This is a genomic window from Anoxybacteroides tepidamans (assembly GCF_014201465.1).
Lineage (GTDB): Bacteria > Bacillota > Bacilli > Bacillales > Anoxybacillaceae > Anoxybacteroides > Anoxybacteroides tepidamans.
The window spans coordinates 1-55,325 of the sequence record NZ_JACHEP010000017.1 but is presented as its reverse complement, the minus strand read 5'-3'; the positions used below and the strand labels follow the sequence as shown (position 1 = coordinate 55,325).

The 55,325-nt window shown below is 42.5% G+C and carries 66 protein-coding genes and 1 other annotated feature (1 of these 67 running past the window's edge); of the genes, 45 read left to right on the top strand and 21 right to left on the bottom strand.

Features of this window, described 5'->3' with window-relative positions; genetic code table 11:
• The 4 genes from HNQ34_RS12925 to clpB all read left to right on the top strand — a co-directional run.
• Positions 1 to 2,534, top strand: the 3' portion of a protein-coding gene (locus HNQ34_RS12925) for a carbamoyl phosphate synthase large subunit (RefSeq protein WP_183255232.1). Its footprint begins 601 nt before the window's first position; 2,534 of the gene's 3,135 nt are visible here — the last part of the coding sequence; its start codon lies beyond the left edge, outside the window; it ends in the stop codon at positions 2,532 to 2,534.
• Positions 2,531 to 3,475 carry an ornithine carbamoyltransferase gene (argF, locus tag HNQ34_RS12920; protein WP_183255230.1) on the top strand — a complete coding sequence of 315 codons (945 nt, stop codon included), beginning with the start codon at positions 2,531 to 2,533 and terminating at the stop codon, positions 3,473 to 3,475. The genes HNQ34_RS12925 and argF overlap by 4 nt, the downstream gene beginning before the upstream one ends.
• 107 nt (positions 3,476 to 3,582) lie before the next feature.
• Positions 3,583 to 3,762 carry a YjzC family protein gene (locus HNQ34_RS12915; protein WP_066323269.1) on the top strand — a complete coding sequence of 60 codons (180 nt, stop codon included), beginning with the start codon at positions 3,583 to 3,585 and terminating at the stop codon, positions 3,760 to 3,762.
• A gap of 132 nt (positions 3,763 to 3,894) precedes the next feature.
• Entirely contained in the window at positions 3,895 to 6,501 is a 2,607-nt protein-coding gene (gene clpB, locus HNQ34_RS12910; RefSeq protein ID WP_183255228.1) for an ATP-dependent chaperone ClpB, read from the top strand.
• Between the two features lie 21 nt (positions 6,502 to 6,522).
• Here clpB and HNQ34_RS12905 read toward each other — a convergent pair whose 3' ends face one another.
• Positions 6,523 to 6,705 carry a DUF2929 family protein gene (locus tag HNQ34_RS12905; protein WP_183255226.1) on the bottom strand — a complete coding sequence of 61 codons (183 nt, stop codon included), beginning with the start codon at positions 6,703 to 6,705 and terminating at the stop codon, positions 6,523 to 6,525.
• 165 nt (positions 6,706 to 6,870) lie between these two features.
• Here HNQ34_RS12905 and HNQ34_RS12900 point away from each other — a divergent pair, with 165 nt between their 5' ends.
• Positions 6,871 to 7,602, top strand: coding sequence for a hypothetical protein (locus HNQ34_RS12900; RefSeq protein ID WP_183255224.1), 732 nt, complete (start codon positions 6,871 to 6,873; stop codon positions 7,600 to 7,602).
• A 44-nt stretch (positions 7,603 to 7,646) separates the two neighbouring features.
• Here HNQ34_RS12900 and HNQ34_RS12895 read toward each other — a convergent pair whose 3' ends face one another.
• On the bottom strand, positions 7,647 to 7,871 hold the full coding sequence (locus HNQ34_RS12895) for a hypothetical protein (RefSeq protein WP_183255222.1): 225 nt from the start codon (positions 7,869 to 7,871) through the stop codon (positions 7,647 to 7,649).
• Between the two features lie 165 nt (positions 7,872 to 8,036).
• Between HNQ34_RS12895 and HNQ34_RS12890 the strand changes: the two genes are divergently transcribed.
• The 5 genes from HNQ34_RS12890 (at position 8,037) to HNQ34_RS12870 (ending at position 12,230) form a co-directional block, all read left to right on the top strand.
• Positions 8,037 to 8,969 carry a beta-ketoacyl-ACP synthase III gene (locus HNQ34_RS12890; protein WP_183255220.1) on the top strand — a complete coding sequence of 311 codons (933 nt, stop codon included), beginning with the start codon at positions 8,037 to 8,039 and terminating at the stop codon, positions 8,967 to 8,969.
• Between the two features lie 49 nt (positions 8,970 to 9,018).
• Positions 9,019 to 10,260 carry a beta-ketoacyl-ACP synthase II gene (gene fabF / locus HNQ34_RS12885; protein ID WP_183255218.1) on the top strand — a complete coding sequence of 414 codons (1,242 nt, stop codon included), beginning with the start codon at positions 9,019 to 9,021 and terminating at the stop codon, positions 10,258 to 10,260.
• Positions 10,261 to 10,354: 94 nt separating this feature from the next.
• Entirely contained in the window at positions 10,355 to 11,128 is a 774-nt protein-coding gene (locus HNQ34_RS12880; RefSeq protein ID WP_183255216.1) for a DUF2268 domain-containing protein, read from the top strand.
• A gap of 71 nt (positions 11,129 to 11,199) precedes the next feature.
• Entirely contained in the window at positions 11,200 to 11,403 is a 204-nt protein-coding gene (locus HNQ34_RS12875; RefSeq protein WP_183255214.1) for a hypothetical protein, read from the top strand.
• 86 nt (positions 11,404 to 11,489) lie between these two features.
• Positions 11,490 to 12,230 (top strand): YjbA family protein, encoded by a 741-nt coding sequence (locus HNQ34_RS12870; protein WP_183255213.1) that lies wholly within the window; start codon positions 11,490 to 11,492, stop codon positions 12,228 to 12,230.
• Between the two features lie 68 nt (positions 12,231 to 12,298).
• Here HNQ34_RS12870 and trpS read toward each other — a convergent pair whose 3' ends face one another.
• Positions 12,299 to 13,288: a tryptophan--tRNA ligase gene (trpS, locus tag HNQ34_RS12865; protein ID WP_183255211.1), complete on the bottom strand. Its 990-nt coding sequence runs from the start codon at positions 13,286 to 13,288 to the stop codon at positions 12,299 to 12,301.
• A 61-nt stretch (positions 13,289 to 13,349) separates the two neighbouring features.
• Positions 13,350 to 13,582, bottom strand: a binding site (T-box leader).
• A gap of 566 nt (positions 13,583 to 14,148) precedes the next feature.
• On the opposite strand from trpS, the gene HNQ34_RS12860 reads away from it, so the two are divergent.
• The 5 genes from HNQ34_RS12860 to HNQ34_RS12840 all read left to right on the top strand — a co-directional run bounded on the left by HNQ34_RS12860 (position 14,149) and on the right by HNQ34_RS12840 (position 19,749).
• Positions 14,149 to 15,786: a peptide ABC transporter substrate-binding protein gene (locus tag HNQ34_RS12860; protein ID WP_183255209.1), complete on the top strand. Its 1,638-nt coding sequence runs from the start codon at positions 14,149 to 14,151 to the stop codon at positions 15,784 to 15,786.
• Between the two features lie 88 nt (positions 15,787 to 15,874).
• Entirely contained in the window at positions 15,875 to 16,810 is a 936-nt protein-coding gene (locus tag HNQ34_RS12855) for an ABC transporter permease (RefSeq protein ID WP_183255207.1), read from the top strand.
• A 2-nt stretch (positions 16,811 to 16,812) separates the two neighbouring features.
• Positions 16,813 to 17,730 (top strand): ABC transporter permease, encoded by a 918-nt coding sequence (locus HNQ34_RS12850; protein ID WP_183255205.1) that lies wholly within the window; start codon positions 16,813 to 16,815, stop codon positions 17,728 to 17,730.
• 11 nt (positions 17,731 to 17,741) lie between these two features.
• Positions 17,742 to 18,809, top strand: coding sequence for an ABC transporter ATP-binding protein (locus HNQ34_RS12845; RefSeq protein ID WP_183255203.1), 1,068 nt, complete (start codon positions 17,742 to 17,744; stop codon positions 18,807 to 18,809).
• 1 nt (position 18,810) lies between these two features.
• A complete protein-coding gene (locus HNQ34_RS12840) occupies positions 18,811 to 19,749 on the top strand; it encodes an ABC transporter ATP-binding protein (RefSeq protein ID WP_183255201.1) in 939 nt (312 codons plus the stop codon).
• 208 nt (positions 19,750 to 19,957) lie between these two features.
• Here the strand turns inward: HNQ34_RS12840 and HNQ34_RS12835 are convergent, their stop codons facing one another.
• Complete coding sequence (locus tag HNQ34_RS12835) at positions 19,958 to 20,149, bottom strand: hypothetical protein (protein ID WP_183255199.1); 192 nt, start codon at positions 20,147 to 20,149, stop codon at positions 19,958 to 19,960.
• Between the two features lie 244 nt (positions 20,150 to 20,393).
• Here HNQ34_RS12835 and spxA point away from each other — a divergent pair, with 244 nt between their 5' ends.
• On the top strand, positions 20,394 to 20,792 hold the full coding sequence (spxA, locus tag HNQ34_RS12830; RefSeq protein WP_183255281.1) for a transcriptional regulator SpxA: 399 nt from the start codon (positions 20,394 to 20,396) through the stop codon (positions 20,790 to 20,792).
• 47 nt (positions 20,793 to 20,839) lie between these two features.
• Here the strand turns inward: spxA and HNQ34_RS12825 are convergent, their stop codons facing one another.
• Positions 20,840 to 21,511 (bottom strand): TerC family protein, encoded by a 672-nt coding sequence (locus HNQ34_RS12825; RefSeq protein ID WP_183255197.1) that lies wholly within the window; start codon positions 21,509 to 21,511, stop codon positions 20,840 to 20,842.
• A 198-nt stretch (positions 21,512 to 21,709) separates the two neighbouring features.
• Here HNQ34_RS12825 and mecA point away from each other — a divergent pair, with 198 nt between their 5' ends.
• The 4 genes from mecA to pepF all read left to right on the top strand — a co-directional run bounded on the left by mecA (position 21,710) and on the right by pepF (position 27,381).
• Positions 21,710 to 22,387: an adaptor protein MecA gene (mecA, locus tag HNQ34_RS12820; RefSeq protein WP_183255196.1), complete on the top strand. Its 678-nt coding sequence runs from the start codon at positions 21,710 to 21,712 to the stop codon at positions 22,385 to 22,387.
• Between the two features lie 61 nt (positions 22,388 to 22,448).
• Entirely contained in the window at positions 22,449 to 23,960 is a 1,512-nt protein-coding gene (cls, locus tag HNQ34_RS12815; protein ID WP_183255194.1) for a cardiolipin synthase, read from the top strand.
• 299 nt (positions 23,961 to 24,259) lie between these two features.
• Complete coding sequence (locus tag HNQ34_RS12810) at positions 24,260 to 25,498, top strand: competence protein CoiA (protein WP_246364177.1); 1,239 nt, start codon at positions 24,260 to 24,262, stop codon at positions 25,496 to 25,498.
• A gap of 68 nt (positions 25,499 to 25,566) precedes the next feature.
• On the top strand, positions 25,567 to 27,381 hold the full coding sequence (gene pepF, locus HNQ34_RS12805; protein WP_183255192.1) for an oligoendopeptidase F: 1,815 nt from the start codon (positions 25,567 to 25,569) through the stop codon (positions 27,379 to 27,381).
• 36 nt (positions 27,382 to 27,417) lie between these two features.
• Here the strand turns inward: pepF and HNQ34_RS12800 are convergent, their stop codons facing one another.
• The 5 genes from HNQ34_RS12800 to HNQ34_RS12780 form a co-directional block, all read right to left on the bottom strand.
• Entirely contained in the window at positions 27,418 to 27,594 is a 177-nt protein-coding gene (locus HNQ34_RS12800; protein ID WP_183255189.1) for a hypothetical protein, read from the bottom strand.
• Between the two features lie 279 nt (positions 27,595 to 27,873).
• Positions 27,874 to 28,761: a ClpXP adapter SpxH family protein gene (locus tag HNQ34_RS12795; RefSeq protein ID WP_183255187.1), complete on the bottom strand. Its 888-nt coding sequence runs from the start codon at positions 28,759 to 28,761 to the stop codon at positions 27,874 to 27,876.
• Positions 28,754 to 29,164 carry a globin domain-containing protein gene (locus HNQ34_RS12790; RefSeq protein WP_183255185.1) on the bottom strand — a complete coding sequence of 137 codons (411 nt, stop codon included), beginning with the start codon at positions 29,162 to 29,164 and terminating at the stop codon, positions 28,754 to 28,756. The genes HNQ34_RS12795 and HNQ34_RS12790 overlap by 8 nt, the downstream gene beginning before the upstream one ends.
• Positions 29,165 to 29,323: 159 nt before the next feature.
• Positions 29,324 to 29,920: a lytic transglycosylase domain-containing protein gene (locus HNQ34_RS12785; protein ID WP_183255183.1), complete on the bottom strand. Its 597-nt coding sequence runs from the start codon at positions 29,918 to 29,920 to the stop codon at positions 29,324 to 29,326.
• Positions 29,917 to 30,507: a CYTH domain-containing protein gene (locus HNQ34_RS12780; protein ID WP_183255181.1), complete on the bottom strand. Its 591-nt coding sequence runs from the start codon at positions 30,505 to 30,507 to the stop codon at positions 29,917 to 29,919. Before HNQ34_RS12780 ends, HNQ34_RS12785 begins: the two co-directional genes overlap by 4 nt.
• Before the next feature lie 132 nt (positions 30,508 to 30,639).
• Between HNQ34_RS12780 and HNQ34_RS12775 the strand changes: the two genes are divergently transcribed.
• From HNQ34_RS12775 to HNQ34_RS12760, 4 genes are read left to right on the top strand one after another with little or no spacing between them, the layout of a single operon-like run.
• Complete coding sequence (locus HNQ34_RS12775; RefSeq protein WP_183255179.1) at positions 30,640 to 31,014, top strand: UPF0738 family protein; 375 nt, start codon at positions 30,640 to 30,642, stop codon at positions 31,012 to 31,014.
• Between the two features lie 17 nt (positions 31,015 to 31,031).
• Positions 31,032 to 31,670, top strand: coding sequence for a GTP pyrophosphokinase (locus HNQ34_RS12770; protein WP_183255176.1), 639 nt, complete (start codon positions 31,032 to 31,034; stop codon positions 31,668 to 31,670).
• The gene (locus HNQ34_RS12765; RefSeq protein WP_183255173.1) at positions 31,667 to 32,482 is read left to right on the top strand and encodes an NAD kinase; all 816 of its coding nucleotides are present in this window, start codon (positions 31,667 to 31,669) and stop codon (positions 32,480 to 32,482) included. Before HNQ34_RS12770 ends, HNQ34_RS12765 begins: the two co-directional genes overlap by 4 nt.
• A gap of 24 nt (positions 32,483 to 32,506) precedes the next feature.
• Complete coding sequence (locus HNQ34_RS12760) at positions 32,507 to 33,403, top strand: RluA family pseudouridine synthase (protein ID WP_183255172.1); 897 nt, start codon at positions 32,507 to 32,509, stop codon at positions 33,401 to 33,403.
• A gap of 19 nt (positions 33,404 to 33,422) precedes the next feature.
• Here HNQ34_RS12760 and prpE read toward each other — a convergent pair whose 3' ends face one another.
• Entirely contained in the window at positions 33,423 to 34,160 is a 738-nt protein-coding gene (gene prpE / locus HNQ34_RS12755; protein WP_183255269.1) for a bis(5'-nucleosyl)-tetraphosphatase PrpE, read from the bottom strand.
• Between the two features lie 60 nt (positions 34,161 to 34,220).
• Positions 34,221 to 35,396: an FtsW/RodA/SpoVE family cell cycle protein gene (locus HNQ34_RS12750; RefSeq protein ID WP_183255170.1), complete on the bottom strand. Its 1,176-nt coding sequence runs from the start codon at positions 35,394 to 35,396 to the stop codon at positions 34,221 to 34,223.
• Positions 35,397 to 35,747: 351 nt separating this feature from the next.
• On the opposite strand from HNQ34_RS12750, the gene fabI reads away from it, so the two are divergent.
• Together fabI and HNQ34_RS12740 are read left to right on the top strand one after the other, a co-directional pair.
• Positions 35,748 to 36,524, top strand: coding sequence for an enoyl-ACP reductase FabI (fabI, locus tag HNQ34_RS12745; RefSeq protein ID WP_281376025.1), 777 nt, complete (start codon positions 35,748 to 35,750; stop codon positions 36,522 to 36,524).
• Between the two features lie 108 nt (positions 36,525 to 36,632).
• The gene (locus tag HNQ34_RS12740; protein ID WP_183255168.1) at positions 36,633 to 37,010 is read left to right on the top strand and encodes a CotO family spore coat protein; all 378 of its coding nucleotides are present in this window, start codon (positions 36,633 to 36,635) and stop codon (positions 37,008 to 37,010) included.
• Here HNQ34_RS12740 and HNQ34_RS12735 read toward each other — a convergent pair.
• Positions 37,007 to 38,041 (bottom strand): CotS family spore coat protein, encoded by a 1,035-nt coding sequence (locus HNQ34_RS12735; RefSeq protein WP_246364175.1) that lies wholly within the window; start codon positions 38,039 to 38,041, stop codon positions 37,007 to 37,009. The two genes, HNQ34_RS12740 and HNQ34_RS12735, sit on opposite strands and share 4 nt — an antisense overlap.
• Positions 38,042 to 38,204: 163 nt before the next feature.
• Between HNQ34_RS12735 and HNQ34_RS12730 the strand changes: the two genes are divergently transcribed.
• Genes HNQ34_RS12730 through HNQ34_RS12720 form a run of 3 tightly spaced genes read left to right on the top strand, consistent with a single transcriptional unit; the run spans position 38,205 to position 40,962 of the window.
• The gene (locus HNQ34_RS12730; protein WP_183255166.1) at positions 38,205 to 39,332 is read left to right on the top strand and encodes a glycosyltransferase family 4 protein; all 1,128 of its coding nucleotides are present in this window, start codon (positions 38,205 to 38,207) and stop codon (positions 39,330 to 39,332) included.
• 5 nt (positions 39,333 to 39,337) lie between these two features.
• On the top strand, positions 39,338 to 40,360 hold the full coding sequence (locus HNQ34_RS12725; protein WP_221277419.1) for a CotS family spore coat protein: 1,023 nt from the start codon (positions 39,338 to 39,340) through the stop codon (positions 40,358 to 40,360).
• On the top strand, positions 40,360 to 40,962 hold the full coding sequence (locus tag HNQ34_RS12720) for a hypothetical protein (protein WP_183255164.1): 603 nt from the start codon (positions 40,360 to 40,362) through the stop codon (positions 40,960 to 40,962). Before HNQ34_RS12725 ends, HNQ34_RS12720 begins: the two co-directional genes overlap by 1 nt.
• 17 nt (positions 40,963 to 40,979) lie before the next feature.
• On the opposite strand, the gene HNQ34_RS12715 is transcribed toward HNQ34_RS12720, so the two are convergent.
• The 4 genes from HNQ34_RS12715 to HNQ34_RS12700 all read right to left on the bottom strand — a co-directional run bounded on the left by HNQ34_RS12715 (position 40,980) and on the right by HNQ34_RS12700 (position 44,825).
• Positions 40,980 to 42,146: a glycosyltransferase family 4 protein gene (locus HNQ34_RS12715; protein ID WP_183255162.1), complete on the bottom strand. Its 1,167-nt coding sequence runs from the start codon at positions 42,144 to 42,146 to the stop codon at positions 40,980 to 40,982.
• An 11-nt stretch (positions 42,147 to 42,157) separates the two neighbouring features.
• Positions 42,158 to 43,099 (bottom strand): NAD-dependent epimerase/dehydratase family protein, encoded by a 942-nt coding sequence (locus tag HNQ34_RS12710; RefSeq protein WP_183255160.1) that lies wholly within the window; start codon positions 43,097 to 43,099, stop codon positions 42,158 to 42,160.
• Positions 43,096 to 44,382 carry a UDP-glucose dehydrogenase family protein gene (locus tag HNQ34_RS12705; RefSeq protein ID WP_183255157.1) on the bottom strand — a complete coding sequence of 429 codons (1,287 nt, stop codon included), beginning with the start codon at positions 44,380 to 44,382 and terminating at the stop codon, positions 43,096 to 43,098. Before HNQ34_RS12705 ends, HNQ34_RS12710 begins: the two co-directional genes overlap by 4 nt.
• Before the next feature lie 131 nt (positions 44,383 to 44,513).
• On the bottom strand, positions 44,514 to 44,825 hold the full coding sequence (locus HNQ34_RS12700) for a hypothetical protein (RefSeq protein ID WP_183255155.1): 312 nt from the start codon (positions 44,823 to 44,825) through the stop codon (positions 44,514 to 44,516).
• Positions 44,826 to 44,983: 158 nt separating this feature from the next.
• On the opposite strand from HNQ34_RS12700, the gene HNQ34_RS12695 reads away from it, so the two are divergent.
• Positions 44,984 to 45,337 (top strand): DUF1360 domain-containing protein, encoded by a 354-nt coding sequence (locus tag HNQ34_RS12695; RefSeq protein ID WP_183255153.1) that lies wholly within the window; start codon positions 44,984 to 44,986, stop codon positions 45,335 to 45,337.
• 31 nt (positions 45,338 to 45,368) lie between these two features.
• On the opposite strand, the gene HNQ34_RS12690 is transcribed toward HNQ34_RS12695, so the two are convergent.
• Entirely contained in the window at positions 45,369 to 46,145 is a 777-nt protein-coding gene (locus HNQ34_RS12690) for a hypothetical protein (protein ID WP_183255151.1), read from the bottom strand.
• A gap of 117 nt (positions 46,146 to 46,262) precedes the next feature.
• Positions 46,263 to 46,979 (bottom strand): BMQ_0737 family morphogenetic spore coat protein, encoded by a 717-nt coding sequence (locus tag HNQ34_RS12685; protein ID WP_183255149.1) that lies wholly within the window; start codon positions 46,977 to 46,979, stop codon positions 46,263 to 46,265.
• Between the two features lie 185 nt (positions 46,980 to 47,164).
• Between HNQ34_RS12685 and HNQ34_RS12680 the strand changes: the two genes are divergently transcribed.
• From HNQ34_RS12680 to HNQ34_RS12630, 12 genes are all read left to right on the top strand, one after another.
• Positions 47,165 to 47,626, top strand: a complete 462-nt coding sequence (locus HNQ34_RS12680; RefSeq protein ID WP_183255148.1) for a hypothetical protein — start codon at positions 47,165 to 47,167, stop codon at positions 47,624 to 47,626.
• 70 nt (positions 47,627 to 47,696) lie between these two features.
• Entirely contained in the window at positions 47,697 to 47,819 is a 123-nt protein-coding gene (locus HNQ34_RS17750) for a hypothetical protein (protein WP_281376024.1), read from the top strand.
• A gap of 119 nt (positions 47,820 to 47,938) precedes the next feature.
• Positions 47,939 to 48,148, top strand: a complete 210-nt coding sequence (locus HNQ34_RS12675; protein ID WP_183255146.1) for a hypothetical protein — start codon at positions 47,939 to 47,941, stop codon at positions 48,146 to 48,148.
• Positions 48,149 to 48,177: 29 nt separating this feature from the next.
• The gene (locus HNQ34_RS12670; protein ID WP_183255144.1) at positions 48,178 to 48,381 is read left to right on the top strand and encodes a holin; all 204 of its coding nucleotides are present in this window, start codon (positions 48,178 to 48,180) and stop codon (positions 48,379 to 48,381) included.
• 118 nt (positions 48,382 to 48,499) lie between these two features.
• Positions 48,500 to 48,703 (top strand): DUF1657 domain-containing protein, encoded by a 204-nt coding sequence (locus tag HNQ34_RS12665; protein WP_183255142.1) that lies wholly within the window; start codon positions 48,500 to 48,502, stop codon positions 48,701 to 48,703.
• A gap of 66 nt (positions 48,704 to 48,769) precedes the next feature.
• Positions 48,770 to 49,240 carry a YhcN/YlaJ family sporulation lipoprotein gene (locus HNQ34_RS12660; protein ID WP_183255140.1) on the top strand — a complete coding sequence of 157 codons (471 nt, stop codon included), beginning with the start codon at positions 48,770 to 48,772 and terminating at the stop codon, positions 49,238 to 49,240.
• Positions 49,241 to 49,255: 15 nt separating this feature from the next.
• The gene (gene spoVAC / locus HNQ34_RS12655; RefSeq protein ID WP_183255138.1) at positions 49,256 to 49,738 is read left to right on the top strand and encodes a stage V sporulation protein AC; all 483 of its coding nucleotides are present in this window, start codon (positions 49,256 to 49,258) and stop codon (positions 49,736 to 49,738) included.
• A complete protein-coding gene (spoVAD, locus tag HNQ34_RS12650) occupies positions 49,735 to 50,751 on the top strand; it encodes a stage V sporulation protein AD (RefSeq protein WP_183255135.1) in 1,017 nt (338 codons plus the stop codon). Before spoVAC ends, spoVAD begins: the two co-directional genes overlap by 4 nt.
• Positions 50,748 to 51,104, top strand: a complete 357-nt coding sequence (gene spoVAE, locus HNQ34_RS12645) for a stage V sporulation protein AE (protein WP_183255132.1) — start codon at positions 50,748 to 50,750, stop codon at positions 51,102 to 51,104. Before spoVAD ends, spoVAE begins: the two co-directional genes overlap by 4 nt.
• A 12-nt stretch (positions 51,105 to 51,116) precedes the next feature.
• Entirely contained in the window at positions 51,117 to 51,323 is a 207-nt protein-coding gene (locus HNQ34_RS12640; RefSeq protein ID WP_183255130.1) for a DUF1657 domain-containing protein, read from the top strand.
• 12 nt (positions 51,324 to 51,335) lie between these two features.
• Positions 51,336 to 52,196 (top strand): DUF421 domain-containing protein, encoded by an 861-nt coding sequence (locus HNQ34_RS12635; RefSeq protein ID WP_183255128.1) that lies wholly within the window; start codon positions 51,336 to 51,338, stop codon positions 52,194 to 52,196.
• Positions 52,197 to 52,210: 14 nt separating this feature from the next.
• Positions 52,211 to 52,381 carry a hypothetical protein gene (locus HNQ34_RS12630; protein ID WP_183255125.1) on the top strand — a complete coding sequence of 57 codons (171 nt, stop codon included), beginning with the start codon at positions 52,211 to 52,213 and terminating at the stop codon, positions 52,379 to 52,381.
• 32 nt (positions 52,382 to 52,413) lie between these two features.
• Here the strand turns inward: HNQ34_RS12630 and HNQ34_RS12625 are convergent, their stop codons facing one another.
• The gene (locus HNQ34_RS12625; protein ID WP_183255123.1) at positions 52,414 to 52,728 is read right to left on the bottom strand and encodes a thioredoxin family protein; all 315 of its coding nucleotides are present in this window, start codon (positions 52,726 to 52,728) and stop codon (positions 52,414 to 52,416) included.
• 129 nt (positions 52,729 to 52,857) lie between these two features.
• Between HNQ34_RS12625 and HNQ34_RS12620 the strand changes: the two genes are divergently transcribed.
• From HNQ34_RS12620 to HNQ34_RS12610, 3 genes are all read left to right on the top strand, one after another.
• Positions 52,858 to 53,094 (top strand): hypothetical protein, encoded by a 237-nt coding sequence (locus HNQ34_RS12620; RefSeq protein ID WP_183255121.1) that lies wholly within the window; start codon positions 52,858 to 52,860, stop codon positions 53,092 to 53,094.
• A gap of 70 nt (positions 53,095 to 53,164) precedes the next feature.
• Positions 53,165 to 53,305: a YjcZ family sporulation protein gene (locus HNQ34_RS12615; RefSeq protein ID WP_183255118.1), complete on the top strand. Its 141-nt coding sequence runs from the start codon at positions 53,165 to 53,167 to the stop codon at positions 53,303 to 53,305.
• 117 nt (positions 53,306 to 53,422) lie between these two features.
• On the top strand, positions 53,423 to 53,677 hold the full coding sequence (locus HNQ34_RS12610; RefSeq protein WP_183255115.1) for a stage VI sporulation protein F: 255 nt from the start codon (positions 53,423 to 53,425) through the stop codon (positions 53,675 to 53,677).
• A gap of 14 nt (positions 53,678 to 53,691) precedes the next feature.
• Here HNQ34_RS12610 and HNQ34_RS12605 read toward each other — a convergent pair whose 3' ends face one another.
• Positions 53,692 to 55,122, bottom strand: coding sequence for an ATP-dependent helicase (locus HNQ34_RS12605; protein WP_183255260.1), 1,431 nt, complete (start codon positions 55,120 to 55,122; stop codon positions 53,692 to 53,694).
• Between the last annotated feature and the right edge of the window lie 203 nt (positions 55,123 to 55,325).

The following is a 55,325-nucleotide window of genomic DNA, read 5'->3' as shown; positions in this document are numbered from 1 at the left end:
TTACACAATGCTTAATCGAACGGAGCGTCGCCGGCTATAAGGAAATTGAATACGAAGTAATGCGCGACCATACCGATACGTGCATTACCGTTTGCAATATGGAAAATGTTGATCCTGTCGGCGTGCATACCGGAGATTCCATCGTCGTTGCACCTTCGCAAACGTTAACGGACGAAGAATATCATATGCTGCGTTCGGCAGCGGTGAAAATCATTTCCGCCCTCGGCATTATCGGCGGGTGCAATATTCAGTTTGCGCTCGATCCGTTCAGCAAAAACTATTACTTAATTGAGGTGAACCCGCGCGTCAGCCGCTCGTCGGCGCTAGCATCCAAAGCGACAGGCTATCCGATCGCACGCATCGCTGCCAAATTAGCGGTCGGCTATACACTGGCAGAACTATTAAACCCGGTCACTAAGAATACGTATGCAAGCTTCGAACCGGCTCTTGACTACGTCGTCGTCAAGTTTCCGCGCTTGCCGTTTGATAAATTTCCGAACGGAGATCGCCAGCTTGGCACGCAAATGAAAGCAACCGGCGAAGTGATGGCGATCGACCGCAATATGGAACGCGCGTTTCAAAAAGCGGTTCATTCGTTAGAGGGAGCGAACAACGGCTTGTTTTTACCAGAATTGTCGGAAAAGACGAATGATGAACTAAAAGAGCTGCTAATTTATAAAGATGACCGTCGCTTTTTTGCGATTTTAGAGCTGTTTCGCCGTGGAGAAGCAATCGACATGGTTTATGAATTAACGAAAATCGATCGTTTCTTTTTAAACAGCTTTTACCAACTCATTTTACTTGAGCGAAAAGCAAAAGAAACGAATTTCTTCGATGTCGATGAAATGACATTGCGTTTGTTAAAAGAAAAAGGGTTTTCCGATGCTTTTTTAGCAGATGTATGGAACGTCAGTGAATGGGAAGTACGGGACAAACGGAAACAGCTTGGCATTATTCCGTCTTATAAAATGGTCGATACGTGTGCAGCAGAATTTCATTCCGAAACCGATTATTACTATTCTACTTATTTTGGAGAAGATGAGCGCAAAGCGAGCGAAAAAGAAAAAGTGTTAATTATCGGAGCCGGACCGATTCGAATTGGGCAAGGGATTGAATTTGATTACAGCTCGGTTCATAGCGTCTATGCATTGCAAGAAGAAGGGTACGAAACGGTACTAATTAACAACAATCCGGAAACAGTAAGCACTGATTTTGCCGTGGCGGACCGCCTTTATTTTGAACCGTTGACGCTAGAAGAAGTGTTAAATGTCATTGAAGCGGAGCAAATCGAAAAAGTGGTCGTTCAATTTGGCGGACAGACGGCGATTAATCTTGTCAAAGGATTGGAAGAAGCGAATGTCACAATTCTCGGTGTTTCCCATGATGTCATTGATCAGCTCGAGGATCGCGACCGTTTTTATCAATTATTGGAGGAATTGGATATTCCGCACGTGCCAGGGGTGATGGCAAACGATGAGCAGGAGTTGATAGCCAAAGCGAAAACGATCGGTTATCCAGTGTTGCTTCGCCCTTCGTACGTAATCGGCGGAAAAGGAATGTTTATCGTGAATGATGAACAGCAGTTGCAACATTTATTGCAACAGCCATTTACATTCACATATCCAGTGCTCATCGATGCGTATCTAAACGGAAAAGAAGCGGAAGTGGATGTTGCGGCAGACGGAACATCGATTTTGCTTCCGACGATCATCGAACACGTTGAGAAAGCAGGCGTCCATTCCGGAGATAGTTACGCGTTCTTGCCAGCGCAGACATTGACAGAGGAAGAAAAGGAACAAATGAAGACATTCGCTGAAAAAATTGTTCAAAAGCTGCAATTTAAAGGAATGATGAACATTCAATACGTCATTGCGAACGGGCAAGTATACGTATTAGAAGTGAATCCGCGCGCAAGTCGAACGGTGCCGATCGTCAGCAAAACAACAGGAATTCCGCTGGCGCAAATTGCGACAAAATTATTGCTTGGGAAATGCTTAAATGACGTAGTAGATCAAACGCAGCACCAATCAGGCGATATGCCATATGTTGTTTTAAAATATCCTGTGTTTTCGATGCATAAATTACCGGGAGTCGATCCTCTTGTCGGGCCGGAAATGAAATCGACAGGAGAAGGAATTAGCATTGCCAAGACGATCAAAGAGGCGGCAGCAAAAACATTCCATTCGTATTTGTCTAAAAAAACGGGGGCTTTTGAAATTTATGTCGATACGGAAAACGATGCTATTAAACCGCTGCTTGAGCGAATGAGAGAAAAACAAGTGACCGTTGTCCAAGGTGTACCGCTTACTGAATGGGTAAAGCGAAAAGAGGCGTTAGCGTTTTTTAATTTAAAAAAAGATCCGAAAAGTGCCCAACAACGAATGCTTGCGTTGTCCCAACAGCTGTTGACGTTTACCGAAATCGAAACGTGTGAGCTATTTTTATATGCGCTTGAAGCAGGCGACTTTTCCGTTCTCTCAATTCAAGAGTGGCTGAAACAAAAGAAACAAACAGAGAAAGTGGTGATGGGATGAATACAACGATGCCTTCATTAAAAGGAAAAGATTTATTAACGTTAATCGATTTTTCTTCCGAGCAAATTCATGATTTATTGGCGTTAGCCGTCGAATTAAAGCAAAAGCAGCAAGCGGGAGAAATGTATACACCGCTAGCTGGAAAAACGTTAGCGATGATTTTTGAAAAGCCGTCCACTCGCACAAGAGTTTCGTTTGAAGTTGGGATGACGCAATTAGGTGGGCATGCGCTTTATCTTAATAGCAACGATTTACAGATCGGACGCGGTGAAACGATTGCCGATACAGCAAGAGTATTATCGCAATATGTCGATGCGATTATGATTCGGACGTTCGCACATAGCAAAATTGAAGAGCTCGCCCATTATGCGACGATACCGGTCATTAACGGCTTGACCGACGATGACCATCCGTGCCAAGCGCTGGCAGATTTATTAACGATTTATGAAGTGAAAAAGAAATTGAAAGGAATTAAACTTGTATATGTTGGGGATGGAAACAATGTCGCTCATGCATTAATGATTGCCGCCGCAAAAGTCGGAATGGATTGTACAGTGGCATGCCCGGTCGGATATGAGCCGAAAGAGCAATATGTGAACGAGGCATTGAAAGTGGCGGAACAAACAGGAGCCACCATTACAGTGACGCACTCGCCAGAAGAAGCCGTGCAAGATGCTGATGTGATCTACACCGATGTATGGACGAGCATGGGACAAGAGCAAGAAAGCAAACAACGGTTAGCGGTATTCCAACCGTTTCAAGTCAACGGCCAATTAGCACAATATGCGAAAGAGGATTATATGTTCCTTCATTGTTTGCCGGCTCATCGCGGCGAAGAAGTAACCGCCGACGTCATTGACAGCGACCATTCTTATGTTTTCCAGCAAGCCGGAAATCGGCTTCACGTCCAAAAAGCGATTTTAGTGTCGTTATTATCTTGAGCGAAAGCACCGGATTGTATGCCGGTGTTTTTTATCATTTGTGTAGTTATGAACGGGGGGTTGAACGGTTATGATAATGATGTACCTTTTTCAAAGGGGGAATACAAATGGGTCAACCGCGTCATTTCAAACCGGGCGATAAAGCGCCTAACAACGGCGTCTATATCGAAATTGGCGAAACAGGTGACAATGTCAAACATCCGAAAAAGCTTAAACTGAAAGCCGGAGACACATTTCCGGAAACATCGAACCATAACCGCCATTGGACGTATATGAGAAAACCTTAACAGAACAGCGGGGCGACCCGCTTTCCTCATCTGAAACAGCCATTCTCATTTGGAGGATGGCTTTTGATTTGCAAACAGAACGTGCTATAATAAAAATAAAGGTCAAAAAAAGTCAAAAAGGTGGTGAAGACAATGAATATGAATCAAATGACAGAAAAAGTACAAGAGGCGTTTCTTTCTGCTCAATCCATTGCCATGAAGCAGCATCATCAAGAACTGGATATGGAACATTTGCTACTTGCCTTGCTTCAACAAGAGGACGGGTTAGCAAAAAGAATGTTGCAACTTCTCCATGTCGATGTGGGTTCTTTTAGCCATGATGTGCAAGCGCTGTTAAAGAAAAAGCCGGAAGTGATCGGGGCAGGGGACAAAGTGTATATGTCCTACAGTCTACAGCGGCTCATCACCAATGCCGAACAAGAAGCAAAACAAATGCAAGACGAGTATATATCGGTCGAGCATTTATTGCTAGCATTCACAAGTGAAAAACATCACGATGTTGGGCAATTGCTGCAAAAATACCGAATCGATCGTTCAGCGCTATTGAACGTATTGCGGGAAGTAAGGGGGAATCAGCGCGTGACAACGCCAACTCCGGAAGCTACATATGAAGCGTTAAAAAAATACGGTCGCGATTTAGTGGCGGAAGTGAAAGCCGGAAAAATCGATCCTGTCATCGGTCGTGACAGTGAAATTCGTCGCGTCATCCGCATTTTATCGCGCAAGACAAAAAACAACCCGGTCTTAATTGGCGAACCAGGTGTCGGAAAAACCGCGATTGTTGAAGGGCTTGCCCAACGCATCGTTCGCAAAGACGTTCCGGAAGGACTGAAAGACAAAACGATTTTTGCGTTGGATATGAGCTCTCTTATTGCTGGAGCGAAATTTCGCGGCGAATTTGAAGAACGGTTAAAAGCGGTGTTAAACGAAATTAAAAAAAGCGAAGGAAATATCATTTTATTTATTGATGAGTTGCATACGATCGTTGGCGCTGGAAAAGCGGAAGGAGCTATCGATGCCGGAAATATGTTAAAGCCGATGCTCGCCCGCGGGGAACTACGCTGCATCGGTGCGACCACGCTTGATGAATATCGGCAATATATTGAAAAAGACCCAGCGTTAGAGCGCCGCTTCCAACAAGTATTGGTCGAAGAGCCAGACGTGGAAGATACGATTTCCATTTTGCGCGGATTAAAAGAAAGATTCGAAATCCACCACGGTGTTAACATTCATGATCGCGCTCTTGTAGCGGCTGCGACGCTATCTGATCGCTACATTTCCGAACGTTTTCTTCCCGATAAGGCGATCGACCTTGTCGATGAAGCATGCGCCATGATCCGCACCGAAATGGATTCGATGCCATCGGAACTTGATGAAGTGATGCGGCGCGTGATGCAGCTTGAAATCGAAGAAGCGGCGCTGCGGAAAGAAACGGATGAAGCAAGCAAAGAGCGTCTAGCGATTCTTACAAAAGAATTGGCGGATTTGCGCGAAAAGGCAAACAGTATGAAAGCGAAATGGCAGCAAGAAAAAGAAGCGATTCAACAAGTGCGCAACGTTCGCGAAGCGCTCGAAAAAGCAAAACGGGAATTAGAAGAAGCGGAAAACGAATACGATTTAAACAAAGCGGCAGAGCTTCGCCACGGCCGCATTCCACAACTTGAAAAACAATTGAAGCAGCTTGAACAGCAAATGAACGAAACAGGAAAAGAAGGACGGCTCCTTCGGGAAGAAGTGACAGAAGAAGAAATTGCCGAAGTCGTATCGCGATGGACCGGCATTCCGTTAACAAAGCTAGTTGAAGGGGAACGCGAGAAATTATTGCGCTTGCACGATCTGTTGCATGAGCGCGTCATCGGGCAAAACGAAGCCGTTGAACTTGTGGCGGATGCAGTATTGCGGGCGCGGGCCGGCATTAAAGATCCCAATCGTCCGATCGGTTCATTTATCTTTTTAGGGCCGACTGGTGTCGGAAAAACGGAGTTGGCAAAAGCGCTTGCCCAAGCATTGTTTGACAGCGAAGAACAAATGATTCGCATCGATATGTCCGAGTATATGGAAAAATATGCCGTATCGCGGTTAATTGGCGCGCCTCCCGGATATGTCGGCTATGAAGAAGGTGGGCAATTGACGGAAGCGGTACGAAGAAAGCCATATTCGGTCATTCTTCTTGACGAGATTGAAAAGGCTCATCCGGAAGTGTTCAATATTTTATTGCAAGTGCTTGATGACGGCCGAATTACCGATTCACAAGGACGAACGGTTGATTTTAAAAATACGGTCATCATTATGACATCGAATATCGGCTCGCATACGTTATTAGAAGGGGTGAAAGAAGACGGCAACATTCAAGAAGAAACACGTGAACAAGTGATGCAGCAATTGCGGATGCATTTCCGTCCGGAGTTTTTAAACCGCGTTGACGACATCGTATTATTTAAGCCGTTAACGATGAAAGAAGTGAAAGGAATTGTTGAGAAGTTTGTGAAAGAATTAGGACAGCGGCTCGCCGATCGCCATATTTCCTTAACGTTGTCTGAACAGGCAAAAGAGTATATTGCCACATCCGGCTTTGACCATGCGTATGGGGCGCGTCCGTTAAAACGATTTATACAAAAGCAAATTGAAACTCCGCTGGCAAAAGAAATCATTGCCGGCCATATAAAAGATTATAGCACTGTTGTTGTCGACTACGAAAATGGACAAATCGTGGTAAAAAATAGAGAAAGGCTATCCTAAAGAGGACGGCCTTTCTTTGCTTTAATGATGTTTTACTGGTTCATTTGGAAGCAAGTTGGCGATGATGATGATAAAAACGGTCATCACTACTCCTAATAATGCTCCTGTCGAAAATTGGTAAGAAATTCCTTGCATCGAGCCGATGACATATGTCGCCATTTGCGCTAACAGAAACGTCCAAAAAAACGTCCAGAAAAATTTCATTGTTTTCACCTCGATCTTTCTAACAATTCCTTTTTTATCTTATCACAATTTGTTCAAATCGAAAATGTCCTTCTTTTTAGGTATATGCCCTTGCCAATTTTTTGTTTTTGCATATCTTTTACTGTACAACTATGCACGGTGGAAAGTTAAGGTGGAGGGAGGCATATGACCGTTCAACAACGTTTTTTTCAACTTGATAATCAATGGTGTGTCATTCACTTGCCGAAGCGACCGAATGGATTTGCCATTCTTCTTCTTGGTGATGTGAACCATTATGTGGCAGAAAGTGTGAGCTTTTGGATGGAACATCAAGGAAGAAAACAGTTACTTGAAGAATTAGGCTCATACGGGTATACGATTTTTTACTCCCATTTATACGGCCGGCATTGGGGAAGCCCGAAATCGGTTCGATTGGCCAAACAATTGATCTATTACGTATTAAAAAGTGAAATACTAAACGATCGTATTTATATTTTAGCGGAAGGAATGGGGGCGCTTGTCGCACTGCGGTTATTAGAGACGATGCGTACACAAATTCGCGCGATCGCGATGCTAAGTCCGTGTTTAGATTTGTCAGCACAGCTTGAGTACGAAAAAGAAAATAAGTTTTTTTACAAACGAATGATCAAAGAAATAACGGTAGCGTACGAAATCGACGAAACGAAAGTAAAAGACGCTCTTCCGCCGCTATCGTTCGTGTCATGGCAAGTTCCGATCAAAATATGGCAACTGTCTGGGTTGACTCATTATCCTTCGGCACTTCATTGTCGAAAATACGAGGAATTGGCGAATGAGAAAGATATTCCGCTAGCGATCATATACCACTTATCAGAAAAGCGGTACAGCTTTGCGAACGCCATTCATCAATTTTACGAACAGAATAGCGCTTTACCATAAACTCCTCTATCGCTTGAATGTACGATAGAGGAGTTTTTCACATTTTATTTTTTTAATGAGTCAATGAAAGAAGTAATGGTGCGCATAAAAGGTTTTAATTGATGAAATGAGGAGACAAGCGTATCAATGTCTTGCATGAGCTGAATCCAATCGAGTTCTTGTTGCGGTGAAGAAGTTTTTTCAACACGCTCACGAGACGGAAAAGCGCCAAACATTAAACGGGAAAAACGGTCGGTCGGCTGTTCGTTTGTTTGCTTGTCATTTTCCAATACGTTTCCCTCCTTTCTCCTTATCACTACGTTATGTTTGATAAGCGGAAATGACTAGACGAACACCGCAGATGACAGATTTATATTGCACATTCGTGAAAACTCCGTTAAAATTAGTACCAAGTAATAGTAATTGGTTATATAATACTAAAGGAGATGTTTGGCATGGGTGCAGGTATTATAGGGATCGGTCGATATTTACCTGAAAGAGTAGTGACAAACTTTGATTTGGAAAAAATGATGGATACGTCTGATGAATGGATTCGAACACGAACAGGGATTGAGGAACGGAGGATTGCTCCGGATGATATTGATACATCGGATATGGCGTATTTTGCGGCGGCGAAAGCGCTAGAAAGCGCCAATATTTCGGCAGCGGACATCGATTTAATTTTAGTGGCGACAGTAACGCCGGATCGGCCGTTTCCATCGGTTGCGTGTATGCTACAAGAACGGTTAGGAGCGACGAAAGCAGCAGCGCTTGATATTAGCGCTGCTTGTGCCGGTTTTATTTACGGCATGGTGACAGCAAAGCAGTTTATTGACAACGGGGCATATCGCTATATATTAGTAGTAGGGGTTGAAAAACTGTCAAAAATCGTTAATTGGAATGATCGCAACACGGCCGTATTGTTTGGCGATGGCGCAGGGGCAGTCGTCATGGCACCTGTTTCCGAAGGACGCGGCATTTTATCGTTCGAATTAGGAGCAGACGGAACAGGAGGAAAACACCTATATCAAGACGAATATGTTATGATGAACGGTAGAGAAGTATTCAAGTTTGCTGTTCGTCAAATGGGTGAATCGTGCATTAACGTGCTAGAAAAAGCCGGCTTATCGAAACAAGATGTTGACTTTTTAATTCCGCATCAAGCCAACATTCGGATCGTCGAAGCGGCAAGACAGCGCCTTGAGTTACCGGAGGATAAAATGTCGACAACGGTTAGAAAATATGGCAATACTTCCGCAGCATCGATTCCGATTTCGATCGTTGAAGAATTGGAAGCGGGCAAAATTAAAGATGACGATCTTATTATTATGGTTGGTTTTGGCGGCGGCTTAACATGGGGGGCGATCGCGTTAAGATGGGGGCGCTAATCGAACAGTGAAAACTCTTTGACTACAAAACGAAAGAGAGGCAAAAAAGATGAAAAAGCGAAGAGTCGTTGTCACAGGTCTTGGAGCTGTTACTCCGCTTGGAAATGACGTCGAAACAACATGGAAAAACATCGTGGACGGTCAAAATGGCGTGGGACCGCTGACCCGTGTGAATCCTGATGATTTCCCAGCAAAAGTAGCGGCAGAACTGAAAGATTTTAACCCAGAAAATTATATAGATAAACGTGAAGCGCGGAAAATGGATCGCTTCACGCAATATGCGGTAGCCGCTTCGCTCATGGCCGTAAAAGAGGCCAATTTGAGCATTACGGAAGAAAATGCGCCGCGGGTAGGAGTGTGGATCGGTTCGGGAATCGGCGGAATGGAAACGTTTGAACAGCAATTTGAAATTTTCCAGCAACGCGGTTACCGGCGTGTAAGTCCGTTTTTCGTGCCGATGATGATTCCGGATATGGCGGCTGGCCAAGTATCGATTATACTCGGCGCAAAAGGAATTAATTCTTGTACTGTCACCGCTTGCGCAACCGGCGCCAATTCGATCGGCGATGCGTTTAAAGTCATTCAACGCGGCGATGCGGATGTTATGATTACAGGCGGAACGGAAGCGCCGATTACGAAAATGGCGTTAGCGGGCTTTTGCGCAAATACAGCATTGTCCACAAATCCTGATCCAAACACAGCGAGCCGCCCGTTTGATAAAAACCGCGATGGCTTTGTAATGGGAGAAGGAGCCGGCATTCTTGTATTAGAAGAATTAGAGCATGCGTTAAAACGCGGGGCGCGCATTTATGCCGAAATTGTTGGCTACGGAGCAACTGGCGATGCTTATCATATTACGGCGCCAGCTCCAGGTGGTGAAGGTGGCGTGCGAGCGATGCGCCAAGCGTTGGCTGATGCGGGGATGAAGCCGGAAGAAATCGATTATATTAACGCCCATGGAACAAGTACAGAGTATAACGACAAATACGAAACGATGGCCATTAAAGAAGTGTTTGGCGACCATGCGTATAAGCTAGCGATTAGTTCAACAAAATCGATGACGGGGCATTTGTTAGGAGCTGCTGGCGCCATCGAAGCAATTTTCTCTGTGTTAGCGATTACAGACGGAATCATTCCGCCGACGATTCATTACGAAACACCAGATCCAGAATGTGATCTCGATTATGTGCCAAATGTGGCAAGACAGCAGGAAGTCCGCGCTGTGCTTAGCAATTCTCTCGGATTTGGCGGACATAATGCGGCGCTTATTTTTAAAAAATATACGGAGTAACCAACAAGGCGATCTCATTAAAAGCGGGGATCGCCTTTTCTCACCTCCTTCTTTTGCAGTGCATACAATAAAAGATGGAAGGGGTGAATGGTTCATGGCGCTTGTTCGTACGGATGAATGGATGATCAACAATCGGCCGATTCAACTATGCGAGCGGCTCACTTTTTATTTTAAAAATGCCACTGCCCGTGATATTTACCTCCATCTCATTCATCATGGAATGTATTCCTCGCCGAATGATATCGCAAAAATAGCGGATGAAATGAAACGAAAACAAATATGGGAACATGCAGAAGCGATTTATCAAAAATTGCGAAAGCGATGGAACGGCCCGGATGTACCGGTTTTTATTTTTCCGGCGGATGTATACAATCGAAAACTTGCCCGTGACTTTAATAGTAAAGGGGGGATTGCGTATTCCGATAAATTATTTTTATTTTTATTGCCACACCATCAACTAAAAGAAATCGAGGCGGTATTGACGCATGAATACAATCACGTCTGCCGTCTAGCGAAACAACGAAAAGAAGAATATACGTTGCTCGATGCGGTCATTTTAGAAGGATTGGCTGAGCACGCAGTCGGCCAGTATGTAGGAAAAGCGTATCAAGCGAAATGGACAACGTATTATTCAGACGATGAATTACGCAAGTTTTGGAAACGGTATCTCGTTCGTTATCAATCGATTCAACCGACTCATTCATTGCATGATCGCCTTCTTTACGGGCACGGTTTGTATCCATCGATGCTCGGATATGCGATCGGTTATGGGATTGTTCATCGGGCTTTGCAAGAAGGACATGGCTTGCCACAGATTATGGAAATGTCTTCGGAGCGTATCGTCCAACTTTCTCGATTCGATGAATAAAAGCGAGTCATGATTGTCCATTGTTGCACATATATGTAGAAACAAGATGGACAAGGTGACGGAGGAAGACGATGCGCATTTTTATTTATTTAGTTGGGTTTGGACTTTCGGTCATTGGAGGGGTGACCTCGATTGCTTACTTAAACCTTATTACACCGGAACGAGGATGGATCGATTATTTCCGATTCATTAGCACACGAATAGAATGTTATTTGCTGCCTGTTGGACTTGTTCTTATGTGGTTCAGTCTGTATGTTCCATCTCACAAAGAATAATGGATAAAAAAGGGTGTTATGGAATAAAATAATCCCCCTCTGCCTATACTGATGGACAAATAGCTTTTTGAAGTGAGGGGTATATTATGCTATATCTTCATGATGTTTGGGTGAACTGGTTTGAAGGAGAAGAAAATGGGTATAACGTTTGTTGTTTTCATGAATGGCGAAAAGATGACCAAGTCGAGTTGTTAGATCAAGTGCCGTTATTGAAAGTATCTTCTGCCTTATTCCATTATATTGAAAATAGTTTATCGGAAATTCCGCAGCAGCTTCTCGATGACGTTTATCAAAAAGCGTACGTACGAAAAAATCATGAACGGATTCAACTTAACTATTGTTTTGTCATTACTGACGGAAAAGGAATTCTTGCTGTCGATACGATCGGCTACAATATTCCGATTCGAAAAAGCCGGCTTATTCCAAGACAAGAACAGCTCGTTTATGAAATGGCTGCCGAACAGCAAGCAGAAGCGTATCCGCTTCCTTCATATGAAAAAGAGCACCATATTTTATCACCAGCTCCTGAACTAATGAGCGGATTGACGCGCAAAGAGCGCCAGCTGAAGCAACTGCTGTTTATGGCGCTTGATCAACTTTATTCGACAAAAAATGTCGCCGAAGTGCGCTATTGGTATACGGAATGGGCGCCGCACAAATACCCTTCGATTCAGCAAATGACGTTCGAAGAAGCGTGGCACCATTTATATGAAGAAGCAAAGTACGGCTGGTCGGAAAAGCATATGCAATTATGCGAAAAACTTGTTAAAGGACAACCATTTTTTGAGAAATTATGGGAAATGGAACAAGAACCACGGGTAAATTAACAGAAATGTTCCCTGTTTGAAAAAGGATTTTTTCTAATAAAAAAGCAAGCCAAATGAACCGGCTTGCTCTATTTTCGTTTCCGTCCTAATCCCATCGCATTTTCCATTTTTTTTAGCATTTTGCTTGCGACTTTGTTTGCTTTCTCTGCGCCTTCATCTAGCACTTGATCAAGAATGTTGCTTTCCATTAAGTTGTAGTATTTTTCTTGAATCGGTGTGAGCGTATCAATAATTACTTGAGCGAGATCGGCTTTAAACTCTCCATATCCTTTGCCAACGTATTCTTGTTCTAACTGTTCAATCGGTTTATTCGCTAAAATCGAATAAATGTTGAGTAAGTTGGCAATGCCCGGCTTGTTTTCTTTATCGTAGCGGATCGTGCCTTCTGAATCGGTGACGGCGCTTTTTATTTTCTTTTCAATCGTTTTGGCATCGTCTAACAGCGTAATAAATGCTTTTTGATTCGAATCGGATTTGCTCATTTTTTTCGTCGGATCCGCTAATGACATGATGCGTGCTCCCACTTTTGGAATGCGCGCTTCTGGGATCGTAAAAATTTCGCCATATCGTTTATTAAAGCGTTCTGCCAAATCGCGCGTCAACTCAATATGCTGCTTTTGGTCTTCTCCGACCGGAACGATATCGGTTTTATAAAGAAGAATGTCGGCAGCCATGAGCGGCGGATATGTTAATAATCCAGCGCTGACCGCTTCTTTCCCTGCTGATTTATCTTTAAATTGTGTCATTCGCTCCAACTCACCGATATAGGCGAGGCATTGCAAAATCCATCCGGCTTGTGCATGTGCTGGTACTTCCGATTGAATGAACAATGTTGCTTTGTTCGGATCGATGCCGACCGCTAAATAGAGAGCCGCTAAACGGCGAATATTTTGGCGAAGTTCTTTCGGATCTTGCGGCACCGTAATCGCATGCTGATCAACGATGCAAAAATAGCATTGATATTCGTGCTGCAATTCAATAAATTGTCGCATCGCCCCAATATAGTTACCGAGGGTAATGACGCCGCTTGGTTGAATGCCGGAAAAAATCGTATTCATCAAACCACTCCTTTTCGACTATATATAAAATATAAAAAGGCCCTATCTCCCTGTTTGTTCATTTAGGGACGATAAGACCGCGTTGCCACCCTAGTTATTGTACAATCCGTACAATCGCTCTGTTCCATGCTTGTTTGCACGGCGCCTTTGTAACGTAAGGCAAACGTCCAAGCCTACTTGCTGTTCAGCTTGGATGCTCAAAAGCCCATTCCATATTGCTAGACGCTTGTTTCCACCAGCCACAAGCTCTCTGGAGACATCGCAATATGTACTATTCTTTCTCATCGCATGTTCATATTCTTTCTTCATTCTAAAACAACGGTTATTTTTATGCAAGGAGAATCAATTGGACAGATGGAGCCATTCCTTTTATTTCAAAATGTTTTTTGATAATTTTGTTTACGAAATATTTTATGTTATAAATTATTTTAATAAAATTAACTTTCGCTCTGTGTTAAACTAACTATTAAGAAGAAAACGAATGGTTATCATTTTTGAATCTAAAGTAAAAACGGAAAATGTAAACGCTTTAATTTTAATTTTGTAAATTTTTTTCATTTACATTTAGCGAAAAACACTATAAAATGCTAATTAGCTGAAAATGAAGTTACAAAAACAATCGAAATCAAAATAAAATTCAGAAAACATAAAAAATGTTACAAAAAAATCCTTTTTTAATATATTAATGGAATCTATAATAGAGTTTGAATAAAATATTCTGATAAATCAGACGGGTGATGAAAGAATTTTTTATTTGTTTTTTGTACATAATTTGTTGCCAACAGAACAATATTATTAACAAAAGTTCCACGTTTTGACGTCGGGCTTTTGAACATAAATTTTTTTAGGGGGGAAATCCATTGAAGAAAAGATTATCACTTTTATTTAGTCTTATGCTCGTGCTAAGTCTTTTCCTCGCTGCCTGCGGCGGATTCAACAAAAAAGGATCAACTGATAAAGCGGGAGGAGACAAAACAGCTAGCGTTAAGCAAGAACTGCGCGTCAACATTAAGACAGAGCCATTCTCGTTAAACCCAGGTTTAGCAAACGATTCCGTTTCTGCTAACGTATTGTATCAAACATTTGAAGGACTAACGCGAATTAAAGGTGGCAAACCTGATTTAGCAATGGCGGAAAGCTACAAAGTTTCCGACGATTTAAAAACTTACACATTTAAATTGCGCGATGCAAAATGGACAAACGGCGACCCTGTAACTGCGTATGACTTTGAATATGCGTGGAAGTGGGCGCTTGATCCAAAGAACCAGTCGCAATATGCTTATCAGCTTTATTACGTTAAAAACGGCCAAGCGTTTAACGAAGGAAAAGCAAAAGCAGAAGATGTTGGCGTAAAGGCGCTTGATGACAAAACGTTGCAAGTGACGCTTGAAAACCCAACACCTTACTTCTTAGAACTAATAGCGTTCTACACATATTTTCCTGTAAATAGCAAAATCGCTCAAAAAAATCCAAACTGGTACAAAAATGCTGGTCCTGACTATACTTCAAACGGACCATTTAAAATGGTGTCATGGGAGCATAACAACAAAATTGTTCTTGAAAAGAACGAAAATTATTGGGATGCGAACACTGTAAAATTAACAAAAATTGAAATGGCTATGGTCAACGATAACAATACTGAACTTTCGATGTTTAATAACGGGGAACTAGATTGGGCTGGTATGCCTACGGGCCAATTGCCGACAGATTCTTTACCTCAATTAAAGAAAGAAGGTAAATTACACGTTCAACCAATTGCAGGTACGTATTGGTACAAATTTAATACTGAGAAAGCGCCGTTAAACAATGTGAACATTCGTAAGGCGCTCACATATGCAATCGACCGTAAGGCCATTGTCGAAAACATTACAAAAGGTGAGCAAATTCCAGCGATGGCTGCTGTGCCACCAACGATGTTCCCTGAAAACGAAAAAGGATATTTTAAAGATAACGATGTTGAAAAAGCAAAAGAATATTTGAAAAAAGGTCTCCAAGAGCTTGGCCTAAAAGATGTGAAAGATTTGCCGCCGATTACATTATCTTTTAATACAGATGATGCACATGCAAAAATTGCTCAAGCGATTCAAGATATGTGGAAGAAAAATTTAGGCATCGAAGTGAAACTTGAAAACGCTGAATGGAACGTATACATTGACAAGTTACATTCCGGCGACTATCAAATCGGCCGCATGGGCTGGTTAGGCGACTTTAACGACCCAATCAACTTCTTAGAGTTGTTCCGTGACAAAAAAGGCGGCAACAACGATACGAACTGGGAAAATCCAGAATATAAACAATTGTTGATTGACTCGCAAAAAGAAAAAGATCCAGAAAAACGTAAGCAAATGTTAAAAGATGCAGAAACGATTTTAATGGATGAACTTCCAATTGCACCAATCTATTTCTACACAAACACTTGGGTGCAAAAAGATAACCTAAAAGGTGTAGAAGTATCCGGTCTTGGCGATATTCAATTTAAATGGGCATATTTTGAATAAGATGGTGAATCATTGAAGGTATATGGGAATTCCCATATACCTTCATTTCACGATATGGAAGGTTTGCAAAAAATGGAGGTGTATCGACATGTTGAAATATGTAGGCAGACGTTTACTCTCTATGCTGCTCTCACTTTTTTTAATTATTACAGCTACGTTCTTTTTAATGAGAGCCGCACCGGGCGGGCCCTTTTCTGGTGAGAAAAAGCTTCCGCCTGAAATCGAGAAAAACTTAAATGAATATTATGGACTTGATCGCCCTTGGTATAATCAATATTTTGATTATTTAGTTTCCATCGCCAAATGGGATTTCGGTCCTTCTTTCAAATATAAAGGTCAAACCGTCAATGATTTAATTAACGAAGGATTTCCTGTTTCATTTTTCCTCGGAATGGAGTCTTTATTGTTAGCAGTCAGTATTGGTATTTTACTAGGGGTTATTGCAGCTTTGAATCATAATAAATGGCAAGATTATGGAGCGATGATTTTTGCTGTATTAGGGATATCAGTTCCGAGCTTTATTATGGCATCGCTTTTGCAATATGTTTTAGCGATTAAGCTCGGATGGTTTCCGGTGGCACGTTGGGAGTCGTTGCAACATACCGTTTTACCAGCGCTAGCTCTTGCGGCGACGCCGATGGCTTTTATTGCCCGTCTTACTCGTTCGAGCATGTTAGAAGTATTAAGCAATGATTACATTCGCACAGCAAAAGCAAAAGGGCTATCTAGAGGACAAATTACAGTAAAACATGCGATTCGCAATGCACTATTACCCGTTGTCACATATCTTGGACCTTTATCTGCAGCTATTTTAACAGGAAGTTTCGTTATTGAGAAAATTTTTGGGATTCCAGGTTTAGGAAGTCATTTCGTTTTAAGTATCTCCAACCGTGACTATACGGTGATTATGGGGGTCACGGTGTTTTACAGTATCATTTTATTATCGGCAGTTTTATTAGTTGATATTGTTTACGGACTCATTGACCCTCGTATTAAATTAGCCGGTGGTAAGAAAGGAGAGTAGTCATGCAGCAAATTCCGAAAGAAATGTTTCAACCTGCATCGGTTGATTTAAGTGAAGCGGAAAAAATATCGAAACCGAGCCTTTCGTATTGGAAAGACGTTTCAATCCGTTTTCGTAAAAATAAATTAGCGATGTTTGGATTAGTTTTGTTAGTAATTTTAGTGTTTATGGCTATATTTGGTCCGTATATGACAAAATACGATTATGCAACCAATGATCTAATGAGTACCAATCAGCCTCCTTCCGCAAAACATTGGTTTGGCACCGATGAACTTGGGCGAGATGTATTTGCACGTACATGGTACGGAGCGCGCATTTCTTTATTTATCGGTTTAGCAGCGGCGCTCATTGATTTGTTCATTGGAGTGCTTTGGGGAGGAATTGCCGGATTCCGCGGTGGCAAAACGGATGAAGTGATGATGCGCATCGCTGATATTTTATGGGCGGTTCCGTACTTGCTTTTAGTTATTTTATTGATGGTCATTTTAGGTCAAGGATTAGGAACGATGATTTTAGCGATGACGATTACGGGATGGATTAACATGGCGCGCATCGTTCGCGGGCAAGTATTGCAGCTGAAAAACCAAGAATATGTACTGGCAGCGCAAACGCTTGGTGCAAGCACATCAAGAATTATGTTTAAACATTTAATTCCAAACGCAATGGGACCAATTCTTGTAACGTTGACATTAACCATTCCATCTGCGATTTTTACAGAAGCGTTTTTAAGTTATTTAGGTCTTGGTGTGCCACAGCCTTTAGCAAGTTGGGGAACGATGGCTTCTGAAGGGGTACAAGCATTGCAATATTATCCGTGGCGTCTATTCTTCCCTGCTACATTCATCTGCTTAACGATTTTTGCATTTAATGTCGTTGGGGACGGTTTGCGTGACGCATTAGATCCGAGATTGCGCAAGTAAGGGGTGAGGACATGGAAAAGTTGCTAGAGGTAAAAAATTTAGAAGTTTCATTTCAAACGTATGGTGGAGAGGTGCAGGCCGTTCGCGGTGTGAGCTTCCACGTTAATAAAGGAGAAACGTTAGCGATTGTTGGGGAATCAGGTTCGGGAAAAAGTGTGACATCGCAAACGATTATGCGGTTGATTCCAACGCCACCTGGAAAAATTAAAAATGGTCAAATTATCTTCGATGGAGAAGATCTCGTAAAAAAAACCGATAAGGAAATGGAACAAATTCGCGGGAAAGATATCGGTATGATTTTTCAAGATCCGATGACATCGTTGAATCCAACAATGAAAGTTGGAAAACAAATTATGGAAGTTTTAACTAAGCATCAAAAAATGGATAAATCAGCTGCGAAAGAACGGGCGATTGAATTGTTGCGCCTTGTTGGTATCCCGATGCCAGAAAAACGTGTGAATCAATATCCACACGAATTTTCCGGGGGAATGCGACAGCGGGCGATGATTGCCGTTGCATTAGCATCAAATCCGAAGCTGCTCATTGCTGATGAGCCAACGACAGCATTGGACGTAACGATTCAAGCGCAAATTTTAGAATTAATGAAAGATTTACAGAAAAAAATGGGAACATCGATCATTTTTATTACCCATGATTTAGGCGTTGTCGCTAATATGGCGGATCGCGTTGCCGTTATGTATGCAGGAAAGATTGTAGAAATGGGAACTGTAGACGAAATTTTTTATGACCCGCGCCATCCGTATACGTGGGGCTTACTTGCGTCGATGCCAAGTTTAGATAGCGACGATAAGAAGGAATTGGCTGCGATTCCTGGCTCACCGCCAGATTTAACAAACCCGCCAAAAGGGGATGCGTTTGCTCCACGTAATCCATATGCGATGAAAATTGATTTTGAACTAGAGCCGCCAATGTTCAAAATTTCTGATACACATTATGCGGCAACATGGCTGCTTCATCCGGATGCACCGAAAGTAGAACCGCCTGAAGCAGTGAAAAAACGTTTGCGTAAACTCTCCTCTAACTATCCTCAACCAATTATTGTAAAGGAGAGTGAGTAAAATGGCAGAAAAACAAAAGTTGATTGAAATCAAAAATTTAAAGCAATATTTTAATGTTGGGAACGGTCAAGTCATTAAAGCTGTCGATGGTGTTACATTTGATATTTACAAAGGTGAAACACTTGGACTTGTTGGCGAATCTGGCTGCGGCAAATCGACGACAGGACGGACGATTATTGGTTTATATCAAGCGACAGCCGGGGAAGTGTTGTTTAACGGTGTGAGCGTTCATGCGAAAAAATCGGCAAAAGAATTGAAAGAGCTAAAGCGCAAAATGCAAATGATTTTCCAAGACCCGTACGCATCGCTCAACCCGCGCATGACCGTTGCGGATATTATCGCAGAGGGCATTGATATTCACGGTCTGGCGAAAACGAAAGAAGAGCGTATGAAGCGTGTATATGAGTTGCTTGAAACAGTCGGCTTAAACCGCGAGCACGCCAACCGATATCCGCACGAATTTTCCGGCGGCCAGCGCCAGCGCATAGGCATTGCCCGCGCCTTAGCCGTGGAACCGGAGTTTGTTATTGCCGATGAGCCGATTTCTGCGTTGGACGTATCGATTCAAGCGCAAGTTGTCAACTTAATGAAAAGATTACAGCGCGAAAAAGGGTTAACGTATTTATTTATTGCCCATGACCTTTCGATGGTCAAATATATTAGCGATCGCATCGGCGTCATGTATTTCGGCAAAATGGTCGAGTTAGCGGAAGCGGAAGAATTGTATCGCAATCCAATTCATCCTTATACAAAATCACTGCTTTCAGCTATTCCACACCCAGATCCGGAAATAGAACGGACGCGCAGACGCACGATTTATGACCCGTCTCAGCATAACTATAAAGAAGGAGAACAACTGGAATTCCGCGAAGTTGCGCTAGGGCATTTCGTATTATGCTCGGAAGAAGAGTATAAAAAATATAAAGCGATGTATAGCTGATCTCTCGTTTTGAGAGATCTTTTTTGTTGATACGAATTATATATATTAAGTTGCAATAAAGAATTTCCCTAAGACTGTTTCCAAAGTTGGTCTGCAATAAAGCGATTCGCTGTGCATGTTCCCAAAAAATCAGAATGTAAAACAAAATTTCAATTTATATAGAATATTTTCATTAATTCGACTATTTTCATTAAAAAATCTCGAGTTTTCATCTCGAGATTTTTTTGCCGCCGACAAGCTTCCATCCAGTTTGTGTTTTCATCGTTTCGTTTACATGATCCGTCCGCTTCGAGCCGCCGAATACGCTTTCACCAATGCCGTTAGCTAAAACCCCCATTAACGCGGTGATCCCGATAATAAGTCCCCCTACAATTGCAAGATCAATAAAATATTGCCCCATACTTATTCCTCCTCATATGCATGCAACTATTTCCTTCTTTAATTGTAGATGATTTTTCGGCCAGTGGGAAGCATTCATAGGAAAATTCGCAGTGATTCGAAAAAATATACCTTTCTGATCGAATTTATTGTATAATGTACAATATAAAAGTCATTTCAATGTAGATTTAATCATGATGACTAGCATAAAAGAAGTATTCATATATAAGTAGGGTAATCGATCCTGTTAATGGGGAGTGAGAATGATGGTCACCTTGTATACATCACCTAGTTGTACGTCATGCCGTAAAGCAAAGGCATGGCTAGAGCAACACGATATTCCTTATGTTGAGCGAAATATTTTTTCTGAGCCGTTAACGATTGAGGAGATTAAAGAAATTCTCCGCATGACCGAAACGGGAACAGATGAAATTATTTCGACAAGATCAAAAATCTTTCAAAAGCTAAATATAAATCTCGAATCGTTACCGCTCCAAGATTTATATGAAATCATTCAAAAACATCCAGGTATTTTGCGAAGACCGATCATTATTGACGAGAAACGTCTTCAAGTCGGATATAACGAAGACGAGATTCGCCGCTTTTTGCCGCGGAAAGTGCGCGCCTACCAGCTTCGCGAAGCGCAGCGTCTTGTCAACCAATGAAAAAAACTTCTGCATGGATTGTCCATGTAGAAGTTTTTTCACATTTTTTAAGACGTCCAATGATGGTTTTTTTTCCAATTTATGATAAGACCGAGACAAACAATGAATATTGCTGAAATAAAAGGAAAAACTAACCGGAACGGAGCTAGTTCATTGATATATGGAATTTGCTGTTCCGCGGCGATCATTTTTCCGGCTGTATACGCTAAAATCGCTGCGCCTACATAAATGAGAAACGGATACCGTTCCATTGAATAAAGAATGAATTTACTGCCTAAAATGATAATCGGAACTGAAATGAGAAACCCGAATACGACAAGAGATGGATGGCCGTTTGCTGCTCCAGCAATAGCGATGACGTTGTCCAGTCCCATCACGATATCCGCTGTGACGATTGTCTGGACGGCTTTCCAAAGCGACGTTTCCGATTTAATATGAGCAGCGGCTTCGTCTTTTTGGACTAACAGTTTAAAAGAAATTAAAAGCAACAAACAGCCACCGACAAACTGCAAAAACGGAATTTTTAACAACATGACGACAGCAGCGGTCAAAAAAATCCGCACAATAATTGCTAATGTTGTGCCTAGAATGATCGCAGTATTGCGCTTATGCTCAGGTAAATTTCGGCTTGCCATAGCAATCACGACTGCATTATCTCCACCAAGAATTAGATCAATGCCGATAATGAGAAAGATCGATGTTATATATTCGCTTATCATTTATGTCCCTCATTTCTTTTTTCTTTCATCATTATGTATAGTAGGACATGTTTTCTTTCAGCACTAATTTTTCAAAAATGGGGTTTTTTTATTTCCCTTCTTGCGAGTTTTATCATAAAATAGAGGTACAAGGCATAGTCTTGACGGGGGTAAAAAAATCCCTTCAATCTCACTCTTTTCGGAAGGGAGAGTTGGCAAATGGAAATGGAACGCATTAATGAGCATACGGTAAAGTTTTATATTTCGTATGTTGATATAGAAGAACGCGGGTTTGACCGTGAAGAAATTTGGTATAACCGCGAGCGAAGCGAAGAATTGTTTTGGGAAATGATGGATGAAGTTCATAACGAAGGCGATTTTTCGCTTGAAGGTCCGCTTTGGATTCAAGTGCAGGCGCTTGATAAAGGGCTAGAAGTGTTAGTCACAAAGGCACAATTGTCTAAAGATGGAAGCAAATTAGAACTTCCGCTTCCAGAGGAAAAGCTGCGTGAATTCCCGGTTGATGAAAGAATTGAAGAGCTGCTCGATCAACATTTTCAAATTGAGCGGGACAGCGATTTGATGGTGGATGAAGAGGATGAAGAAGTCCTTCGTTTTATCATCTCCTTTAAGGATATCGAAGACTTGATTTCTTTAGCCCATCGTGTTGATTTTTCGTACGTAAAAAACAGTTTATTTCAATTCGAGGGACGCTATTATTTGTTTATTGAGTTTGACGAACATTATACGGAGCAAGAAATTGAGAATTGGCTCAGTTTATTGTTAGAATATGGATATGATTCACAAGTAACGATTTATCGATTAGAGGAATATGGAAAAGAAATTATTCATGAGAATGCATTAGCGACGCTGGCTAAACATTTTCCGTTAAAGTAAAAGCCGATTTCAACTGTTGAAATCGGTTTTTTTACGATAATAATGATTAGGGTGAAAGTCATTGCGAAATACGTTGCAAGTCCTTATCTTCGTTTTTTTGCTTAGCATTTTTTTGATTTTTACAAAAGATTATTGGGAAGGTTGGCTTCTTGGTTTTCTCAGCCTTTTGATCACGTGTTCGGTTATTTTTATTGCTTTCGTCATTTCTTTAGAAAACCGGAGGCCAGCCCAAACGCTAACATGGCTTGTTGTGTTAGGCAGCTTCCCGCTAGTTGGTTTCTTCTTTTATATTATGTTTGGAAGAAATTACAGGAAGCAGCGCCTATTCAAAAAGAAAGCAATGTTGGATGAACAAATGTTTTTAAAATTTGAAGGGCAGCGAGAGTTTAATATTCAGCAGATGAGCGATCTAAAGGAGCATCAAAAGCCGCTTCTTCGCTTAGCGCATCGCCTTGGCAAAAGCCCAGTTTCGTTAGCGACGGAAACGAAAGTGCTGACGAACGGAGATGAAACGTTTTCAGCGATTTTTGCGGAATTGCAAAAAGCGATGCATCATATTCATTTAGAATATTACATCGTTCGGCATGACGGGGTAGGGCAGCAGTTGAAAGATATTTTAATTGATAAAGCGAAAAAAGGGGTGCACGTTCGCTTTCTTTATGATGCTGTTGGAAGTTGGAAGCTTTCAAAAACGTACATTCAAGAACTTCGTGATGCTGGAGTGGAAATGGTGCCATTTTCTCCTGTCCGCCTGCCGTTTTTAAATAATAAAATCAATTTCCGCAATCATCGCAAAATCATTGTCATTGATGGAACGGTTGGCTTTGTCGGCGGACTCAATATTGGAGATGAGTATTTAGGGAAAAACGAATATTTTGGTTTTTGGCGCGATACGCATTTATGGATTCGCGGGGAAGCGGTGCGTACGCTGCAGCTCATCTTTTTGCAAGATTGGTATTACATGACCGGAGAAACGTTGTTAACCCTAAATTATTTATCGCCAGCGCTTATTTCCAACAGCGAAAAAGGGGGCGTACAGCTCATTGCGGGGGGACCGGATCAAGAGTGGGAAGTGATTAAACATTTGTTTTTTGCGATGATTACATCAGCAAAACAGTCGATTTGGATCGCTTCTCCATATTTTATACCGGATGAAGATATTTTCACAGCATTAAAAGTAGCAGCATTAAGTGGGATTGATGTGCGCATTTTGGCACCGAAGCGGCCTGATAAGAAGATCGTTTTTTACGCGTCCCGCTCGTATTTTCCAGAACTGTTAGAAGCGGGAGTGAAAATTTATGAATATAATAAAGGGTTTTTGCATAGCAAAATGATTATTGTTGACGGAGAGCTTGCTTCGATTGGTACGGCAAACATGGATATGCGCAGCTTTCATTTGAATTTTGAAGTGAATGCCTTTTTATATCATACTGAAAGTACAAAAACGCTCGTTGCTGATTTTCTTCAAGACTTGCAAGACTCAACCTATATTGACTATGATATCTTTAAAAAGCGGCCACTTCCGATTCGCGTCGTCGAGTCGATCTGTCGGTTGTTATCGCCTCTTTTGTAAAGACGTCCGAATGAAATGACTCGGGCGTTTTGTTTTTTATATAAATACAACTGGAAGGTTTAACTTATGGCTAACGAAAAAGCAGACTTCCTATTTTTTCGACTGTCGGAGGCAAGTCTGTGACTTGCTTTGTCACGCCTTCGCGTGACAGAGGACCGAACAACTAACCGCTTCACCGACAAATGCATTTGTCTGGAAACGGTGTTGTTCGGTCACCCGACAGTCGAAACATACCGATTACTTCAATAAAAGATGAAAACGTTAAAATTCCAAATTACCTCTATATAGAAGGAATTCGAATGAGTGAACGCGAATGTTATTTATCAATCATAACGAAAGGAAGTGGTCTTTTGCTTGTTGCTTTATTAAAAAATGGACAATCGGTTTCGCTCATCGGCAGCTGGACAAGGGAACAGATGATGGAATTAAGAAAGAGAGAATCGTTTTTTTGCCCCGCTTGCCAAAACGAAGTCATTTTAAAGCTCGGTAACCGAAGAATGCCTCATTTTGCCCATAAAAGGGAAGGTATGTGCCCCTTTGAACATGAGGCCGAATCACCGTATCATGTCGCGGGAAAAACCGATCTTTTTCATTGGCTAAAAAAACAATCGATGAACGTCCGGCTTGAACCGTATTTTCATCACGTTCAGCAGCGACCGGATCTCTCTGTAATGGATCAAGATCGATTATATGCGTTTGAATATCAATGTTCCACAATGGGCGAAGCGCTGTTTCGCAAGCGCAACGACCAATATAAAAAAGCAGGAATACGTCCGGTTTGGATATTGGGAGCGCATCATCTGCAGCGGCTTTCAGCGTATCGCTTTAAACTCCCGCGTTTTCAATGGTTGTTTGCTCAGCACGTTTCTTCTGTTTCTCCGCAGCCGCTCATTTTTTATTATTGTCCGCAAACAAAACGACTCATTCGTCTTGTGCATCTCATTCCGTTTTCTCCGTATTATACATTTTCCGTTCCGGTGATCGAAAAACTAGACCGTGTTCGCTTTGCCGATTTTCTCACTTACCCTGCAGTACCGCTGCCTTCACCGTTTTGGAACGAATGGCTAGCGCAAAAGAAAAAATGGCGTTTAACGTTTACGATGTACCCAACTCTGACGAATCGCGCCATCTGTTTCGATTTTTATCCTCATCACCCTCCGGCTTTATTTCCTTGTGAAGCGGGCTGGCCGCTTGATCATAGCTATTTATTTGAAACCCCTGCATTTATTTGGCAAACGTATATATTATTGTTTTTAGCAAACGATGAAACGTATTCACTTTCTTCGCTTTACGCATGGATGAAAGAGAAGATCGCGGAACAAAAAATAACGGTGCGGCATCTTCCGCTCGCTCAAGCATACCATTATACGAGAGCGGTCTATGAGTATGTACAATGGCTAGAACAGCTAGGCTATGTTCGATGGGTAAACCGGAAAGCGGTTCAACGCATTAAAAATTGGACGTTTCCTAATACAATCGACGAAGCGCTAACAGAAGATCGCCGGTTGCTTGAGAGGATGAAAAGAAAATCGCTATAATGGGAGAGGGGAATCGAAAAAAAAGGCGAATACTACTATAGTATAATGTTTCTAAAGGAGGTCTATCGATGACGGAAAAGAAAACAGTCAAGTCATTGCCGAAACGCAGCGAAATTCCGGTTGAGGAAACGTGGAGGCTTGAGGATATTTTTTCGACCGATGAAGCATGGGAACAAGAGTTTCAAGAAGTGAAAAACATGATCCCAAAATTGTCCGATTATCAAGGTCGGTTAGGAGAATCAGCGGACGTTCTTTACGAGGTGTTGCAATTCCAAGATGAACTATCGATGCGGCTTGAAAAATTGTATACATATGCGCATATGCGCTATGATCAAGATACGACGAATTCGTTTTATCAAGGTTTGAATGACCGCATCGCGGGGCTTTATAGCGAGGCATCAAGTGCGATGGCGTTTATCGTGCCGGAAATTTTAGCGATCGACGAAACAAAAGTGAAGTCGTTCCTTGAAGAAAAAAAGGAATTAAAGCTTTACGAACACGCATTAGATGAAATTAACCGCCAACGCCCGCATGTGTTGTCGACCCAAGAAGAAGCGCTGTTAGCCCAAGCAGCGGAAGTGATGTCTGCCTCCAGCAATACGTTCGGAATGCTCAATAACGCCGATTTAAAATTTCCGACGATTATCGATGAAAACGGAGATGAAGTCGAGGTGACACACGGGCGCTACATTCGCTTCCTCGAAAGCGAAGATCGCCGCGTGCGTCACGATGCTTTTAAAGCGGTATATGAAACGTACGGAAAGTATAAAAACACGTTTGCGAGCACGTTAAGCGGTGCGGTTAAAAAAGATAACTTTTTTGCGCGCGTTCGCCGTTATCAATCGGCGCGCCATGCGGCATTAAGCAATAATAACATCCCAGAAAGCGTCTATGACAATCTAGTGGAAACGATCAATAAACATTTAGACTTATTGCATCGTTACGTTCGCTTGCGCAAAAAAGCGCTAGGTGTCGACGAGTTGCATATGTACGATTTGTACACGCCGCTTGTGAAAGATGTCAAAATGGAAATAACGTACGAAGAGGCGAAACAATATTTGTTGAAAGGGCTTGCTCCGCTTGGCGATGAATATATTAGCATCGTCAAAGAAGGATTGGAAAACCGCTGGGTCGATGTCCGCGAAAACGTCGGGAAGCGAAGCGGTGCCTATTCTTCTGGGGCATACGGCACGAATCCATACATTTTAATGAACTGGCAAGACAACGTCAATAATTTATTTACGCTTGCACATGAATTTGGTCACTCTGTCCATAGTTACTATACACGGAAAACGCAGCCGTACCCGTACGGAAACTATTCGATTTTTGTTGCTGAAGTCGCTTCGACATGCAATGAAGCATTGCTAAACGACTATTTATTAAAAACGATCGACGATGAGAAAAAGCGGCTGTATTTATTGAACCATTATTTAGAAGGATTCCGCGGCACTGTGTTCCGGCAAACGATGTTTGCTGAATTTGAACATATGATTCATCTAAAAGCGCAAGAAGGAGAAGCGTTAACCGCCGAATCGCTCACATCGATGTATTATGATTTAAATAAAAAATACTTTGGCAGCGATATTGTGGTTGACGAAGAAATTGGCTTAGAATGGGCGCGCATCCCGCATTTTTATTACAACTATTATGTATATCAATATGCGACGGGATTTAGCGCGGCAACGGCATTAAGCAAACAAATTTTAGAGGAAGGCGAACCGGCGGTTAAACGTTACATCGAGTTTCTAAAAGCCGGCAGCTCCGACTATCCGATTGAAGTATTGAAAAAAGCAGGGGTCGATATGACGACAGCCAAGCCGATTGAAGAAGCATGCGAAGTGTTTGCGCAAAAACTAGAGGAAATGGAACAGCTATTATCGTAACAGCAAAAACGAATGTGGTCATCACCACATTCGTTTTTACTGAAATCCTTTAAAACGGTTTCGGTTGCTTAACGTCCAAAGCATGCACAAAATCGAGCCGAACAAAAGCGGCATTGTGATTAATAACGAAATGACATGCATTAATCCTAACAAATTTAGGAAAAATGAAATAGAAACCATCAATAGCCAAAAGATAAGTGTTATATGTTTCATCGTTCCCTCCACGCTAAAAAGTTCTACTTCATTGTATGATGACGGTTTGTTCAAGCATACATGATTTATTTTATGACAAAATCGTGAACAAATGAACAAAGGTGTTGTCAAAACGTAAGATCATTGGTATGATAATTACGTGAATGAAATCACAAACAACCTTATACCCCTTTGTTTGACCGTGAAAAATTTCTCCCATCCCCTTTGTTGTCTTAATGACAATAAACAAAAGACTCGGCTTCGGCCGAGTCTTTTGTTTTATAAAAAGTCTTTCCGTTCTTACTTAGCGATATACCGCCAAAACGTTCCGTATTTCACAGGGACTTTTTCTACTTTTTGTTTTAATTGGAGTTTCTTCATTTCCCTTTCGACTTCTTGAACATCTAAATCATATACAACTGCAATTTCTTTTGTGGCAACAAACTTAAAATGACTTAAGAATGACTCAAGCGGGGGAGGTGGAGCTGGTTCAGGACAAAAACCAAGCATTTCATAAATGAGTTCCACGTAAATGCTGTAAGGATAGCAACCGGAAATTTTAATACCCTCTTCTTCAATATTTTCATTAAAAAAGACGAGAGTTGGCACTTCTTGAACGTCCATTTCGGATGTAATTTTTAAATCGCATTGAAACGCTTTTGCCGCGCTGTTTGAATGAAGATCTTTCATAAACTCATCGACATCTAACCCAACGCTTTTGGCGCATTCCACTAATACAGAGACATCGGAAATATTTTGCTTTTCTAAAAAAAGAAGTTCTTGCAGCTTTCGTAAAAAGCGAATTCCGGCCCGTTTTCCTTGCAGTTCTGCCGCTTTAATGGCAATCGAAGCCGCATATGGAGTTGCGATCGGGTTTTCAAACCACAAATTTCCGTCGCAAGACATGCCGGATCGGCTTGCTGTGCGCTCCCACGTATGAGCAATCGTTTTCAACTTTTGTTTTTTGCGGTTGTTTAATGTTGCTAAATTTCCACTTAATACATGTTTTATCGTAAAAAACCGCCCATATTCAATCCATAATTTTTTCATTATAGGTTCAAGCGCCCAACATTCCGGACAGAGCGGATCGATAAATAAATAAATTTCTAAAGGTTTTTTCTCGCCACTGCAATGCTGGGAAGCGAATGAGTAGGCTTTGCTTTTGCCCCCAGCTACCTTTTCATTCAAACGAATGCTCCTTTCTATCGTTTTCTGGGGTATTGATCATATGTTGAGCGGTTAGTACAAGGCGTTGATAAAATTCATCGCGCACTTGTCCGGATAAGCCGACTTCGTCCATTGCTTCACGCATACAGGCAAGCCATGCTTTTGCCCGCGTTGGAGTAATTTCGAATGGCAAATGGCGAGCTCGAAGCATTGGATGACCGTGTTCTTCAGTATAAAGCGGCGGACCTCCTAAATATTGCGTTAAAAATTGTTTTTGCTTTCTTGCCGTTTCGGTTAGATCGTCCGGAAAAATCGGTTTTAAATCAGGATGCTTAGCGACACGGTTATAAAAAGCTTCGACGAGCTTTGCAATCATTTCTTCTCCACCGATCGATTCATAAGGCGTTTTCCATTGTTCTGCCATCGTTAATAGCTCCTTTGAAACAAATATCATGTACTGTTATTGTAACAACGAAACCTGTATATCTCAAACAAAGTGACTCGATAAGAAAAGTTGATGGCTATACGGTGATTTCATTTCTTCCTTATTATTCATAAAAGCCCCCTTATTCCAAGGGGGCTTTTATGAATAATATGTGTTTAACACTTTTTGTACATACGCTCTTGTTTCGCGAAATGGAGGAATGCCTCCGTATCGGTCGACGTTTCCTGGTCCGGCGTTGTAAGCGGCAAGGGCGAGCTCGAGTTCGCCATCGTAGCGGTCTAATAGCTGGCGCAAATATTTCGTTCCGCCTTCAATGTTTTGGGCAGGATCGAACACGTTTTCCACGCCGAGCATCCTCGCTGTGCTTGGCATTAATTGCATGAGGCCGGCGGCGCCGACGCGGCTTACGGCGTTTGGACGAAAGCCGGATTCTTGTTGGATGACCGCTTTAATGAGCTGCGGGTCGATATCGTATTTTTCAGCCGCCTGTTGAATGATCGCATCGATGTCTTTCGCTGTTGCTGAAATGGTTGATGGTGAGACGTTTCGCGAATCGTTCGATGCTAACGGCAACGCTGTCGTCGCTTGTTCGGGTGGCGACTTCGCAACAAGCTGTGAAAGCATATGTTGGAAAGAGAGCGCGTTTTCTAACAGATTGTTTGATGATGAAGGCTGATTCGAAAATGAGCGCAAAGCTTGAAGTTCCATCCACATTTTCAGCTGTTGAATGTTCATTGGTGATCCTCCGTTTCATATTTTTTTGCATAGAACCGTTTTATTTTATTAGCGGTTGGACGAACAGGAATATTCAATGAGGCGAGCAACCGTTCAAACGTTTCTTTGCCGCACGTAAAATCGTCTGTTTCGTATTCGATTTCGTAATCATCCGTCTGTAAGTAATGGCTATGATCGAACACAAGGATGCCGTCTTCATACGGAATTTGGGTACGATAGGTAGCGAGTGTTCCGAAATATTGCAATGTTTCGGGTGCGACGCCGATCGCTTGCAAAATGTTTTGGATGTCGCCACGAACCGTTCTAAAATTATTTAATAATGATTGCGCTTCTTCTTTTGTAAGCGGTTCATGTGTTTCAAGCATCCCTTCTTTCATCGCCTGTTTTAACGTTAACGTGTATGAATCATCCTTGACGCGAATGCGCAACGCTGCTCCTTTTTGTTTTAACGAAAATTGCGGCGTGTCAAAATAATGGTTTTCTTGATACATAAACTGATGTTCTTCGATATGAAAAATGTGTTTCAGCCGGTCAAATTCTTCTTTCGTCAATAAATTTTTAAATTCAATTTCTACTTCTTGTTTCATGCTTCGTCTTCTCCCCAATATGTTTCTAACATTATTATGGAATGTTTCAAATCGAATATCAATGGTTTATTATGCATATGGTGACTATGTTAAAATAAAAATGGATTGTTGAAATTGGAAGGAGACGTTATGATGAGAAAAACGATTACGATCAAGCGGGCAGAAAAGCGAGGCCAACAAATATTGTTGGTGGGGGATGAGCCGCCGTTTTCGCTTGAAGGCGCAATACCGAAACGTTATATGCTCACAGATTCTGATCATCTCTCATTTATTTATATATTAGAAGCAGTTGATGAGTTTATATATGTATTCATCCCGCAAAAATTTTGGGGAGAAATGAAAGAAGTGCTTGCACAGTCGTTGAACGTGTTTCTTCAAGCGGGAGCGACGGAACTCGAATTGATTGGTTTCAAAGAAGAGCTTGCTTATTTAATCGAAAATATTGAAGGAAATGCGAACTACGGTGAAGAAATGGAGAAAGCGGTAAAAGATACGTTTCTTACATAATGGTTGGTGGTGGTTATATGGTGAAGCACTGGGACTTATTTTTAGCTCCGTATAAACAGGCGGTGGAGGAGTTAAAAGTCAAATTGAAAGGAATGCGCACACAGTTTGAAATGCAAGGAGTCCATTCTCCGATTGAATTTGTGACAGGAAGAGTCAAGCCAATTGCCAGTATTCTCGATAAAGCGCAAAAGAAAAATATTCCGCTCGATAAACTCGAAGAGCAAATGCAAGATATTGCTGGTCTCCGAATGATGTGCCAATTTGTAGACGATATTAAAACGGTCGTCGAGCTATTGCGCAAGCGGAACGATTTTGAAATTGTTGAAGAGCGGGATTATATTACGCAAAAAAAAGAGAGCGGCTATCGCTCGTACCATGTCGTCATTCGCTATCCGGTGCAAACGATTCATGGAGAGAAAAAAATTTTAGTAGAAATTCAAATTCGTACGTTGGCGATGAATTTTTGGGCTACGATTGAACATTCTTTAAATTATAAATATAGCGGCCGTTTTCCTGAAGATATTAAAGCACGCTTGCAGCGAGCGGCAGAAGCGGCGTATCTTTTAGATGAGGAAATGTCGAAAATTCGCTTTGAAATTCAAGAAGCGCAGGCGGCGTTTTCGCGAAAACAAGAAGCAAAAGGGGAAGAGTCATGAAGGAGAAACAACAACCGTTGAAGTTTGCCATTACCTCGAAAGGGGATGCAACTTCCAATACGTTAATGCAAAAAATGAAAACGTATTTAGTTGATTTCGGTCTTGAATACGATGAAGATCAGCCGGACATTGTTATTTCGGTTGGCGGCGATGGAACGTTGCTTTATGCATTTCATCGCTATTGCCGCCGCCTTGATAAGACGGCGTTTGTCGGCGTACATACTGGCCATTTGGGGTTTTACGCGGATTGGGTGCCTGAAGAAATTGAAAAACTGGTCATCGCCATTGCGAAAACGCCGTACCAAATCGTCGAATACCCGCTTTTAGAAGTGATTATTCGTTACGTGAGCGGCGGAAAGGAAGCGAGATATTTGGCTCTTAACGAATGCACCGTCAAAAGTGTGAGCGGCACGCTTGTGATGGACGTTGAAATTAAAGGAGATTTGTTTGAAACGTTTCGCGGCGACGGTCTTTGCATTTCGACGCCATCGGGAAGCACCGCTTATAATAAAGCGTTAGGCGGTGCGATTTTGCATCCGTCTTTAGAAGCGATTCAAGTAGCGGAAATGGCGTCGATTAATAATCGTGTGTTTCGCACGATCGGTTCGCCGCTCATTCTTCCGGCGCATCATACGTGCATGCTGAAGCCGGTGAATCAAGTTGACTTTCAAATTTCGATTGACCATCTGTCATTGCTTCATAAAGACGTTAAGTCGATTCAATGCCGCGTCGCAGATGAAAAGGTTCGCTTTGCGCGGTTCCGGCCGTTTCCGTTTTGGAAGCGGGTGCGGGATTCGTTTATTGCCGACTAAAAAGAAAAAGGAAGGTATGAAGCGTTGAATCGGTTTACGTTACGATGGACGATCGCGGAACAAGATGACGGAAAACTCGTCCGCGATTTTTTAAAGGAGCAACAAATCTCAAGAACAGCGCTTACCGATATTAAATTTCACGGCGGTACGATTGAAGTGGATGGAAATCCTGTCACCGTTCGTCACTGCCTTCGCCATGGCGAAACGCTTATTGTACATTTTCCGCCGGAAGAGCGAAGCAGCGACATGAAAGCGGAGCGTCTTCCGCTTGATATCGTTTACGAAGATGAATACGTATTAGTCGTCAACAAACCGCCATATATGTCGACGATTCCATCTCGGGAACATCCGAACGGAACGCTAGCGAATGCGCTATTGCATCATTATGACGAACAGAAGTTGCCGTCGACCGTTCATATCGTGACCCGGCTCGACCGCGATACGTCAGGTCTTGTGCTTGTCGCCAAACATCGCCACGTGCATCACTTGCTGACGGAATGGCAAAAACGCGGGGGTGTCAAACGAAAATATGAAGCGATTTGCCATGGAGTGGTCAATGAGGAAAAAGGAACGATCGATGCGCCGATCGGCCGAAAAGGCGATAGTATCATTGAGCGGGAAGTTCGTGAAGATGGTCAGCGGGCGGTGACGCATTTTCGCGTATTAACGCGCTTCGACCGCTATACGCATGTAGAGTTGGAACTTGAAACGGGAAGAACGCATCAAATTCGCGTACATCTTGCTTATTTAGGACACCCGCTTTTAGGGGACGAGCTGTACGGTGGCAGCCGTGACCTCATTGCGCGTCAAGCATTGCACAGCAAAGAGATTTCGTTTTTCCATCCGTTTCACCAACAAACGTATCAGTTTTCATCCCCTTTGCCTGCCGATATGATGCAATTGATTGAACGAGCCACTTAAAAAAGTGAGCTCGTTTTTCTTAGTCAAACGATTTAAACTTTTCCGGCACGTACGGCACGGATGACGGTACAGAAACAGTTTCCATCTCCGGATAACGGAGCGCGGTTAACGCACCGCCAAATACACAGCCTGTATCAATATTAATCGTTCGATTCACAATGCGGGGCTCTTTGACAGGAGTATGACCGTACACAATCCACGCCGTCCCTTTATAATGTTTCGCCCAATCGCGGCGGACAGGCGTTCCGTCTGGATTTGTTTCTCCCGTAATATCACCGTACAGCACAAACGTCTGCACTTTTTTGTCGTATCTCCCGATATAGTCTTGCCGAATGCCGGCATGGGCAATAATTAAATTTCCGCCATCTAAGCGAGCGTATAGCGGTGCATTTTCATATAGGCTAATAAATTTTCTTTTGATAATGGATTGTTTTTTTGCGGACGAGGCGTGATATTCCGCCACCGTTGTTTCGAGCCCGTGCGTAATTTGAACGTTTCGGCCAAGAAAAAACCGGTACAGTTTATTGCAATGGTTGCCGGGAACGTAATAAGCAAGGTCGTTCTCGACAAGCGAATAAACTGTTTCAATCGTTTGTAAAGATTCCGGTCCGCGGTCGGTTAAATCGCCAACGAAACCGAGTTTTCGCCCGCGGGGATGAACCGGAAAACCGTTTGTCCAGTCGTAACCAAGCTTTTTTGTCAGCGCGACAAACTCTGCATAACAGCCGTGAATATCGCCGATAATATCGATTTGCACCGCCCCACCTGCTTTCATTTTTGAATATTTTATGATCATTCAACAACACCAGCGTGCGGCCTAATCATCGGAAGAAAACATAAACTTCTTCGTGCGGGAGCGCACGTTTAATACGATGCCAATGGCCAACATATACGTGGCCAATGAACTTCCCCCGTAGCTAATAAACGGAAGCGGCAGACCAGTAATTGGGAGCAAACCGATCGTCATTCCTACATTTTGGAACACTTGAAACGTAATCATTCCAATGACACCAGCGCATAAATAGCTTCCGTATAAATCATGGCTTTCAAGGGCGATGTGAACCATTCGATAGACGAGCAAGAAAAATAGGGAGATGACAATACTTGCGCCGATAAATCCGAATTGCTCAGCAATGATGCCAAAAATAAAATCCGTGTGCGCTTCGGGCAAATAGACGTCCAAGTTTCTATACCCTTTTCCATACATTTCCCCAGAGCCGATCGCAAGCAACGAACGAATGAGCTGAAATCCTTGTTCATTTGGATATTCATATGGAGCAAGCCACCCGTAAAAGCGATCTAATTGATATTGTTTCAAAATATATTTATGAAAAAAATTAGGGAATTGAAAGAAAATAAAGACAAGGATAGCAACAGAAAAAAGGCCGCTAAAAATAATCCCGAAAATAATGCGCCAACGAATGCCGGAAACGAGCACAAGCGAGCTGACGATCGCGGTATATACCATTGACATTCCTAAGTCTGGCTGCCGCATTAACAGCAATAATGGCGGCGCTGTGGCAATAGCAATTTTTCCTAGTAACTTAAAATCGTCTTCGATCATCGGTTCTGGATATTTTTCACGATGATTGATAATGATGCGACTAATGACAATGATCATAAAAATTTTCATGAGCTCTGACGGCTGAAAATTACCAACGCCAGGAATGGAATACCAGCTTGTCGCGCCTTTAATCGTCACCGTTCCTGGCACGCCTAATTCAAGGCCGAGCAATAACAACATGCCGAACCCGTATAAATACCAAGCGAGCTGAAAAAAGCGGTCGTAGTCAATCATCATCGTGACAGCGATAACGAATGCGCCAATGACATACCATTGCAATTGTTTTGTTGCAAAATTGATTGCCTGCAACTTCTCTGGCAAAGTCGGCTGTGCACTATGAATCGCAATCGCGCTGACAATCGCCATTAAAAATAACAGAAACAGCAAATGATAGTCTAATTTTTGTTGTGGCAATTTATCTTGGTCCATTACACATTCAACTCCGTATTATAAAAACTCATCATATTTTCATATTAGCTAATTCCATTATTTTTGCAAAGAGACGTAAGAAAATCAAGCGAAAAAATTTTGTCGATTGCTCTCACGACAAAATGTACTTGACAAGCAAGTGATGTTGTGAAGCGAAGGATATCGCTTACTGTTTATTTACAGTTATTTATAAACAAGTATCAAATCTGCTTTTATTCAAAAATCAAGCACAACTTTTGGGGAAGAGCCTCAAAATTCTTATTTTGCCATTCGGATTTTTTTGTTATAATAAAATTAATACTTGGTACTAATAACAAATAATAAATATGGCCGATCATAGGAGGATGAAGCATGATGTTATCGTTAAAAGGGCGTACGTATGTCATTATGGGAGTGGCAAATAAACGAAGCATTGCGTGGGGGATTGCCCGCTCGCTTCATGCAGCTGGTGCGCGTCTGATTTTTACATATGCAGGCGAACGATTTGAAGAAGAAGTGCGCAAATTAGTGGACACGCTTGAAGATGACACGGCGTTAGTGCTTCCGTGCGATGTGACAAAGGATGAAGAGATTACGCAATGTTTTGCAGAAATTAAAGAAAAAACGGGTGTGATTCATGGAGTAGCCCATTGCATTGCATTTGCGAACAAAGAAGATTTAAGCGGCGAATATATGAACGTGAGCCGTGAAGGATTTTTATTAGCGCATAATATTAGTTCCTACTCGTTAACCGCTGTCGCAAGAGCAGCAAAAGATTTGATGACAGAAGGCGGTAGCATTGTGACGTTAACATACCTTGGCGGCGAACGGGTCGTGCAAAACTATAACATTATGGGGGTGGCGAAAGCTTCTTTAGATGCGAGTGTGAAATATTTAGCGAATGATTTAGGAAAATACGGCATTCGTGTCAACGCCATTTCCGCTGGGCCGATTCGCACTTTATCCGCCAAAGGCGTCAGCGACTTTAACTCGATTTTAAAAGAAATTGAAGAATGGGCGCCGCTTCGTCGGACAACGACGCAAGAAGAAGTAGGGGATACGGCATTGTTTTTATTCAGCGATTTATCCCGTGGCATTACCGGTGAAATCATTCACGTCGACTCCGGATACCATATTTTAGCCCGTTAATAAAAAAGCAGCCAACGGACATTGATCCGTCGGCTGTTTTTTTCGTTATGCACTTTTGCCTATTGAAAGCATACATTATGTTATAGACCATCACGAGGGGGAGTAATGATGAAACAAATTGTTCCAAATGAGCCGCTTCTTTATATTGTGCAGCCGAAGTTAGAACCAAAAGTTTCGCATATGCAGCAATCGTTTCAAACGAAAAAAGCGTTAAACCGCGCGAACAAGTTTGAATCAAAACAGATCCACCCGAAACAGTTTCAAGAGATGACGTTAGAAGAACAAGTGCAGTTTTTGACGAAGCTCCCGAACCAGTTGTCAGCGATCAAATGTAAGATCGTGACGAAAAAAGGAGAATATCAAGGGTTTATTTCCGAATATAGAAATGGGCATGTGAAATTTCAAATCGAAAAAGGAGATAAAATCACGATTCCGTTCAAACAGATTGTTTCCGTTTCTTTAATCGGTTTTGGTAAAGAAAACTAAGTACGCAACGACAGCTTTTTATTCACTTCTTCCCATTTCATTTGTTCGTAAGCCATGGCCTCTGCTAGTTCTTCTACTGGCAGAGGTACTTTTCGTACATATTTTTCTAAAGCTTTTTCATGAAGTTCGTATGGAAACAGCATGTCAATGAACATTATTTCTTTTTGTCGGTCAGTCAACGGAAATACTGATTCATACGATTCGATGATTAATTCGAGTTTTTTCTCGTCCCACACTCCTGAATGATCGAGGAGCGGTACAATCATCTTTCGCAAGTCCCGAATTGGCAAGTCGAACGCTACTGTATCCAAATCGATAATCCATGTGTGTCCATCATTTCCTAACAATGTGTTTCCCGTTCCGTAATCTTGATGGCATAAAAGAGGCCGCTGTTTCATTTCTTCTACCCATCGTTCATAATCGGAGTTTAATAAATCATGCAATGTTTGTTTTCCCTTTTCGATAAACGAATCAATTTCAGCGAGATACAGTTGGGAGAATGGATCTTCCGAATTTAATTTCGCTAGTTTTTTCCATGATTCAAGCTGTTGACACCGTTTCATATAATGTTTCGGCCATTTTCCGAGCTTGCTGAAGACAGGCACGCCCGGAAGCGGTTCATAGCCTGCTGACTCTTTATGAAAGTAGGCAAGAGCTTTCATCATCTCGCTTAAATCTTCAGAAACGGATAAATCGAACGGTGTCCCTTCAATCCAATCATAGACGACAAATAAAAACGGGCCATATTTTTTAAACAGTTCTCCGTTTTTTGTTTTGAGGATTTTAGGAACGCGTCCCCCTTTCATCGCCAAATAGTTTTGCGCATGAATCGAGAACAATGCTTTTTTCTCCGGGCGATGAATGCGTTTTAAACATTTCGGTCCATCATTTGTATATACTTTCCACACTAATGCCATTTGTCCGCTTTGAATCATTTCAATTTCTTCTATTTGCAAGTCCCAGTTTTTTAAGATGAGACTTGCGATATATATAAGCTTTCCTGTTTCTTCATACAATATGTCGTTTAGCAACTGTTTTCACCGCTTTCTTTCCGCTTTTGCTTTATCTTATGATTCATTCCTAATCGTTGTCCTAGTTGTTCGTCTATGTCTTGCTAAAACTTTCTTTCTATGCACCATCTGGATAGCAAGTACGTATGATAGGAAAAGGAAAATGATGTAATGGGGGATCAATATGAAAATTGTATTCATTGCGACAGAAAAGCTGCCTGTTCCGCCGATCCGCGGCGGCGCGATTCAAATTTACCTCGAATCCGTTGCCGCCACAATTTCAAAAAAGCACGACGTTACGATCTTATCCGTCCAAGACCCCGAATTGCCTAATATAGAGTCGCGAAATGGTGTGACGTATATTCATTTTTCTAAAGAAAATTATTTACCTGAAATTATCGAGCATTTGCGCATGGTGCGATATGATGTCGTTCATATATGCAACCGCCCGTTATGGGTTCGGGAAATACGAAAAGTCGCGGTTGATGCGCAAATTGTGTTGAGCGTGCATAACGAAATGTTTGCGGAAGAAAAAATTTCGTTTGCCGATGGCCTTGAATGTATTCATGAAACAAAAAAAATTGTAACGGTTAGCGATTATATCGGAACGACTATTTACTCGCGATTTCCGAGCGCGAAGCAAAAAGTAAAAACCGTCTATTCCGGCGTCGATTTGCAAACGTTTCATCCGAAGTGGACGCAACAAGGCGCCAAAATCAACGAATCCATTCGAAAAGAACTCGGATTAAAAAATGAAAAGGTTATTTTATTTGTTGGAAGATTAAGCAAAGTAAAAGGACCGCACATTTTACTGCAAGCGATCCCGAATATTATCACCGAGCATCCGGAGGCGCGGATGGTATTCGTCGGCTCGAAATGGTTTAGCGATAATCAAGTGAACCATTTTGTTCGCCATCTTTACACCGTTGGCGCGATGTACAAAGACTATGTGAAGTTTATTCAATTCGTGCAGCCGAAAGACATTCCAAGCTTGTTTGCCATGGCCGATGTGTTCGTCTGCTCGTCGCAATGGCAAGAGCCGCTGGCGCGGGTTCATTACGAAGCGATGGCGGCCGGAGTCCCGATTATTACGAGCCGCCGCGGCGGAAATCCGGAAGTTATTGAACATGAAAAAAACGGCTATGTAGTCGACGATTTTGCCAATCCAGAAGCGTATGCGAAGTGGATCAACGCGCTATTTACCAATCCATCGTTAATGGAAAAAATGGGGCGATACGGCCGAACTAAAGCTGAAAAAGAATTTAGCTGGAATGTTGTCGCTTCTAATTTACTAAGCGTATATGAAGAGTGAAAGGGATGAAAACAGTGGCAGAAGAGTGGATTGATTACGTGCTGCAGCTATATCCATATGAAGTCGAAGAGACGATTTTATTATCGGTTAAAAAAGACGAGAAAATATGGAATGTGAAAACTGATCAAGGCGATAAAACGCTGAAACAAATGGCGGTGCGCCCAGAGAGAATGTTGTTTTATAAAGAAGCGCATCTTCATTTGCAAAAACAAAGGTTTCCGATCGCAAAGCTATGCCCGACGAAAAACGGCGGTCTTTGTGTCGGAGGCGGCGGGTTCGTGTATGAATTGTATGATGAAGTAAGCGGAAGCGATGTAAGCTACTACAACATCGATCAGCTCGTTCGCGCCATGCGCTTTCTCGGCCGCTTTCATCAAGCTTCCCAAGGATTTACGCCAAGCAAAGCTGGCAAAAAACGAAACCGGCTTGGCAAATGGCATAAATCGTATCTTTGGAATTTACAACAATTGCAAGGATATAAAAAAGTTGCCACGCATTTCACTGATGATCCGTTTTCTCTTCTTTTTTTAGAAAAAGTCGATCAAATGCTGGAAATGGGAAACGAAGCGTTGCGGCTTCTAGAGACATCGGCCTATGCGGAATGGACGAGCGGAAGCGAAAAGTGGAACGGGTTTATTCACAAAGACATTTCGTTATCGAGTTTTGCTGAAGTCGATGGAGAGATATGGATCAAAACCCCGCCGCCGATTGCCATTGATTTGCCGCCGCGCGATATTCGCAATTTATTAAACAAAGTCATGAAAAAAATGGCTGTATGGGACGATCATCTAGCGGTGCAATTGCTTCGTTCATACGATTCCACCTATCCATTGACGAAGCAGCAATACCTCATATTACAAGCCGATCTTTTATTCCCGCATCTTTTTACGTCCGTGATCCAGAAATATTATTTAGAACAAAAGAAAACGTGGTCGGACGAAAAATATATGTGGGAATTGCAAACGAGCATTGTGGTTGAGGAAACGAAAGTGAAAATGCTTGAAAATTTGATCAAAGAGGTGACATGATGGAACAAAACAAACTTCCCCAATTAGATTTAGAAACGTTTCGCTTTTCTCCGCCAGGGCCGATGGGATGGGAAGATGTCGGATACGAGCAGCTGTTAGCAGAACTTTCTCAATCTGCACAAGAAAAAACAGAGACAGCGACTTTTTCGGATCGACCGGTTTTTTATGAATTAAAAGGAGATAACGTCTCGATCATCTCGGAGAAATTTGAAAACAAACGAGAAGCAGCGCCCCAAAAAGAAACAGAAAAATCGGAACGCATCAAAGAAAAGGAGAAAAAGTCGACATCCGAGACTTTCCTTTCAAAGAAAAAAGAGAAAACATCCAAATCTGAAGACGTTCAACTAAAGAAAAAGGAAAAAAAATCGGAATCCAAAACTGACCTATCCGCTTCTGAGCGATCAAAAGAAAAGACAAATGAAACGAATGTAAAGAAATACCCATTAAAAAATGAGCATTCTCGCGAAACGAGCGAGCAAGAAAAGCGGAGCGCTCCGCTAATGACAGCGACTCGCCGGCCGTTTGTTTTATCTTCTTCTCATGCGATGAATCAATCGGCTTCTAAAAAAGAGAAGAGCGATAAGCCATTTATCATTGGATAACGAAAATGAAGGATGCCTTATCCGTTGAAAGGCATCCTTTGCCTGTTTTGCGAAAATGCGTCGCGGTAAACTGATTCGAGTCGGTTGGCTACATGTTGAAACTGAAACTGCTCTTCCACTTGTTTTCTTGCCGTTTGTGCCATTTCTTGCGCTTTTTCTTGGTTGGTGAGCATATAACGAATCGCCTCGGAAAAGGCAACAGGGGTGTTATAGTCATCGATGACAAACCCGTTTTGCAAATGGTGAATGATTTCGGCATTACCGCCGCGATTTGTTGTGATGATAGGAATCCCTGCGGCCATCGCTTCATAATGCACGCGGGCGAGCGGTTCATGCCATTGCGAGCTGCAAACGAACACATCAGCAATCAGAAACATATGCGGAATGCGTTCAGAGGGAATGTAGCTCGTAAAGATCACCCGGTTTCCGAGTGGAGCGGCAAGCCGGTGAAGCTCGCGCACATAATCATTCCAGCCGTTTTCGCTAAACCATTTTCCGCCAGCGATGACGAGCACAGCATCTCGATGCTCTGAAAGAACGTCGCGCATACAGCGAATGAGAAGATGCGGTCCTTTTGTTTTGCTTAATCTCCCGATGAATAAAATCACTTTTTGATCAGTGATGCCGAGCGTTTGCCGCATGCGCTTTCGAATTTGCTGGCCTTCTTTTGTCCAAACAGGAACGTACTTTTCTACATCGACTCCTGAATAAATGACGCGAATTTTTTCTTCTGGCACGCCATACCGCTTGATGACGGTTTGTTTAATATAGTCGCTGACCGAAGTGATGAGAGTGCTTTCCGTAAGCGCCCGCTCCGCTTCTTCTTTACATAGTTTAAGCGGCGAGAACATATCATTATGAAGGCTTAAGACGAAGGCGCTTTGCTTGGCCGCTTCTTTATATTTGCCGACGTGGATAGGGCGGTTAAAAACGTGAATGATATCAAACGCCTGTTTCGTTAATTCACAAGCGACGTCCTGTTCATACGTTTCTTTCGGAAAGCGAATATACTTAATCCCGTTAGTCACTTCTCGAAATGGCAAAAGCGGGTCGGTGATCGAAAAAATCGTGAGTGAATGTTGCTTCACGATAAAGGGAGCGATCCCGTCAATCATGATTTGAATCGCTCCTCCTCTTACAGCGGGAGAAGGCAATTTTTCCGTGCAAATATAGGCAATGTTCATGATCATTCCTCCTAATAAATGGAGCGAATATACTCGATTTCGCGCTGCAAGCCTTCTTTCAACGTCACTTCTGGAGCATAATGCAAATATTGTTCAGCTAATGAAAGATCTGCCCACGTATGTTTCGGTTCCCCAAGGGCAGAAGCGGTATATTGTCTAATCGCTTTTCGTCCGGTCAATTTTTCCAATAACGCTACCACTTCATTGACCGATGCTTTTTCTTTTCCACCGATATTAATCGTTTTTCCGACGACTGCACGGTTGCCTAAAACAGCAACTGTTCCTTTTATGCAATCCGAAATATAGGTGAAATCTCGGGATTGCGTGCCATCGCCAAAAATGGTGATCGGCTGATTCGTTAGCAATTGTTTAATAAAGCGATGAAACGACATATCTGGCCGCTGCCGCGGACCGTAAACGGTAAAATATCGCAAAATGACCGTCGGAATGCGAAACGTTGTGTGATACACTCTGCATAGATGTTCTCCGGTTAATTTTGTAATGCCATACGGAGAGAGCGGAGCCGGTTCCATTGCTTCGGATAGCTTTCCGTCTTTTTCGCCGTAAACAGAAGAAGTAGACGCATAAATAAACTGCTGAATCGGCGCATCTTTGCACGCTTCAAGCAAGCGCTGCGTCGAGGAAATGTTATGAATCGTATACGCTTCGAAATCTTTTCCCCAGCTCGTACGAACGCCCGGCATTCCGGCTAAATGGTAGACCGCGTCTGCATCATGCAATAGCTTAGGTAGTGGAGCAATTAAAAGATTTTCGGAAATGAACGTAAATCGAGGATTGGCAAGAAGGGATCCGATGTTGAACGTTTTTAGATGCGAAGGAGTGGGGCCGAGCCATCCGTCAATGCCAACGACCGTATGATGTTCGTTTTCAAGCAATTTTTCGCATAAATGCGAGCCGATAAATCCCGCTGCGCCTGTTACGATAATTTTCACCCTGAACCAACTCCTATATAATGCAATCCGCACTGTTCGATTTCCTTTCGCTTGAGGCAGTTCCGCGCATCCAATACGAATGTTCCGTTCATCTGTTTTTTCACTTCCGCCCAGTCGAGCTGTTGAAATTCCGTCCAGTCCGTCGCCACGACGATCGCATCTGCTCCATCAATGGCTTCATGGATGGTTTTCGTTTGCACGACGTTCGGTCGGTGGTCATTGCTTAATGTCGCTTTCGGGTCATAGGCGTGAATCAGGCAGCCTGTTTGACTTAGCTGGCGGATGAATCGTTCCGCTGGGGAATCGCGCGTATCGTCTGTATTCGGTTTAAATGCGATGCCTAACACCGCTACCGTTCGCTGTGGTAAATCATCGAGTGCTCGTTGTAGTTTATGAATATAAACGTCAATTTGTGAATCGTTCACAAGTTGAACAGCTTGCAAAAGATGTGGTTCAATATGTCGGGAACGAGCGGTTCGTTCGAGTGATTTTACATCTTTTGGGAAACATGATCCCCCATATCCGAGCCCTGCCTGCAAAAAGTGCGAGCCGATTCGCGGGTCGCATCCGATTCCTTTCGCCACGTCATTCACATTGACACCAAATGCGTCACAAATACGGGCGATTTCGTTGATGAATGAAATTTTCATGGCGAGAAAAGCGTTGGAGGCGTATTTAATCATTTCCGCCCCATTTAGACTTGTCACGATGTAAGGGGCATCAATATTTGAATACATCGCCTGGATGACCGGTAATGACCGGTTGTCACCATGGCGGAGGCCGACGACAATTTTATCTGCATGAAGCATATCAGAAATGGCCGAGCCTTCCCTTAAAAATTCAGGATTTGCGACGATATCAAATAAATGGGTAGGAACACCTTTTTCAAGCAATCTTGTATACATCCATTCGTTCGTTCCGGGTGGCACGGTGCTTTTTGTAATGATCGTTTTATAAGAATCGATGCGACTTGATAAATCGTCAATGACCGATTGAATATACCGCAAATCGGTGCTTCCATCTGCCCAAGAAGGAGTGCCGACGCAAATGATGATGACGGAATTTTTCATCGCTTCATCGAAGGAATCGGTAAAAGTGAGGCGTTGCTCGTTTTGATGGATCAACTCTTGAAGCCCTGGCTCGTAAATGGGAATGTGCTTGTTGTTTAGCTGTTCAATTTTTTGCTTGTTTTGATCGACGCAGCACACTTCATGCCCGAGTTCGGCAAGAACCGCCGCGGTCGTTAGCCCGACGTATCCTGCGCCGATGATGCATATATTCATTTGGACACTCCTTTCAAAAAAGTATGTGGTTTTTATAGTGTATGAGCGGACAATCTTCATCGGCTATTCGGCAAAGGCCTATTTTCCGGCGAAAGTAAACAAAAAGCTAGGCAAATACTTAGTTTTTCCTGTTATTCATCTTCTTCGTCTGAATGCGCGGAAGCCGGCAAGTCAATGGAAACGATGTCTTGGCTTTTGACGGTGATGACTTGACTACCATCTTTATAAAACTGGTCGATTAATAGCGAAACGATTCCCGTTTTTGGGTCGAAAGATTGGAAAGAGGCGTTATAATACGTTTGATCGGCAGTATGAATGTTAATTTCTGTTCCCGGCTGCAAAACTTTCAGCTGTAATACAATTTCGTTTGTTGCGTTCAAAGATGAATTGCTGGAGTTCGTTTTTTTCTTTAACGGTTTATTGTTAATGAACACTCTGTACATGTTTTGACACTCCCTTATCAACGATAGTGAAAATATCTAATGTATCATATGATCCATTGGGAAAACGGTTTAGACAAACGCCTAAAAGGGAGTTATTTTGCTGATTTCCTTCATACAATGAATGAGAAGTAGAATTCGCAAGGGAGAGATGATACATAATGTTAAGCCCTTTTGAATTTTTGTTGCTTTTTGTTGCGAGCTTTCGTTTGACGCGGCTTTTTGTATATGATGAGATCACGTCATTCATTCGCAAACCGTTTCACGATACAATAGAGGAAACGTTGCCTGATGGAACGGCGGAAATGTTTTTCGTCATCAAAGGAAGCGGAATAAGGCGATGGATCGGTGAACTTTTGAGTTGCTATTGGTGTACGGGTGTATGGTGTTCGGTGTTGTTGTATGTCGGCTATGTCATATGGCCGGCTGTATTTGAACCGCTCGTTGTCATTTTTGCCATCGCCGGATGTGCTGCATTCATAGAGACGATCGTTCAAAAACTGATGTCATCATGAAAAACCTCCCCCGATGATGAGCGGGAGAGGTTTATGAATTGATGATGATGTTGTTGAGGGAGGAGATGCCGTGCGGTAGCTCGTTACAATAAACAAACCCGTCAATGACGGTTGATGGGGCGCCGTCTATTTTTTTGATTCGAATATAAAAATGAGAAAGGCGCACTTCTTCATTTGGCATGAACTTTGCGAGATGAATCGGCTTGATCCAGTATTCCCCATCATTTTTTATTTTTTCCCGCCAATTTTCATAAGCGAATGCCCATTCAGTAGCTGATTCCATTAAATCTTGATCGGTTGCTTTTAGCGGGGGGATGGCAATTTTTCCACTTAGTTCCGCCGCTTTTTTAGGATGGATGCGTATGCATACGATGATGTTTTGCAGCGCTTCCGTCCCTAAATTTTGAATGACGAAATCGCCTATAACGAGCGTCTCTTCCTCTGTCGTTTCAGGGAGAAGGATGGAGTACGTGAAGAGCGCTTGCGCTTTTGTGACGGACGGTTTTTTTTCTTCTTGAGTGGTATACCTTGTTTTTTTGAGATGTTGAATTTGCCGCTCGGCTTCTTCGAGGGCTACTTCATACGACAACAGTTGCTGTTCCAGTTGAGCAATTTTTTTTTCATACGGTTCAATATGAACGGATTCAGCCAAACGTAGCTTTTCAAGTAAATACTCATTCCGCAATTTTTCTTTTTGCCGCTCGGCTTCAAGCGTTTTTACTTGATGTTCGTATTTTGCAATTTCCGAACGGTAATGAATCAATTTTTGTTGCAGTTGGATTTGTTGATTCGGTGGCTTTTGTCCCATCACGTCACCCTCCTTTACAGCTATATATACGTATTAAAGATGAAAATGATTAATATGAATTGCGCAAAACAAAAAAGGCTGTTGTAGCAAGCAACAGCCTCACTCGTAAAGTGGGATTTAGTGAGTTGGAAACACTTCTGGGCATTGAGGCGGGAATTTATCCGTTGGGCAAAGTGTTGCTTCTAAAATTTCTTCACGTGGTTTGCAGAAACGAGCTTCGACTTCGATTTTGACTTCAGCTTCCATTTGCACTTCTAAACATAGCGTGATTGAAACGTCTAATTGGGAGAAGTTGTTTGTGCAAACGAGGCTTGCGTCGCATTCAAAGAAGGAGATGTGGCAGTCAAGAGTTGTTCCTTCAGGAGCGCATAAAATAAATGTTTGTGCTGTAGCAAACGGAATCGCATCCGATTCGCAGATAACATGCCCGTTCGCATTTAAAATTTGGACAACGACATGCCCTTTCACAAGCACTTTCACTTTTTGCAACGTGACTTGATCGCCTGATGGGAGAGTGACTGTGACAGGCTGACGGCCGTTTGGCTGGATGATTTCTTGGCAAATGAGCGCGTCGTTATCTACGACTGGGTCGATTCGGTTTCCGTCTTCGTCTGTTAAGAAGCAGCGAATCGTGAAATCTTGTGGGTTCATCCCGCTTGAGGTGAAGAAGTCACAAATGCTTTCGTGGTTTCGCGGACATTTGCTGCTTGGGAAGATCGCTTCTAACTCACCGTTTGAAAAGCTTCTAAGTGGCACATCGACTTGGCGAGTAACCCAGTCATACACTTTACGAGTCTTAATACATACTTTTTCTTTATGATGAGTGTGACCCATAATTCTTTCCTCCTGTTTAAATTTTCCCCGCTGGAATGAATTGCTGCGGGTGTTAGGACTACTGTATAGTATGAAAAAGTTAGGTAAATGTGCTGTGATAAAAGCGGAATTTTCATTTTTTTGGTCTAAAAGGTAGGCTAGCTGAATTTGTTGTATTAGAAAGATTTTATAAAGGGGGGGTATACGTGAAATCAAAGCAGGCGGATGATGTCATTCTTTTGAAACAAAAAATCATTTATTTGCAATCGGAACTGGCTCGGTATAAAGCAAAAGCATATGCAGTGGAAGATGCGAGCGCCATTCAGACGGAAAATGAACGGCTGAAAGAAGAACTGGAAAAAGTAGAGTCAAAGATAAGGGAATTAATGAAGCAAGTCGAACAGGTCATGGCAGAGAACGTCATTTTAAAAGAGCTTGCTTTGCAAAGTGAGCAACGTTATGAAGAACTTGAAAAAGTCAAAAGGGAAAAAGAAGAGCTGGAACGGAAGATGGCAGAGTTTCGACCGCACGCACATGCGGAAGAAGACGAGAGCTGGTTTTTGCATACGTTGCGGCAACAAAATGCGATCGCGAAAAATCAAAAAAGCGTGCAGCCACTTTCATTTTCAAGTCCTTTTTCGTTTGGAGAAGGATCAGAGGAAAAATAGGAATTTGCCCGGTGCCAACCTGCCTTTTTCATCATAGGATAGTAACAACTTAATGCTTGGAGGGTGTGTAATGATGAAAGAGAAAAAACCGATTGTCATTAACGGAACGAAGGCATCTCCTCTGTATTCATCTTCAGTCAAAGGGAAAAAAACCGGCGGGTGCGGGTGCGGAAAGATGATCAAGAAAAAGTAAAGGGTCACGAGGATTATCGGAAAAGATAATCCTTTTTTAAGGAAAACGCCTATACCATGACCGTTACAGCTGCATAGTCTGACAATGCAAACCCTTAAATGAAAAAGGAGGAAACGAACATGTCAGAAAAGAAAAAGCCGCGCGTCATTCACGTTGATAAGCTGATCGTTCAGGCTGATGATGTCGTGATTGTTCCAAGAAGACGCATTCACGATCCATGGTTCTCTCCACGCGACGTAGATGTAGAAGGATTGGAAGAGGTTCAAGACGAAAATCATCCGGAAGATAACGAAGGGGACGAAGGCAGAAGACGGTTTTCATGGATTTAAAGGAATGATGAAAAGAGAGGTCGAATGAAATGGAGCGATTTAAAAATTATGGCCTTTGGTTGGCGATCGGCTCTTTTACGGTGATAGCCTTGCAAACATTTGGTGTCGACATTGATTTCGGAAAATACGAACAGTTGTATGAAGCCTTTTTAAGCATTCTCGTCATGGCGGGCATTATTAATAATCCGTCGCTTGGGCGCGGCTATTTAGACAAAGTGGAAAAGAAAGATTGAACACGAAACTGCCTCTATACAAAGGGGCAGTTTTTTAAAAGAAAAAAATGGTAGTTATATTTTTTAAAATAACATCCATTCTAACGATTGTAATCAAATTTTTCAGGAGGGTTATCACATGACAGTAGCATCTCAAGTAAAACAAACGTTAGCAGGATTAAAATCGGCGCAAGCAAGCTTCGAAACATTCGCTTTGCAAACGGAAAACAAAGCAGCAAAACAACTTTACCAGCAAGCTGCCCAACAAACACAAGCCATTGTCGACTTGATCAATTCTCGCGTCCAAGAAATCGAAAACGAGGAACCGCAGTATAAGCAATAAAAAAGGTTGGTGACTGACCAACCTTTCTTAATCGAAAAATACATAATACGAATGGGTTGATAGAGGATGATCAAACAACTTATCGGGATGATGATCATTGGATTATTATTGTTAGGATGCGCGAGAGAGCCGGAAGTAAAAAAGCAATCGATACAAGGGAAAAATATGATTCAGCTAAGCACAGATGGAACTGCGCATTCAAATGCGGTCAGTCAATCTGTTGCCCAACAAGCCGTAGAACAGGTGAAGGCGAGAAAAGAGATTCGTGACGCCGTAGCAGTAAATACGAAAAACAAACTGCTTCTTGCCTATCAAGTAAAGCAAATGGACCGTTTTCGCATGAGACAAATCGAAAAAGACGTCAAGCAACAACTGGAACTGTTATTTCCTGATCATGACATTATCGTATCGAGTGATTTAAAACTGTTTTGGAAGACAGATGAATTGCGCGGGAAGATACAAAAAGATGATATGAACGAACGAAAGCTCGACAAACAAATTGAAAAACTAAAAAAATTAAGCGAAGAGCGCACGTAAAAAAGGGGTGGCGATATGGCAAACGAAAAGCGAAAAAATTTGACGCCCGTACAACAAGAATATCATTTGTTTGAAAAAGAAAGGGAAACGAAACGCCCTGTCTTTAAAAACTGTCTTCGCGCCTTTTTCGTTGGCGGACTCATTTGTGCGGTCGGTCAAGCAATTTCTTATTTCTATATGTATTTTTTCGATTTTACGGAACAGACCGCTGGAAATCCGACCGTTGCGACAATGGTATTTCTTTCGATGATTTTAACGGGGATCGGTGTTTATGACCGAATCGCTCAGTTTGCCGGAGCAGGAAGCGCCGTGCCAGTGACAGGGTTCGGAAATGCTGTCATTTCGGCAGCGATTGAACATCGCACAGAAGGATTCGTATTAGGGGTCGGGTCAAATATGTTTAAACTCGCCGGTTCAGTCATTTTATTCGGCACGTTTGCCGCCTTCGTTGTCGCCTTAGTCAAAACGATCGCCGTGAAATGGGGTGGGCTCGGATGATGAAAGGACATCGCACATGGGTGTTTGAAAATCAACCGGTCATCGTTGCAACGGCGACGGTCGGCGGACCGTTTGAAGCGAACGGGCGCATCGCTGATGATTTCGACTTATTGCATGAAGATCTTTGGCTTGGGGAAGAATCATACGAGAAGGCGCATAAAGTGCTGCTCGAGGAAGCTTTTTTTAAAGCGATGGAAAAAGGCGGGATCACGAAAGAGCACGTTCAATTTATCATTGCCGGCGACTTAATTAATCAAATGACGCCTTCGAATTTTGCCGCCCGAACGATCGGCGCTCCGTATATCGGCGTATTTGGTGCCTGCTCCACCTCGATGGAAGGATTAGCGTTAAGCGCATTTATTGTCAATCATGGCGGTGCGCAATATGTGTTAACGGGAGCAGCAAGCCATAATACCGCCGTTGAAAAACAGTTTCGCTACCCGACCGAATACGGTGGACAAAAGCCGCCGACGGCTCAATGGACAGTCACAGGCGCGGGCGTTGCGCTCATAAGCAGCGAAGGAGAAGGTCCGCGCGTTGTGGCAGCGACGATCGGGCGCGTGGTGGACATGGGATTGAGCGATCCATTTAATATGGGAGGAGCGATGGCGCCTGCTGCAGTTGATACGATTGAAGCCCATTTGCGCGACATGCAAATTGACAGTTCGTATTACGATTTAATCGTGACAGGTGATTTAGGAAAAATCGGTCGTCAAGTATCGCTCGATTTATTGCGTGAACATGGTTTGAATATCGAAGAAGAGCGTTATCAAGATTGTGGTTTGCTCATTTACCGAGAAGGCCAGCCGGTATTATCAGGAGCAAGCGGCGCCGGATGTTCAGCGACTGTCGTATACGGACATTTGCTCAATCGCATGAAACGGGGAGAGTTGAAACGCATTCTTGTCGTCGCAACAGGTGCCTTATTGTCGCCGCTAACGTTTCAACAAAATGAAACCATTCCGTGCATTGCGCATGCGGTGGCAATTGAGTACGGAGGTGATCAAACATGATGGCGATGTTTTTTTGGGCGTTTGTCGTGGGCGGAATCATTTGTGTGATCGGACAAATCATGATGGACGTTTTTAAATTAACGCCTGCGCATACGTTAAGCATTCTTGTCGTTGTGGGCGCCATTTTAGACGGATTTGGCTTATATGAGCCGTTAATTGATTTCGCTGGAGCAGGCGCGACGATTCCGATCACAAGTTTTGGCAACGCGCTCGTTCACGGGGCGCTTCAAGAGGCGGACAGACACGGAATTATTGGCGTATTAACCGGGATGTTCGAAGTGACGAGCGCCGGAATTTCTGCGGCGATTGTGTTCGGATTTATTGGTGCCTTGTTATTCCGGCCGAAAGGGTAAGGAGGAAAAGCGATGACCGTTGCTTCACAAATTAAACAAAGTTTAGCGAGTTTAAAAAGCATCCATGCAGCGTTTCAGCAATTTGCCCTTTCTTCAAGGGATGAACAGGCGCAGCGAACGTTTCATGAGGCGATGATTATGACGGAAGAAATCATTGCTGATGTAAAACAACGCGTTAGCCAGTTAGAGCGGGAAGAACCGCAATATCACGGAAAGTAAGGAGCATGATCGATGCCGATATGGTTAGAAGCAGCAATACGATCCGTTTCGATATTGATAGGGCTGTTTGTCATTACACGTATTTTAGGAAAAAAACAATTATCGAAACTGTCTTTTTTTGAATATATCGTCGGGATTACCGTCGGCGACATTGCGGGAACGATGTCGGTCGATCTCGGCATTAACTTGCAGGAAGGCATTACAAGTATTTTAATATGGTCTTTATTCCCTGTTCTTATTTCGTACATTTCATTAAGAAACAAAAAGTTTCGCGATTTCGTTGAAGGAAAATCAACGGTCTTTGTTAAAAACGGAAAAGTTTTAGAAGAAAATTTAAAACGGGAAAAGTATACGATTGATGAGCTTATGGAACAATTGCGGAAAAAAGATGTGTTTCGTGTAGCGGATGTGGAATTTGCCGTACTAGAGCCAAACGGCGATTTGAACGTGTTATTAAAGAGAGAAAAACAGCCGCTTGCTGTTGGGGATGTATTCCCGAATCCCCCTTCCGAAAAAGAGCCGCAAACGGTCATTATGGACGGAAAAATTTTAGACGAGCCGCTTGCGACGGCCGGATTGAACCGCAGCTGGTTAAAAACAGAGTTGGATAAGCAAGGAGTGGCAGTAGAAAACGTCTTTTTAGCGCAAGTTGATTCTTACGGACAGCTAACGGTCGATTTATACGACGATAAACTTCAAGTGCAAGAGCCGCAAGAAAAGAAGCTTCTGTTTGCTACGCTCAAAAAAGTGCAGGCCGATTTCGAACTGTTTGCGCTTGAAACAAAAGCGGAAGAAACAAAGCAAATGTATGAGAAAAACGCGGAAAAGCTAAATGAAATGTTGGCAAAAGTAGCGCCGTTATTAAAAAACTAAAGGAGGCATGGGCGATGAAAAAACAAACGACAAGAACGACAGACGAAGAAATAAAAGTATCATTAAAGAAAAAAGAGCCGGAAAAACGAACTCATACGACCGATGAAGAAATGACGATCGAGTGGATGTACAAAGACGACCATCTCACGCATCAGCCGAAAGATTTCGAAGACATTGAATATTAACAGCCGATGTTTGAACATCGGCTGTTTTTTAATCATAACGATTGCAAAAATTCTTTTACTTCTTCTGGCGTTTTGGCATAAGCGCTATGAAGATGGGCGATTTTTTCGCCGTTTTGAAATATAAGCAAGCTCGGAATGCCCATAACTTGATATGTTTCCGCAAGCTCTGGAACGTGGTCGCGGTTGATTTGAAACCAATCATATTGGGAATACTCGCTCACGATGTCACCAATAAACATGTCCATGCGTGCGCAGTCTGGGCACCATGTCGTGTAAAATTTGACGATCACAGGTTTTTCCCCTGAAATGACCTCTTGAAATTGTTCAACCGTTTGTAATTCCTTCAATTGCTATTCCCCCCTATAACAAATAATACGTCTCTACTTTATCACATTTTTTCATCAAAAAAGAATTCATATGCCTTAGCACGTTGTCCGTCTTTTTGCATAAACCAATGGTAGAAAGGCGGTGATGTGATGAGCAAGCAATTGGAAAAATCGTTAGAAACATTTGCAAAATCGAAGCATGAAGGACATGAGCAATTTATCAAACGATTTGAGAAATGGGGACGGGAGTTCGATCAAAAAATAAAAGAAATCGAAAAAATGAACGGACAATTTTTGAAAGAAATAGAAGGGAATCTCAGCTATATGGACCGCTGGTTTGGAAAAAAGGAAAAGCAAATGGAGCGTCTTTTTCGTATTTTTCAATAACAATTGCCTATACCGTTTCAAAGGTCGATGCATACGATAGAACTACCAACGTGTAAGGAGGTGCAAAGCAATGTTTGGATATTGCGGTTACGGATATGGTGGTTACGGATATGGCGGTTACGGATATGGCGGTCACTACGGTTCTACATTCGTGTTAATCGTCGTATTGTTTATTTTGTTAATTATTGTTGGTGCTGCGTTCGTCGGTTAATGGATCGGATGGTACGGGCTGTTTATAAAAAAAGCAGCTCGTACTTTTTCTTTCCATCGATACACTTCTCATTCGTTTTTTCATACGATGGTAACATGAAAAGGGAGGCTGACAAAAATGGATAACCAATTTTTTAAAAACGTCGAAAAGAAAACAGGCGTGAATATGAAAGACATCTTTGAACTTGCCAATTCGCTGCAACATGCGAATTTTAAAGATGAACAAACGGTTCGTAGCGTCATTAAGCGCGTCGCTCAAATCGCCAACCGAAAAGTACCGAAAGAATTGGAAGACAAAATAGTAAAAACGATCATTCAAAACGGAAAACAGCTTGATTTTAATACGATTGCGAATATGTTAAATAAAAAATAACGGCGAGGGAGTCTCTATACTTGAGCTCCCGCTGCCGCTTTGTTTATGAATCCTTTAAGAAAACGAGACGGTTGAGCGGATTTCATTCGTCGTCGTGAAGGAACGGAAAGAAAGACTGCGTGTTTAGCCCTTGTGATCGCCACATATAGGAGACGTCGCTCTTCTTCTAAAGGAAGCGGGTCTCCGTTACGATTTGCGTCGAGCGCATAATCGTGAGGTATGCTTCCTTCCACTGCTCCTAACACGTATACATATTTGTATTCCAATCCTTTCGCACGGTGGATTGTCGAGAGTTGAACTGCATTGGCCGCTTCGTTTTGTTGTTGAATGGTTTTGGCTGCTTTGATCATTTCATCGACATGGGCGAGAAAGGCGTGAACGGTTTTGAATTTTTTCGCCACAACTTTTAAATCGCGTACGTCATCTGCCCCTCTTTCCATCATATTTCCTTCGTTGCCGCGTTTTTTAATAAACTCAGAAAAGCCGAGCTCCGTTTCGATCATGCCGATTGCTTCGATCGGTTTTAGCTTGGAGAGCTGTTTAAACAACGGGGCGATCGTTTTTAGTTTTTTCCGCTGGAACGGCTGAACGGTTGAAAGTTTAACGAGCGCTTTAACGAGCGAGCAATCTTCAAGAATGCTGATCGCCTTTAACTCTTTTAGAAGCGTCTGTTTTAAAAAGAGAGAAACGAGCAAATCGCTCATCGCTTCCTCATCGTTTGGATCGAGGCTTAACCGCAAATAAGCGAGCAAATAGCGGACGAAGCGGCGCTCATAAAACGATTCGCCGTCTTGGGCGAGCGAAAACGGCAATTGCGACTGCACGAGCCGTTCAAAGATGGCGCGCGATGCGGAGTGGGTGCGGTATAACACCGCAAAATCAGACGGCTGTGCCCCGCATTGGATACGCTCTTTTATATCTTCGACGACCATTGTCGCTTCTTCTTCCTCGTCGTACGGAAAAAAGAAAAGCGGCAGCTCGTCCGCGGTAAACTGAGCGTTCATTTGCTTCGCACGCCGCGAGCGGTTGCAGGAAATCAAGTTGTTTGCGAGCGAAACGATGCTGTGAGATGAGCGATAGTTTTCTGAAAGTGTGACAACTTGCGCTTCCGGATAATAACGGTCAAATTCAAGAATAAATGATGGATCCGAGCCACGAAAGGAATAAATGGATTGGTCGTCATCGCCGACGACGCAAAGGTTTCTCGTATGCGCGCACATCATATTGATAATGTCATATTGCACTTGATTAATATCTTGAAATTCGTCAATTAAAAAATAGCGAAAACGCTCTTGGTATCGTAGAAGCAAAGACGGATTTTCCGTGAGCATTTCATAGCACCCTAGCAACATATCATCAAAATCAAACAGCCTCCGCTCTCGCTTCATTTCCTCATATCGTTTATATAAATAAGCTACCTGCTTTTCCCCACTAGCGTTGCACAGCTTACAAAATTAGTAAATAAAGTGTGATATAAAAAAACGTTTACGCAAAAGAAAAAAACTCCTATTGTAGAAGTGTTGGCTTGTTTGTCCCAAAAACAAGTCTTCTACAAAGGAGTTTTTTCAATGAATAAGAACAATATAATTCATCAAAGCGTCATTCGTCAATGTTTATCTTTATTGCCGACCGAAAAGTTTTCTTGTCC

Bases quoted from the DNA above. Each gene is read 5' to 3' on its own strand.
- HNQ34_RS12640 (WP_183255130.1), top strand. From the start codon at position 51,117: ATGACCGTTGCTTCACAAATTAAACAAAGTTTAGCGAGTTTAAAAAGC.
- HNQ34_RS12630 (WP_183255125.1), top strand. From the start codon at position 52,211: ATGAAAAAACAAACGACAAGAACGACAGACGAAGAAATAAAAGTATCA.
- HNQ34_RS12720 (WP_183255164.1), top strand. From the start codon at position 40,360: ATGGAACAAAACAAACTTCCCCAATTAGATTTAGAAACGTTTCGCTTT.
- HNQ34_RS12730 (WP_183255166.1), top strand. From the start codon at position 38,205: ATGAAAATTGTATTCATTGCGACAGAAAAGCTGCCTGTTCCGCCGATC.
- trpS (WP_183255211.1), bottom strand. From the start codon at position 13,288: ATGAATACGATTTTTTCCGGCATTCAACCAAGCGGCGTCATTACCCTC.
- HNQ34_RS12810 (WP_246364177.1), top strand. From the start codon at position 24,260: ATGAGTGAACGCGAATGTTATTTATCAATCATAACGAAAGGAAGTGGT.
- HNQ34_RS12850 (WP_183255205.1), top strand. From the start codon at position 16,813: ATGCAGCAAATTCCGAAAGAAATGTTTCAACCTGCATCGGTTGATTTA.
- HNQ34_RS12615 (WP_183255118.1), top strand. From the start codon at position 53,165: ATGTTTGGATATTGCGGTTACGGATATGGTGGTTACGGATATGGCGGT.
- HNQ34_RS12750 (WP_183255170.1), bottom strand. From the start codon at position 35,396: ATGGACCAAGATAAATTGCCACAACAAAAATTAGACTATCATTTGCTG.
- spoVAE (WP_183255132.1), top strand. From the start codon at position 50,748: ATGATGGCGATGTTTTTTTGGGCGTTTGTCGTGGGCGGAATCATTTGT.
- HNQ34_RS12705 (WP_183255157.1), bottom strand. From the start codon at position 44,382: ATGAATATATGCATCATCGGCGCAGGATACGTCGGGCTAACGACCGCG.
- spxA (WP_183255281.1), top strand. From the start codon at position 20,394: ATGGTCACCTTGTATACATCACCTAGTTGTACGTCATGCCGTAAAGCA.
- HNQ34_RS12665 (WP_183255142.1), top strand. From the start codon at position 48,500: ATGACAGTAGCATCTCAAGTAAAACAAACGTTAGCAGGATTAAAATCG.
- HNQ34_RS12660 (WP_183255140.1), top strand. From the start codon at position 48,770: ATGATCAAACAACTTATCGGGATGATGATCATTGGATTATTATTGTTA.
- HNQ34_RS12610 (WP_183255115.1), top strand. From the start codon at position 53,423: ATGGATAACCAATTTTTTAAAAACGTCGAAAAGAAAACAGGCGTGAAT.
- fabF (WP_183255218.1), top strand. From the start codon at position 9,019: ATGAAAAAGCGAAGAGTCGTTGTCACAGGTCTTGGAGCTGTTACTCCG.
- HNQ34_RS17750 (WP_281376024.1), top strand. From the start codon at position 47,697: ATGATGAAAGAGAAAAAACCGATTGTCATTAACGGAACGAAGGCATCT.
- HNQ34_RS12785 (WP_183255183.1), bottom strand. From the start codon at position 29,920: ATGAACATTCAACAGCTGAAAATGTGGATGGAACTTCAAGCTTTGCGC.
- HNQ34_RS12790 (WP_183255185.1), bottom strand. From the start codon at position 29,164: ATGGCAGAACAATGGAAAACGCCTTATGAATCGATCGGTGGAGAAGAA.
- HNQ34_RS12675 (WP_183255146.1), top strand. From the start codon at position 47,939: ATGTCAGAAAAGAAAAAGCCGCGCGTCATTCACGTTGATAAGCTGATC.
- pepF (WP_183255192.1), top strand. From the start codon at position 25,567: ATGACGGAAAAGAAAACAGTCAAGTCATTGCCGAAACGCAGCGAAATT.
- spoVAC (WP_183255138.1), top strand. From the start codon at position 49,256: ATGGCAAACGAAAAGCGAAAAAATTTGACGCCCGTACAACAAGAATAT.
- HNQ34_RS12835 (WP_183255199.1), bottom strand. From the start codon at position 20,149: ATGGGGCAATATTTTATTGATCTTGCAATTGTAGGGGGACTTATTATC.
- HNQ34_RS12620 (WP_183255121.1), top strand. From the start codon at position 52,858: ATGAGCAAGCAATTGGAAAAATCGTTAGAAACATTTGCAAAATCGAAG.
- HNQ34_RS12700 (WP_183255155.1), bottom strand. From the start codon at position 44,825: ATGTACAGAGTGTTCATTAACAATAAACCGTTAAAGAAAAAAACGAAC.
- HNQ34_RS12845 (WP_183255203.1), top strand. From the start codon at position 17,742: ATGGAAAAGTTGCTAGAGGTAAAAAATTTAGAAGTTTCATTTCAAACG.
- HNQ34_RS12875 (WP_183255214.1), top strand. From the start codon at position 11,200: ATGCGCATTTTTATTTATTTAGTTGGGTTTGGACTTTCGGTCATTGGA.
- HNQ34_RS12900 (WP_183255224.1), top strand. From the start codon at position 6,871: ATGACCGTTCAACAACGTTTTTTTCAACTTGATAATCAATGGTGTGTC.
- HNQ34_RS12765 (WP_183255173.1), top strand. From the start codon at position 31,667: ATGAAGGAGAAACAACAACCGTTGAAGTTTGCCATTACCTCGAAAGGG.
- HNQ34_RS12880 (WP_183255216.1), top strand. From the start codon at position 10,355: ATGGCGCTTGTTCGTACGGATGAATGGATGATCAACAATCGGCCGATT.
- HNQ34_RS12670 (WP_183255144.1), top strand. From the start codon at position 48,178: ATGGAGCGATTTAAAAATTATGGCCTTTGGTTGGCGATCGGCTCTTTT.
- HNQ34_RS12690 (WP_183255151.1), bottom strand. From the start codon at position 46,145: ATGGGACAAAAGCCACCGAATCAACAAATCCAACTGCAACAAAAATTG.
- clpB (WP_183255228.1), top strand. From the start codon at position 3,895: ATGAATATGAATCAAATGACAGAAAAAGTACAAGAGGCGTTTCTTTCT.
- HNQ34_RS12905 (WP_183255226.1), bottom strand. From the start codon at position 6,705: ATGAAATTTTTCTGGACGTTTTTTTGGACGTTTCTGTTAGCGCAAATG.
- HNQ34_RS12635 (WP_183255128.1), top strand. From the start codon at position 51,336: ATGCCGATATGGTTAGAAGCAGCAATACGATCCGTTTCGATATTGATA.
- spoVAD (WP_183255135.1), top strand. From the start codon at position 49,735: ATGATGAAAGGACATCGCACATGGGTGTTTGAAAATCAACCGGTCATC.
- HNQ34_RS12870 (WP_183255213.1), top strand. From the start codon at position 11,490: ATGCTATATCTTCATGATGTTTGGGTGAACTGGTTTGAAGGAGAAGAA.
- HNQ34_RS12695 (WP_183255153.1), top strand. From the start codon at position 44,984: ATGTTAAGCCCTTTTGAATTTTTGTTGCTTTTTGTTGCGAGCTTTCGT.
- HNQ34_RS12800 (WP_183255189.1), bottom strand. From the start codon at position 27,594: ATGAAACATATAACACTTATCTTTTGGCTATTGATGGTTTCTATTTCA.
- fabI (WP_281376025.1), top strand. From the start codon at position 35,748: ATGATGTTATCGTTAAAAGGGCGTACGTATGTCATTATGGGAGTGGCA.
- HNQ34_RS12715 (WP_183255162.1), bottom strand. From the start codon at position 42,146: ATGAACATTGCCTATATTTGCACGGAAAAATTGCCTTCTCCCGCTGTA.
- argF (WP_183255230.1), top strand. From the start codon at position 2,531: ATGAATACAACGATGCCTTCATTAAAAGGAAAAGATTTATTAACGTTA.
- HNQ34_RS12890 (WP_183255220.1), top strand. From the start codon at position 8,037: ATGGGTGCAGGTATTATAGGGATCGGTCGATATTTACCTGAAAGAGTA.
- mecA (WP_183255196.1), top strand. From the start codon at position 21,710: ATGGAAATGGAACGCATTAATGAGCATACGGTAAAGTTTTATATTTCG.
- HNQ34_RS12770 (WP_183255176.1), top strand. From the start codon at position 31,032: ATGGTGAAGCACTGGGACTTATTTTTAGCTCCGTATAAACAGGCGGTG.
- HNQ34_RS12840 (WP_183255201.1), top strand. From the start codon at position 18,811: ATGGCAGAAAAACAAAAGTTGATTGAAATCAAAAATTTAAAGCAATAT.
- HNQ34_RS12915 (WP_066323269.1), top strand. From the start codon at position 3,583: ATGGGTCAACCGCGTCATTTCAAACCGGGCGATAAAGCGCCTAACAAC.
- HNQ34_RS12740 (WP_183255168.1), top strand. From the start codon at position 36,633: ATGAAACAAATTGTTCCAAATGAGCCGCTTCTTTATATTGTGCAGCCG.
- HNQ34_RS12685 (WP_183255149.1), bottom strand. From the start codon at position 46,979: ATGGGTCACACTCATCATAAAGAAAAAGTATGTATTAAGACTCGTAAA.
- HNQ34_RS12825 (WP_183255197.1), bottom strand. From the start codon at position 21,511: ATGATAAGCGAATATATAACATCGATCTTTCTCATTATCGGCATTGAT.
- HNQ34_RS12775 (WP_183255179.1), top strand. From the start codon at position 30,640: ATGAGAAAAACGATTACGATCAAGCGGGCAGAAAAGCGAGGCCAACAA.
- HNQ34_RS12725 (WP_221277419.1), top strand. From the start codon at position 39,338: ATGAAAACAGTGGCAGAAGAGTGGATTGATTACGTGCTGCAGCTATAT.
- HNQ34_RS12855 (WP_183255207.1), top strand. From the start codon at position 15,875: ATGTTGAAATATGTAGGCAGACGTTTACTCTCTATGCTGCTCTCACTT.
- HNQ34_RS12780 (WP_183255181.1), bottom strand. From the start codon at position 30,507: ATGAAACAAGAAGTAGAAATTGAATTTAAAAATTTATTGACGAAAGAA.